This window comes from Paenibacillus alginolyticus DSM 5050 = NBRC 15375 (genome assembly GCF_000422905.1).
GTDB classification, from domain to species: domain Bacteria; phylum Bacillota; class Bacilli; order Paenibacillales; family NBRC-103111; genus Paenibacillus_E; species Paenibacillus_E alginolyticus.
This window is the reverse complement of the sequence record NZ_AUGY01000062.1, coordinates 1-50,946: the sequence shown is the minus strand read 5'-3', so window position 1 is coordinate 50,946 and position 50,946 is coordinate 1. Positions and strand designations below refer to the sequence as shown.

Sequence of the window (50,946 nt, the reverse complement as noted above, 5' to 3'; positions counted from 1 at the left end):
ATGGTATGTCGAAGTTGTTCTTGCTGCTCCTTCGTTAGTCGCTCAGGGGCTCCAGTTGAATAATTCATTTGCAGTCCGGCTATTCCAGCCTCACGATAGGCACGCATATATTTATAGACGGTTCGTTCCGTTCTGCCGATGATCTCTGAAATCTCTAGAGCATTCTTACCTTTCAACTGCAGATAAATGGCTTGATACCTCTCAAACATGCGCCGATCTTTCTCTTTTTTCATCAAAGCTTCAATCTCTATAAATGCTTGTGTCGATTCCATATGTCCACCGTCGTTTTTAGATTTTGTATCTTTATTTCAACGGCATGGGAATGAATTCCTTTAGTTCAACTTATATAGCTGTTCACAATGGAGGTCCAGAAAGTAGAGTTGATGCTTTGAAAGAATTTTACTTAAACAATAAGGATAAGGATGGTTGCCCAGAACTAGTGCTTGTTGATGCAACTCCTAAAGAAAGTGCTAGTAAGTACAAGCCGAAAGAGGAATGAAGAAACTCAGATGATTTCATAGCGGTGGATTCACAGGATTATGCAAGCTAGAGATAATCGCGGAGATTGCTTCGGTGGTATAAGTGGTAGGGGCGGGTTAATAGTTAGCATAAGCAGGTAAACTCCTGAAATACATTAAGTTAACGACTGTCGAGAGATAACATGAAAAATTTTAGGAAAAAATTGGATGGTAGCTTGTGAGCATTTTAAAATAAGGAGAGTGAAATTGTATGGCTGATCGGCCTTCTAGCTCATTAGATAGTGCAATTCGTAAGTTTGAATCAGTTGAAGCGAACTTAAGTAAACTTGAGCGTATATGGGGAGAGCTATGCGAAATCATATCAGAGGGGTATTCATTTAATTCATCAGATATAGAGTATGAAGGGCTTCGCCGTTCCTACAGTCACATACTAAATCATCTACCTAAAATTGAAGGTTGGAAACCTGACACTGAGCCATATGATCTATTGAGTATAGCACAGAATCGAATAGATGCTATGGAGATTGATGAGATAAGCGCCATTCATTCGATTGAAAGATGGATTGATGAGCCAGGATCTGAATTGGGAGAATATCGGTTTAAATTTGATATTATGAGAAGACAGCTTGTCAGAGATGCGGTAAGTGAGGTTTTCGCTGAAATTGATACTATTTTAATAGTTCTAGAAGCAACGTATGGGGAACAAACAGAGCATTATGAATTATTTAATGCTAGTGAGTGGGAGCATTTGAATCAAAAAATCCAAGAGTTGAATACGCTGCTTGGAAGTAGTGTGAGGCGCCCACCAGAATGGGATAACTTAATGAGACATCTTTCTTGGGGCTACTTAAGTGATCTACAGAATATTAAGAATAATATATGGCTTATTGTAAAGGAGGTCTTAACGAAAAATCTCTACAACCATAATGAGCCGTTACCAACAGATATAGACGATTTAGCAGACATCATAGTACAAAAGCCAAGAGGTTCCATAGTAACAAAACTAAATTGGGAGAAGTTGAGTCCCGATAGGTTTGAGAGACTGATATATTCACTTATTGTTTCTGAGGAGGGTTATGAAAACGCAGAGTGGTTAATGCATACAAATGCATCAGATCGAGGGAGAGACTTATCTGTAACAAGAATTATTAAAGATGGTTTAAGTGGGATATATAGACGAAGGGTGTTAATACAGTGTAAGCATTATCTTACAAAGAGTATTAATCTTGCCGAAGTTGCCTTAATTAAGGAGCAGATCAAACTTTGGGAGTCGCCGCGTGTAGATGTTATCGTTTTTGCTACATCTGGCAGATTCACCGCGGATGCTGTTGCTTTAATTGAAAAGCACAACCAGTCAGATTCAGCACTTACAATAGAAATGTGGCCTGAGAGTCATCTTGAAAGCCTTCTAGCTAAGAGACCTGCACTTATCGCAGAATTTCAACTAAGGTGATATGATACAAAAATCCCTAAAGAGGGAGAAAAGGGCAGGTAATTTATGAGTTTCTATACCGAAGCTACAGCACTAGCACTAAAGAATCCCAAGACTATAGTAGACATTGAGTTGATGTATGAAAGATGTTTAACGTACGCGCCTGGAACAAATGAACATCGAGTTTTACTTTATGAAGATGGAAGTACTTTTTATCATAGAATATTTATCGGTAGTACTGAACTTGCGGATGTTCGTAAGGGAAAGGCAGTTATTATTGCAAAGACAAGGGAGTTCAATAAGGAGGATGTAACTAATATTGAATCTTTTATAGAAGCGAATACTAAGTCTGCTATACTCCAACTAAAAGAATTAGCTTGAATAATGTAGTATTTATATTAATGGATAACGTACCGCGTACTATCGGTTGCTTAGTAGGAACTAGAAGTTATGTTACAGGGATACATATCAAACAATATCTTATTGAAGGGTTAATCGTAACTGTCACTATATGATGAAACACAAAGGTTAGCTGATAATTCGGAATAATTTACCTGCGATTCTAATAATAAGATCTTTGGCCTATAATCACATATAGGTAATAATTATGGTGATGCCTGCTGGAATAGAGCTCTTAAGTTATTATATAAAGCGGAGATCATCCAGTATTACAAATAAAATATTTGATGAAGGTGGTTACTTTCAATGTCTAATTTTGATCAAATACCATTTGCAGCGGAATTCGCTGAAAACCCTGAGCCAAGATGTCCGTGTATACTTCTTCTAGATACCTCCGCGTCAATGAATGGTAGGCCTATAAGTGAGTTAAATAATGGACTCATCGCATTTAAAGATGAGCTAATCGCAGATAGTATGGCTATAAAAAGAGTTGAAGTGGCTGTAGTTGGATTTGGTCCAGTACAGGTTATATCAGATTTTCAAAGTCCCGACTTATACTACCCACCGACACTATCTGCTAATGGAAATACACCCATGGGTGGTGCAATTGAACAAGCAATTGACATGCTGAACTCTCGTAAGGAAATATATAAGCAAAACGGTGTATCCTACTACCGCCCTTGGATTTTTTTAATCACTGATGGTGCACCTACGGATAACTGGCAAAGAGCCGCTACACTTGTGAAAGAAGGAGAAACTTCAAAAGCATTCATGTTCTTTGCAGTTGGAGTGGAAGACGCAGACATGAATACTTTAAGACAAATCTCTGCTAGAGACCCAATCAAACTAAAAGGCTTAAGATTCCGAGATTTGTTCTCCTGGTTGTCAAATTCTTTGAGCTCAGTTTCTCATTCAGCTCCAGGAGATCAATTACAACTTCAGAACCCAGTTACACCAGAAGGTTGGGGGACTATCTAGTGGCAACATGGAGGTACGCCAACGCATCTGTCATTGGGACCTCTCATATAAAGGGCGGAAAACCCTGCCAAGATTCATCAGCTTGTGAGGTACTAAATGATTTGAATGGAGAACAAGTTTTAGTAGCAATAGCTTCTGACGGTGCTGGGAGTGCGCAACACTCGGCTATTGGATCGGCTTTGGCTTGCTCTCTATTTATTGACGAGATGCGAGCCTTTTTAGAAACTGGTAATGAAGTCAAGACACTGACGAAAGAGTTTTATGAAGAGTGGATCTTAAGGTTTCAAAACGAGATACAAGTCAGGGCAGCAGCTATGGAACAGGCAACTCGTGAATTTGCTTGTACATTTATCTCAACGGTGATTTCTAATGATACTGCTGTTTTTGCACAGATTGGTGATGGGGCGATCGTAGTAGCCTCGCCAGATGATTACGATACATATACGTGGGAGTTTTGGCCCCAGCAGGGCGAATACGAAAATACGACTTATTTTGCCACAGAGTCAAGGGCTAAAGAGAAGCTACAATTCAGTATTCATGCTGGAAAAATAACTGATGAGGTCTCGTTGTTCACTGATGGGTTGCAACGATTAGCATTGCACTATCAATCACAGAGTGCTCATACTCCATTCTTTCGTCCCTTTTTTAATGCCCTTAGAATACAAACGGAGATGAGGACAGAAAAGTTTGTGACTTCACTAGCTGCTTTCCTATCATCGAGTCAAATTAATGATCGTACAGATGATGATAAAACTCTTATTTTGGCTACGCGAAGAAACCCTCCTTCGAATAGAGATGATAAATGATGACAAATACGATCACTAGTAATGGAAAAACTGTCTACCTAGGGGTTGAATTGGGCAAGGGTGGGGAAGGTTCCGTATACGAGGTGAAATCGGACCCAACTGTAGTTGGAAAAGTGTATCATCAATCAATTAGCCAGCTAAAGCAAGAGAAAATAAAGACTATGGTTGGTTTGAAAAATAAATCGCTACTTAGCTTTACCACTTGGCCAGTAGATGTTCTTTGGAATAGTAACAATCAAGTTATTGGGTTCTTAATGCCAAGGCTCGTAGGTAAGGCAATACATAGTTTGTATAGTCCAAAGACTAGATTGAATGAATTTCCTAAGGCAACATTCCCCTTTCTTATTCATACGGCAACCAATTTAGCTCGTGCATTTGCAACTGTGCATGAAAGCGGTCATGTTATTGGTGATGTCAATCATGGGAACTTCTATGTAACTGATAATGGAACAGTTATGATAGTTGATTGTGACAGCTTCCAGATTGTATCGCGTGGAACTCAATACAAATGCGATGTCGGTATACCAATGTATCAGCCGCCTGAGTTTCAGAACATCTCTTCGTTTAGGGATGTTGATCGAACCACGAATCATGATAATTTCGGCTTGGCAGTATTTATATTTCTACTGCTATTCATGGGAAGGCATCCGTTCTCAGGCAGATATCTGGGTCCTGGAGATATGCCAATTGAAAAAGCGATCAAGGAGTTTAGATTTGCATATAGTAACTCTGCCGCGACAATGATGATGCAACCTCCTCCAGGCACACTCTCATTAAAGGCATTGCCATCGAGTATTGGAGCCTTATTTGAGAGAGCGTTCTCTAAGGAGGGCACAGGATATGGACGCAGACCAAGCGCTAAAGAATGGGTTGCAGTCCTAAGTGATTTGTCTAATCAAATGAAAAAATGTTCTCATAAAGAAGAGCATAGTTTTCCTAACATATTGGGCACTTGTCCCTGGTGTGAGCTTGAAGGAAAGACAGGCGTAGTACTTTTTCCAACGCTTTTAGCAATGAGCAGTCAATTTCTTAGTACTTTTAAATTGGATGCTGTATGGGCTCAAATCGTAGCGGTATCCTCGCCTGGCGTGGCTCCTGGTTTACCTATCGTGTCCTTAAACGGTATTAATCCGTCTCAAAAAGTTATAGAAAAAGCAAGAACCCGAAAAAGGAAGAAATTTTTATCTGTCATTCCTTCCGTTTTAGGCGTAACACTGTTTTTTTTGTACCCTACAGGGTGGTTTTTCATTGTGATAGCAATCGTAATTTTTACACTAGCACTAAGAGACAGTGACGGTAGCCAGTTGAAACAAGAAGTACTCCAAAAGCACAAAGAGGCGGAGCAAGCCTGGGAGCAATTGTCGGTAAGATGGGCGAGAGAAGCAGGTCATGAGGCATTTACTAAGAAGTTGAATGAACTAGAGAAGGCAAAACGAGAATATCAAGGGCTTGTCGGTCTGAGGAGCGATAAGATAAAACAACTTGAATCACAGCAAAAGAATACGCAGTTATATGCTTATCTCCAACGTTTTAGAATCGAAGATGCTAAAATAGAAGGCATTGGTCCAAGTAGAAAAGCTACGCTTGAATCGTTTGGAATAGAAACAGCGGCGGATATAAATGCCAATGCCATAAGACAGGTACCTGGATTTGGACCATCGTATACAAGGAAGCTGACGGATTGGCGTAGCAGGGTAGAACGTAATTTTGTGTTCAACCCTAAGTTAGGTGTACCCCAATCGGATATCGCCAACGTAGATCGTGATATGGCTGCGATGAGAAAAAAGTTGGAGCAGGAATTGCTAGCAGGCCAGTCGCAGTTGGCGCAAATTTCTAATCAAATCAAAGTTAGAAGAAATGCTATCTGGTCTGAATTGTTGAATTGTGCCAATAGATTGGCTCAAGCTGATGTTGATCGTAAGGCACTGTAGAGTAATAGGAAAGGATAAAAGAGTATAAAGTTTTCTTGGGTGGAATTTATAACTGTGAATGGCGATATGGACAAGTCATTGAAATGTACCACTAGGGTAGTCATTGGTGAGAGAGTATCTAAAAGATGCTCTCTTTCTCTGTGTTTAGGTTTTTTGTAAGGCTTGGAGGCTGTTAGAAACCCTTGAGATGACTTGGCTTGTGGCCATTGCTGTTGTTGAATAGTATGACAATCTGTCACAGGTTAAATATACAAGGACAAATCATATGAGAGTAAGTTGTGATGGTAGATTATGAATTGATTCCGTGTTAACCTAGCAGTAATGACATATTTAGGATGGAGATTGAGCAAAGCCGAATTAGTTGAAATTAGCTGCTTCAATAAGCAGACGGTGAGGTAATCCCCTCGAGCTGGTATCAAATAAGCACATCGACATCCAATATCTTTGTATGACAAAACGTTAAAGTCCGAGTTAGTAGATACTAAGAATGATGAGGGAAGTAGGGCTTTACAATATTTTAAGCAGAATCGCGGTAACACAAGTATTTGTATGTTGCGCGAAGTGAATAATGCATAATAGTGATTCTTATTTGGATTGAGGTGAGAATTGTGATTACGAGTCGCTCTGAAGATTACCTGCGAAGTCTGATAAACGAGCTGAGGGCAATAGCTAATGAAACAGAATGGGTTGAATTTAAACATAACAACAAGGACCCAAAGGTAATTGGCGAGTACATATCTGCTCTGAGTAATGGGGCGGCGTTACATGGTAAAAGTCATGGATATATGGTTTGGGGATTGGACGATGAAAGTCACGAAATTGTTGGTACAAGTTTTGAGCCTAAGAATGCTAAGATCGGAAACGAGGAACTTGAAAACTGGCTTTTAAAGTTGTTGAATCCTCGAATAATGTTTGTTTTTCATGAAGTTAGCACAGATTATGGTAAAGTGGTCATGCTAGAGATCGAACGCGCCGCAGGTAGTCCTGTTCAATTTCAAGGCGTCGAATATATTAGAATTGGTTCCTATAAGAAAAGTCTAAAGGAGCATCCTGCTAGGGAGAGGGATCTCTGGCGTGTATTTGATCATGTTCCGTTTGAGGATAGAGTTGCAGCTGAACATGTTCCAGAGTCTGATGTATTAAAGTTGCTCGATTATCCTTCTTACTTTGAATTGCTTGATGTTGCACTGCCAGAAGATAGAAAGCGCATCTTAGAGAGATTATCGCAGGACTCGATGATTTCACGGTGCGATGCAGGTGGATGGAATATTACGAATCTAGGAGCAATTCTCTTCGCTAAAAAGCTTTCTAACTTTAAGCATTTGAGTCGTAAATCTGTTCGAGTTATTGTCTATAGCGGTAAGGATAGAATTGAAACTCAACGAGAACAGGAAGGGGCGAAAGGTTATGCATCAGGGTTTGAGGGTCTTATTGGGTTCATTGACAATTTGTTACCACGAAATGAAGTCATTGGCAAGGCGCTTAGAAAAGATGTGCCGATGTATCCAGAACTTGCGGTACGTGAGTTAGTAGCGAACGCGATCATACATCAAGATTTCTCGATGCGAGGAACGGGACCTATGATCGAAGTCTTTTAGACGTGTAGGAATATGTGAGGAACGGGGGAGCGGGTTCGACAAGGTTGTATTTCAGACAGAACTTTATCAACTTCCAGCTCCCGTCGTTGAAGTGACTGATGAACATACGCGGGTGACATTGTTCACGCATAAACCATTCAATACTATGGAACGTGAAGAACGAATCAGGGCATGCTACCTACACGCTTGCTTAAAATACGTTACGAAGGAATACATGACTAACGCAAGTTTGCGCCAACGATTCGGTATAGATGATAAGGGCATATCCAATATTTCTAGAGTTATTAGAGATACAGTCGATGTGGAACTAGTAAGGCTCAAAGATCCTGGCACAGCTCCTAAACATATGAAATATGTTCCATTCTGGGCGTAGGTACTGAGTTCTTTTCTTTGATGAGTTTAACTTGCAGCTAACTTGCACGAAAGCTTGTTATGAGTATATTTAGATAATGCGCTTTGTCGGAAAGCTTATGGTATAGCGGTTTCAAGGTGATCACATACTATTACATTTAACTTGCATGTAACTTGCAGATCACACGTTTTAAGTCAAATGTTATGCCATAGTTAAGTGGCTGGAGATAGATCAGTTACAATGTTTAGTTATGATTGTTAGTAGGAGTTACGGGGCGCTGCTTGGGTGACATCAAAACTGTGACTACACCCGTAGATGCCTGTGTTGCGATATTTCGGACAGGGGTTCGACTCTCCTAACCTCCATACAAAAGAAAAGCACCCGAGAGGGTGCTTTTCTTTTGGGCAATTCAATTTGCTGTCATCCCGATAGGCTTCTTTATTGTCGAGTTGAGAAAAGCAATAGTAGGCAAGAAGAGACAAATTTGAGAAAATGAGAGCATGAACGGCACAAATCATTTAACATTCAAGATACATCATATAGTTAAGAAAGTAGAGATACATAAATGAAATTGAAAGTAATTGAGAATAGCATAGATCCTATCATTCTTGAGCGCGGGGTAAGGTATCGAGAGAATGGTCATATTCTATCCATTGAAGAGGTGGGGCCAGGATTGTACCGAGCTGAAGTTGAAGGGAATGAGCTTTACGATGTGGAGGTTCAGCTTGGCTCCCGCGGTGAAGCGGTATATACAGGGTGTGACTGCCCTTACGATATGGGGGCAATATGTAAGCATGTGGCTGCTGTGCTTTTGGAAATTAGAGACGAGCTATCTCAAAGGGAAACAGCCTCGGATCCTTCTAAATCTAAGCCCTCAAGTAAAGTAAATTTAACTGACGAACTGTCTAAGCTTAGTAAAGAGGAGTTGGTTGCGCTACTTGTCCATTTTTCGAAAGAGATTAAGGAAGTAGAGCAAATTCTTACTCTGAAATTTCATGACGCCAGCAGTGACGAGGGTTTAGCCCAATATATAAAAATGATTCGATCCTATGTGAAGATGAACTCCGATCGACATGGTTTTGTGTCTTATCGCAACGTGTCTTCTGCTGTAACTGGTGCTGAACTGGTTATGGAAAAAGCCGAGGAAGAATTGGAAAAAGGACAGCGTCTGTCTGCTGTTAAAATAAGCTTTTGCATTTTGCATGAGATGGGGGAATTGCTTCGGTCATGTGACGATTCTGATGGCATCGTAGGCGGGATGATTCAGCAGTGTTTGGATTTAGTTCATGATGTAGCTTGTGATCTCGAAAGCAATTCCGAACCAGATAGATCCGCTATGTTGCAGCTGCTGCTCAAAGAGGCATTTCATACGAACCTCGAAGATTGGAGTGAGTGGCAACTATCTCTTTTGCAAAGTGGCGCTTGCCTGATAAAGAATGATAAGGAGAGGACAGAGTGGGAACAGCAAGTAGTGAAATTAGAAGAGAAAGAGAAACGAAATTCCTCATATGGATCGTATATTGCTGAAAATGTTGCTAAGCTCCGGTATCAAGTGATTCAGAAGTTTGATGGTGAAGAACAAGCAATGAAATTTTTACAAGATCATCTCGAATTTACCGCTTTTCGTAAAATGGCGATTGTTACTGCTATGGAACATCAGCAATATGATAAGGCTTTGCTGTTAGCCGAGGAAGGCGAGCGTCATGATACAAGAAAAGGTTATCCGGGTCTAGTTGATCAGTGGAAAAGGTTTCGCTATGACATATATCAGCTTACTCACCAAGTTGAAAATCAAAAAAAGCTGGCGGAGGAATTTGTAGTATCGGGTGAGTATTCCTATTATGAGCAATTAAAAGAATTATTTAGCAAGGATGAATGGTCATCTGTGTATGAAAGGATTTTAAGCAATCTGGAAAATAATCAGAGAGGAAATTGGCGTGTAGATTCCTTGTACACTCAATTACTTATAGAGGAGAAAGAGACACGGAGGCTGCTAAATTATGTCAATACGCATAAAAGTTATGTAGTGGACTTCTATAAGCATCTGGTAGGTGAGCATGCAGAAGAAGTGTTTGGATTGTTTGTCCAACACATTGTGGAGGAAGCAGCTAGAGCAACAAATCGAAAAGCTTATCAGAAGGTGTGTCAAATTATCCGTCAACTGATCAAAGCCAAGGGATCGGTTCATGCGGAAAAGTTAATACAACAGTTTCGTCTTGTTTATCCGAATAGAGCTGCATTCATGGATGAATTGCAAAAGATTAAGTCATGAAATAAAAAGATGCTCTTCATGGTATAAAAAAAGCTTTCAGAAGAAGATATCCAAACGTGGATGAATCACTATGAACTGGATTACAATGAATTGAGCGAAAAGCACAAAAATAATCATGCTTTGACCATGGAAGGGCGTAATTCGTTTGAATAGACAAGAATTGCAGAAAAAGGTTCATCATACGGTCCATCAATTGATCTGGGAAAAAGGGTATGCGAGCCCACTGGATTTGTTCTTGAAGATGGAGAAGATCTCTCCAAAACTTGTAGAGGAATGGCGATTCCGAAGGGTTCCCTACCTAGAGAGGGTCCTTCATGGGAATTTGGGTCAATTCAGCTTCATCATGAAAGAATTCCGGAAAACGGCAAGAGAGTTGAACCTCAAAGAATCATATAAACCCTATATGTCCTGGGGAAAAGGGGCGAAAAGTCAGCTGCGTTTCTCGAAATCAGGTGACTACCAAGTTGAACGACACTATTCCACTCGTTATGTGAAACCTCCAATACCGGGACAAGCCCAACTTAACCCCGCTTTAGAGGGGGTTAATCAGGAGTAAGGAAGTGATGATGCGTGAATGAAAATGTGAAGACGCAAAAAACAAAGGAGTTAAACACATACAAGCAGCTTAACTCCCTTGTTCATTAAATTATTCATAAAAGCATTGATTTTTCTTGGATATAGGACCTTTCCATTCCTCTTTCCTCGTTACTTCTGGATAGCCTCTTCATTTAACATCAAGGATGATAGCTACTTGCGAGGGATGATATATGGCGCCAATCCCATTGCAATGACTTGATGCCCCCGATCATTGGGATGGATGGGCAAAGATCCGCTTAACGCATCTTCGATCTTTCCTTTTTGATATCCATAAATAAGATCTGCTTGTTTTCCTTCGAACCAAGTATGAGCGGGAGCGATAGCTGCGTCGTAACTTTGGGCGAGCTCGTTCGTTAAATGATTTAATCGGTCTATCGACTCGATCGCAAGAGGACTGTTCGGAAATGGATTGTACTGCGTGCAGCAAATAATTCGGGCATGGCTGCAATTTTTTATTTGAGATAGAATAGCACTTAAATTTCGCTTATAGCTGGTTGCAATTTGTTTTGCATTTAATGGTTGCTGGCTTCTAAGTGAAAACAGCGCTGCGTTTGCTAAATCCACGCCCCCAATCCATATAGAAACAACAGCAGATTGTCTAATCATTGAGGCCCCTTCCCATATGACTGCATCCAACAGATCATAACTACTCCAACCAGGCCGAGCCAAAACATACCCAGTTACCCTACGGGAGCGTGAATTTAAAGTAGATACAGTCAATTGCGTATAGGCCTTTCTCAAAGAGGAGGCATCTTCCCCAAATGTAATGGAGTCTCCAAGAGCTGTATAGATCATAAGATATCACCAACCCCCTTTTAATCATGCATACAACGTTGAAACCGAGTAACACTACTTTACCAGCTTTTCAGACCTCAGCAGCATTTCTCGTAAAACGGTAGCGACTCGACTTTTCCTATTCTTTGTTTTCTTTTTGATCCATCGTAATGACTTTTTGTGTGCATGGGTATTATTTTGTTGGAAGAACTGTTTGGCTGAAATTTTTAGTGTTTTCTTCAACAACAGTGCGGACGAACGTGTTAACTTAGATCGGATTCCCTTGCGCAATACCCTTAGGGTATTTTTGTAAGCCTCGAAATCCTCCGATGGAGGTAATAGTGTGAATAAATTTAACGAGGAGTCATTAAATCCGTAGGTTTCAAACATGATTTTCAAATTTTCTGTATTGATAATATTTCCTCTGAAGTAGTTTGGATGTTCCTGGTGATATCCGACAACTTCTTTAATGGAATAAAAAGGGATTTTCAGTTGGTGCAACCTGTAGCCAAGCTCCCAGTCTTCGAGTCCATAGAGTACAAACCGTTCATTGAATCCTCCAATACGAGTCAATTGGCTGCGTCTGATCGATACACAACGAGTAACTAATAACATCCAAGGAGCTACATCTGTTTTGGCAAGTTGCTTTTTGACATTTGGGGGTACTTTTGTGGGGATAACCAATTTGGACAAGGCTACGGTTTGATAAAGGATATCTTCTGGCGTTACTAGCGGAATAATTTCATTCGCTGCTTCAAAGTCTGGATTCCATAAATTGGATTGTGTAAGTCTATTTCGAAAATGTTCTTTTTCCTCGGGGGAGAAGTCAGGGTAATAATGGGTATAAGCATCATCCCACGAGTAAGGAATGCCTGAAAGCACGGCTTTGGGATATTTGCGGTGATATCGGCTCACAATTTTAATAAATTCAGGTAAAACCAAAAAGTCAGCATCGCAGAAGATGACGTACAGCCCTTTCGCATGGCGCAGCCCCAAGTTTCTAACGGCAGATCGACCGCGTTGTTCCTGATGGGATACATAGATAAGGGGGTAGGATGCTTGGAAGCCTTCGACCATTGCCTTCGTTCCGTCTGTAGAACCGTCATCAGCCACAATCACTTCGAATAGATGCTTCGGATATGTTTGTGTTTCAAATGAAACGAGCGTGAGCAAAAGCTGCTGGGCTCTATTAAAGGTAGGAATGATGATGCTGTAGCGGATAGCCAATGTGATCTCCCCCGACCATTTTTTTTTAGAAAACCCTTCAATTAGCAGATAAAATAATAACAATATATTCAATGACATTAGCATGGTATAGACAAACATCCTTTAGGGTTCGAAATATTGAGATTTATTGCTTGAAATGTATAGAACAAGTGTGTCACTATAGAAGCTACATAGGCTAGCAAAATTGTTTGTCGCAAAACGAACTTTATTATAGACACATTTGAATAATGGTGATTTAGGATGAAATATTCAGGAAGAATCGTTATTATGTCGTTCGTAATAATATTGATCTTGGCCATAAGAATATATGGCAATCTTTATTATAACTATCCCTCTCTTCAATTTCCCTTATTTGGAATTTTTGTTGTATTTGCTAGCTGGTTGCTAGGCACTCAGTATGATAAATTAAAGTTTCTTTCGGAAAAAGATAGTCTAACCACACTGTATAACAGGAGATTTATACTGGATACTTTTCCTAAGCTCGTCGCTTCGGTGGATAGAAACCAGAAGAAGTTGATTTTATATTTTATTGACGTGGATAATTTTAAAATAATTAACGACACCTGTGGGCATAAAATCGGTGATCAGGTACTGCACAGGATTGCAAATGTATTAATGCTTCATTCAGAAAAAAAGGATAAAATTGCTCGTTGGGCAGGGGATGAATTTTTGATCCTTTCTACTTGTTCGGATACTCGCCAAAAAGAGATGAGGATTAGTCGTATTCAGGACGAATTAAAGGCAGCCTCTCAAGAGTTCAAATTAGAGATTTCCGTTTCTATTGGAACGGCTGTGTATCCCGATGAGGCGCAAACATTAGATGATTTACTTCATGCGGCGGATCAAGATATGTATTCTTTGAAATCTGATAGAAAATTATCATAGCAAAAAGAGACACTGTAAAAGTGTCTCTTTTTGCTATTTGCTGCACAACGGCAAGAAGCACCCAAGAGGGTGCCTATAAGAACTCGCCGCAAACGTATGTATTAAGGATTGGCTATGATTTTACCATTTTGCCATTCAAATTCATATTCGAATTGTTCGGTTGAGCTATAAAGTTCTGGTGAGTACGGACGAACAATATGATTCTCTGATGCTTTGGCACCTAACGCAGATAGGGATAACATACAGGCAAACGCAAGAATTATTTTTGTTCTCATATTTCGATGCCTCCGCCACAATAGGATATCTCAATTGTAGGGGACATATGTTATTGGAGTATTATCACTAAGTAAATAACTTGTTTACAAAAGAGTCGTAGGAACCTAGCGGGTATACGAAAAATCATTGAAAATTATTGCCCCTTAATAGAGGGAACGATGAGTTATTGTGGATCTATGTATGATCTTTACTGACTTGCTATAAACCAACAGGATGTAAACGACGTCTAGAATAAATATAAGAATGTACAGCATATTTAACAAGATTGAGTTCGGGTTCAGGGAATAGCACCAAATCGATGCGCACAGGGAACCCACCATTTTAGAGTAGGCGATGAAGATGGATTGGCCGTACAGATCTTGTTTCAGCAGCATTCTTATAAATAGGATGGACATCATGAGGTTGATTCCAAATGCGGAATACTTGCCCTCAGGATCATGAAATTCGATAGCCATTCCATAGTGCAGCAGCAAAGCAATGACAAGTAAGGAAAGGACTATAGGTTTTATTGGCCATTTTGGAGATAGGTTCTTTGAGTAATAGAAAAATTGAAACAGGATGATACAGTCTAATAAAAACCATAGTAGGGTTACGATTTGCTGGAGCGGGTGGTAAGGCATGACGAGGGAAAAGAGAAATTCCCAAGTAATATTGGCACATAGGGCGACTATTGGCATTCCACAGGTTCGATCTCGGAACCCTTTATAAATGACCCATATATAAGCGATTGTCCAAAAAAAGACGATGCAAAACTGTAGAATACGTTCTATTTGAAGTGGTAAAAGGTGTTCCATATGTAATCAATTCGCATCCTTTCAGGTAATTCTCTTTGATAAATATGATTCATTTAGCTCGTCTATGCACAGATATATAAATCTAAAAAGCAGCTCGCCCACCATAGGGTTGGAGCTGCTTTTGCCACTCTTTCAGAGTAGGTGGGACCTATTGGACTTAATTGGGAGGATAGGGTAGGATGTTTTCGAATACATAGCCTTGGCTAGGTCTAATCCATTCTTAGGGCGGAATACTTGGAATTAGGTATCCATAGACGGTTTTTCACTCAAAATGCTATTTGTTATAATTAATAGGACTGATACGAATGAAAATAAGCAAGGAGTTGGCTGGAGTGAATCATACAGAGATGTTAGGACGCAGGAGCGAAATTTTGAGACGTATCATTGGAAATCTGATTATTAAGGACAATCAGTTTGGTTTGAGTGAACAAGAAAATAACTGTTTTAAAGATATGGTTAAAAAGTTTCATAGAAGTAAATATGAGTTGCACGCTAGTAGGAAACAAGTATAGTTACTATATGTAGTAAGTTGATAGGTACTAGAAGGCACCGTTTTAGGTGTCTTTTTGGCGTGTAACAAGATAAGATTAGTCAATAATCGATAGAGAGTAGGAGTGTATAACTTGGTAAAGTCTGAGAAAACCATTTATTTCATCCTAGCTATGGTGGTCATTTCGTGGGGCTTAAATATTGTAATGGTGAAATACCTTACACAGTTTATCTCGCCCATGCTTGTAGCCGCAATTAGGATGCCGCTTGCTGGAATTGTGTTGCTTCCGTTTGTATTTAAAAAGTTTGGATTCTATAAACCTAATGCAAAGCAGTGGGGGCTTCTCTTTCTGATAGGGCTAACATCGATCTTCTTTCATCAATTGTTTTTAGCATATGGGGTTGTAACGACTACAGCTACGAATGCATCACTGATACTAGGATTAAATCCGCTAACTACCGCGCTGCTTGCATCCATTTTTATTGGGGAAAAATTCAGTATGAGATTAGGCCTCGGCATTCTGTTTGGATTCTCAGGGGTCGTTCTGGTCGTAACCTCCAAATCGGCTGATAGTTCGGTTGGTTTATCTGGATGGGGAGATCTCATTATGCTTCTATCCATGTTGGGTTATGTTGTTGGCGCATTGTTCATCAAGAAGTTGTCGACAACGTCCATCCCAACTTTAGTCGTCACTGCCTATTCCACACTAATAGGGGGAGTTCTTTTAAATCTGGGAACAGTGACCTTCTTTGGCCCTTCGTCATATACTCAGATTCATTTGCCAGCCACGGCTTGGGCAGTTATGTTGATGTCAGCTTGGGGAGCATCTTCTCTAGGCACACTAGGGTGGAATCATGGGATTAAATTTCTAGGTGCCAACAAAACAGCTATGTTTCTAAACGGGCTGCCTTTTGCCAGTATGGTTGGGGGAATTATTTTCTTGGATGAAAAAATCGGTTGGATTCACGTTGTGGCCTTTATTCTTACCACGGTTGGTATTGTGATAGGGACTTTAAAGAAAAGAGAGAGCAGGCTTTCTTCTGTAGGTGGAAAATCTGTTGAAATCTAGATCCAAGCGAAAGCGCGGGGAGTATGTTTCCATACAAAAACGAATAAGACACTATCCATTTCATACGAATTGGGTAGTGTTTTTTAATCAAAGCATAGCGGAATCATCTACGGGGAAAAATGTCCGAAGGGACTAAATTCAGTAGGAAAGTTGTGTGAAAATGTTGGAAAAGAAATATGTAAGAGAAACGCGATGTTTCAAAATTTCCAGGGTTTTTCCAACGGATGTTAATAACCATGAAACATTGTTTGGGGGCAAACTCATGTCCTACATCGACGATATTGCATCGATATCTGCTACTAAATTATGTCGTGTGACAGCCGTGACAGCTTCTACAGATTCCGTTGATTTCCTACAACCTATTAGGCCGACGGATTCTGTTTCCTTAGAGTCCTTCGTCACATGGACAGGCAAAAGTTCGATAGAGGTTTTTGTGAAAGTGATTAGAGAAGATTTAAGAAGTGGTGAAAGGAAGATCGCCGCGACATCTTTCCTTACATTTGTAGCCTTGGATGAGCAGAATAAGACGATACTTGTTCCTAGGATCATACCTGAGACGGAAGAAGAAAAAAAGCTGCATGAAACGGCTGAACATAGAACGGAAATGAGGAAACACCGCCGAGAGGAAAGCAAGAAGTTCGCTGACTATTTGGTAACGGAGTATCCATGGGAGTAAATTTTTGAAATAAAAACCAAGCAGATGGGAACTCTAATTAGCAAAAAGGAGCTGCGAACATGAATATCATGGAAGTACTCAGTGATGCGGTTAAGCCCTTTCTAGATGGTGAAAAGCCGCCTTTAAACGTCGGAGAAGTCATGAATCTGTGGTTTTATTTGACCGCAACGGAACAAACTATGCGCGGCGAACAGGTATCTTATAATATTGTTGAGGATCTTGAACTTAAGGAGAAGTTGAAAGAGGTCATTAACAATGTTCATGGTCCCATATTTGCGGAGTTGACAGAGTTTTTAAAAGCAGAAGGTGTTCCGATACCCGAGAAGTCGCCGGATAAACCGATTGGTGATTTTCGTAATATTCCAGAGGGATCCAAATTGTCTGATGAGGAAATAGCGAATCTTCACAGCTTCAATATTGTACTGGGCATAAATTATGCTTGCAGGGGCATGACAGAGTCTGTACGGCCGGATGTTGCGGCAATGTTTGCCAAGTTTCAGATAAAGAAGTTTACATACGCGATAACGTTAAAAGATTTATTAATGAGAAAAGGGTGGTTAAAAGCACCCCCGTATTTCAAATCAGAAGTCTTGTGAGGTAAGTTAAAAAGCTTAAATAGGCACTTTGATAGCTCGCACAAAAAGCACCTGAGAGGGTGCTTTTTTGATTTATACGGCTGTTAATGCGAGGAAAGATTATGAACAATTATTTGATAGTGATAGCAGAAATGCTTCCATTTGTTTTAAAGTCTTTCGTGTAGGCTAATGTAGCTGTCGCAGTGAATGTACCATTTGGTCCCGTTACAGTTATCGTTGGATTGGAAGAATATCCTGCTCCTGGATTCGTAATTGTTACACCGGTCACAATGCCATTCGTAACTGTTGCGGTGGCGGTAGCTTGCGTCTTTTGCCAGGTATCACTTTTTCTTCCGTTATAACGATAATAGTTGGACACCTCATCTAAGCGTTCATTCGTGATCCCATAAGGGGCATCGTGGAGGCTGGTCGGGGTACTATTCATGTGGAGAGCACGGTTGGAGAGGGCAGTGCGTTCAGGGTTCGTATTCCTTGGTAGGTAACCAGAATTTGCAGAGGGGAACGTCGATTCGCTATTTGGACGAAAAACACCAGAAATCATGGGGAAGAGGAACGACAATGCGTTATTTCGCCGTTTTTTGCCTCCTGATCGTTCAAAATGATCAAATAGCGCACTCACGTTCCTCTCATTCGGTTTCTAGCGCAGATTTCCCAAAATAGCGAATCGACGTTCCGCAAGCTAGGGGTCGGGTGACTTTCCTTAGCAATCGACAGAAACAAAAAAATGAGAGGGCAAGTATACCAAACCACCTCATTTTTTTGTTTTCTTTGCCACTAAGTGCATGTATTTACTTTTGGGACAAGCTTCATTAGTCCAAGGGTACTGAATGTTTCCTAATTATCTCAGCTACGTCATAGAGAATATCTTATTGGGTGGTCAATAGCGATTTTGTGGGGAGAGCAACTTTATTTACTTTCTTGATGACGATTCCTCCATTCTCTTGGTCTTCATGCTATGTACCGAATGTTATATTTATTATATACTACGGTCTTTCGAATCTCTATATACTGCAAGGCGCACTAAAATGTTTCTATTGGCTTAATGTTGACCTCAGACCCTACGGCATTTGAGCCTTAATCCCTGCAAGTGCATCACTTATCTTCGTTTCAAGCTTAAAGATGCTTTCTTTTTCTGCATTCATTTGACGGGATAGGGAAATCATGGAGGTAAGTGAGCTTTGAACAGCATTCGTATCTTCTTTTTTTGCTGCTTGTTTAAAGGCGGTCCATATCGGGGAGAGGCTGGCTTGGATCGTTCTGATAGCACCTTGCTTAGCTTTGATCTGCACGTTTATAGGGTCAATGTCATTCAGGCTGCTGCGAATTTTCTTCGTCGCTTTGGATGCTTTGTCTTTAGCGGCTTGGGAAGCTTTTACTTTGGCGCTGATGTCGAACCGAGCTAGTTGTACGGGGATTCTCATAGCAGCAGCTTGGATTCTTAGCATTGCGTTCAAGCTTTTGCTATTCAGCAATCGGGCGGCTTCGATTTGTTTGTTTAGCGCGGTATATTGAGATAATAATGGCTGATGCCGAGCTCTCGTTCGCGTGACCTCCTCCTCCAATTTCGCCAATTTGGCGGAATCGATTTCTTTGGCCTGCTTGCCCAGCTCAGCCGATGTATCCTTATTTCTGCTATGCAGGGTGTTGATCTTGGCGTCCCAGTCCTGTTCTTGCTTCTGAAGGGTAAGGAACTCGCTGTAAAGTGAACTGATTTTATTCGCTTGTGTTTGAGGTGCGCCGGCAATTGTTTTGTCGAGAGAGGCTTGAATCGTGGTTGTGATTTCGATCGAAGCGGCTGATGCCAATTCTGCTGGAATAGCTGAGGCGAGGGCTAAAGCGGTGAGCAAAGCAGTGAAATTTTTCAATAGAAAACCTCCTTCAAGTTTGAAAATGGGATGTGAATACAACAAAAAAAGCACCTGCAAGAAAGGCCATCGGCCTTCTCTTACGGGTGCTTCCGTCGTAAGTATTTCACTTGAATATGATAGGAGTACTATACCAAGCCACCGTGGCAGGTGTCAATAAGAACACCAAATTTGCACCGAGTGATACATGTGAATTACACTAGCTAGGACTGGTAAAATAACCACGACCAAAGGATGGAACAACCATGATGAATCAACTTTCGATCAATGACTTAAAACAGTTCAAGAACGAACTGACAAGATTTATGATGACGTATAAGTTTGCACTGGATGAAATAGAGACCAGAATTGAAATTCTCGTACAGGAATTCGAAATGCTGCATGAATATAACCCCATTGAACATACCAAATCTCGCTTGAAGTCACCGGAAAGTATCTTTCACAAGCTGAGCAGAAAGGGAGGCGATCTCTCGTTCTCAGGGATTAAGGAGAGTATTAAGGACATCGCAGGGATGCGGATTACGTGTTCGTTTGTCTCTGATATTTATGTCATAAGCCAGATGCTGAAGAGTCAAAGCGACCTTAAAGTACTGGATGAGAAGGATTATATTAAGAATCCGAAGCCTAATGGCTACCAAAGCCTTCATTTGATCATCGAAGTTCCTGTACATTTATCAGATCGACTAGAAAGTGTGTGCATCGAAGTTCAGATTCGAACGATTGCGATGGACTTTTGGGCTAGTCTGGAGCATAAAATCTATTATAAGTTCAATCAAGGCAATCAAGCTGTACCCGCGCGGCTTCTGGATGAATTAAAGCAAGCGGCTGCTGCCGCGTCAGCTTTGGATCTGCAAATGGAACGCTTGCATGCCGAAATTGAAGTTATTAAAGAAGAGCAATCGGAATCCATGGACGATAAGTTGAATCGAATTATCATTAACAATCAGCAATTTGCGCTGCCACAAGCCTTGCTGGAGCTTTTAAATGATGAGGAGGTGAAGTAGTATCCGCTAATTGGATGACGCCCCTTTTCATTTCTGTGGTATAATCAAAGGAACGGAATTAGAAGGGTGCGAGTAAATGAATACTTTTGAAGACTGGAATCAAAAAGTAAAGTCAACGTTCAACGCTACAAGTAATGAAGTCGTATTAACGGTTATGGAAGCGGGAGAATCATTAGGTCTTTCTAAGGACCAGATGAAGCTCTATGTGGACAAAAACAAGTTAACCAAAGTGCCAATTATGAGAAGTGTTCATCGCTACCTATTATTAAAAAGTGAAATTGATGAGATTGTGGGGAAATTATGAGTAACGACAATCAAAACTATGCGAATCATCGTAGAATGCATCCGCTGTTTCATTTCGTTTACAGTGTACTGGCTTTGGGTTTAGTGATTCTATCACTTATCCAGCTTGTTAGGTCAGTGCAATCCGGGACAGACGTTCTGCCCGCGGCTATTTTTCTGCTCATTTCTATCATTTTAATCATTGTATTTCTACTTGTACGGTCCTACCCGTTAAAAGCGCAGGATCGCGCGATACGGGCCGAAGAGAATCTAAGGCACTATGTCTTGACCCAGAAGCTGTTGGATACTAAGCTCACGATGGGGCAAATTACCGCTTTGCGCTTTGCTTCCGATCAGGAGTTTCCTGCACTTTGTAAGAAGGCTGCTGCAGAGCAGTTGTCACCAGACGCGATTAAGAAGTCGATTAAGAGCTGGAGAAGCGATACCTACCGAATATAGTGCTTTTTTTCGAAAAGAGAAAGACACATCCGTGACGGATTGTGTCTTTTTTTGTTTAAATTAGTTATTTAATCCTAGGACTTCTGGTACAATTCCATTAGGCGCCTTGAAGCGCCGATTCTAAAATAGGGTGTTATCATGGGCCGTATGATGTTTAGCAAAACCTATCAGAACTTTCTGAATAAATTCGCTGAAGATAAGCAAGAGTACGGGAAAGTTTTTCTCCTATTCGCTTATTTATTTTGTGTCGTTTCAGCATCGACCATTGGGAGAACTGCGGCAGATACGCTTTTTTTAAGCCGATTTGATAATTCCTATTTGTCCCTCATGTACTTGCCACAGGCTCTGGTTATGATCACGGCGGGCATCCTTTTTCAGCGGTACTCACCGAAGGTGCGGTTGGAAAGTCTTATGAAGATCTTAATTCCGCTTATCTCCGTACTGGTTCTAGTTTCTAGGTTTGGTGTGGGACTTGAGCTGCGGTGGGTATTTCCCGTTATCTATATCGGCTATGATGTGTTTAATTTCCTGATGATCGTTTGTTTCTGGCAGTTCGCCACATCGGTGATGAACCAGAGGAAGGCGAAGCAGATGATTGGAATCGTAGGAAGCGGCGGGATTACGGGAGGGATTTTAAGCGGTTTTGGGTTAAAAGCACTCGTTCCGCTTGTAGGCACGGCGAATCTGATTTATTTTTATGCGGGTCTACAGCTGCTCGGTTTAGTGGCCGTATATTTGATATTAAGTTTTGCTAAGGAAACGATAGAAGCCAAACCGGCACAGCCTAGGACAACAACGGCGAAGCAGGCCGTACAGCGGAAATCTGGTTTATTCGCGAGTGTTCCTCATCTGAAATATGTCGCCATTTTATCCGCAGCACTCGTATTATCTCTCACATTAATCGATTATCAATTCAAGGTGATCTTGAGAGGGACTTTGCAGAATGAGGCTTTGGCTGGATTTATGGGCAGCTTCTATGGCTTCTCCGGGCTGATTGCTTTATTTGTTCAATTGTTTATTTCCAGCTGCATTTTGACGCGATTCGGTGTGATGACCGCCTTGCTTGTCTTTCCGATTACCTTAATTGCCGGCAGTTTCGGTATTCTGGCTCTACCTGTTCTGGCTATGGCTGTCATCGTGAAGGGAAGCGATAAAGTTGTTGGAGATACGCTTTACTCGTCCGTGAGCCAATTAGTCATGTTTCCCGTTCCGCCGGAATGGCGGGGCAGAGCGAAGAGCTTCCTAGACGGCATAGTCCGAAATGGGGCCAAAGGGTTGGCGGCCATTTGTTTACTTGTCGTAACGAGGCTGCTAGCTCCTGAACAACTGAGTTATATTGTGCTGGTCTTGCTTGTCATTGGTATCGTAGCGGGGATAAAGGTCAAGAAAGCCTATCTGCATACCCTTTTGTCCAATCTCAAAACAGGGGGAGACGATCTTCAGAAGGTTGAGCTCAATCTGATGGACCCAGCCAGTCGGCAAATCCTGATTGATGCGCTATCCAGCTCAGATAAGCAGCAAGCCTTGTATGCTTTCGGCCTTTTACGAGAAATGGACTCTTTCGATTTAACGCCTCATTTGGACGGGCTGCTTCATCATCCAATTCCTGAAATGTGTATAGAAGCCTTGGACTATGTGGAGCAAAAGGTGCCAGAGGGATTTGAACCTATCCTGCAATCCTTGGCGGAAATCGACAACAATCAGGTGAAAGCAAAAGCCATTCTAGCGCTAGCGGCGTACGCCAAAGAGGAATATGTGGATGAAATAACCGTTCATTTAGATGATCAGTCGGTGGAAGTACAAGCAGCTGCCATCGCTGGATTGGTCAAATATTATAGCATTGAGGGGATGTTTAGATCCGTCGGAAAACTGAAGCAAATGATGGAAAGCGGGCAGGAAGAAGAACGGATCGCGATGGCTGCTTTATTCGGACAAATTCGGGTGAAAAACTTCTATAAACCGTTAATTTCTCTCCTACAGGACAGCAGTCCGCTGGTGCGAATACGTGCTTTGGAATCTGCGACTATTCTTCATGTACCTCCATTAATTGTACCGATTATTGCCATGCTAAAAGACAGCGAAACCCGGCGTTACGCCACCCAAGCTCTCGCTGCTTATGATGAGCAGGATATTTTGCCGCAGTTAGCGCCTTATTTGAACCAGATAGAGATTGGCATGTATCTACCAGCCGTATTCGAACGAATTGCAACGCAAAGAGCCTTCGATATGCTCTTCGACTGTTACGTGGCTGCCAGCTATGACATGCGCGATCGGATTTTGGAATCGCTGCTTCGCATGCATAAGCGACTGCCTTTTGTGGACAGCCAGCAAGTAGAGACTTATATTTTCCACGAATTAAAGCTGCATGGACAGTTTGCTGAACACGGGGCGAGTATGGTTGGGGTAGAAGGCTTCGCTGATATCGAGAATATCGTTAAAGAAATTCGAACAGAGATCAGTCGACGCATCTTTCAGTTGTTATCGCTCCTCTATGAAGAGAAGACGATGCAGGCTGTCTATCTCGACTGGTCCGAAGGGGATTCCAGGCAGCAGGCCAATGCGGAAGAAGTGATCGATCAAACGCTGCGAGGAAGCCTACGCACGGAAATGACGGCATTCATGTCAGGCTCAAGCAAAATGGTGAGGAATTCGGTAACGGACATGCCGCTCAGCGAACATTTGAACTGGCTATCCGCGCAAGGGGATGACTGGCTCAAGCAAGCGATACAGCATCACACCGTGAACAAGTTGGGAACTTCACCAAATGAGGATCTATCCGATCTGATGCATCGGGTGCATTTGCTCCGTCATGTATCTCTGTTCCAAGGGATGACAAGCAGAGATTTATCTGTTATTGCACGGAGATTACATAAGCTGAGTGTTGAGAAGGGAGCTATCATCATTCAGGAAGGGGATATGGGAGATTCCCTGATGATTATGGATGGAGGCCGAGCCGGTGTTTACCGCAACGGGCAGCCTTTAGGCGAGGTGAAGCGGGGAGATTGCTTCGGTGAAATGGCGATTCTGACTCAGGGAGTCCGAACAGCTACCATTCGAGCCGAGGATGATGTTCTTCTGTGGCGACTGGATTCCTCTGTTTTCTACGATATGATGTTCGATTAGACCAGCATTGCAGTTGAAATGATGAAGCTGCTATCCCGCAGGCTGCGGTCCGAATTGGAGCGGGGACAGGCAGCGGATAAGCCTGAACTGGAGCAAAGGCACGCAGAAGTCGCAGCCACGTTGCAATTGCCTGAAACCAGGCCGACCGAAGGCTGGACGAAGGACGAAGTCATTTTACGGCGGGTCCTCGTGCTGCAAAAAATGGATTTGTTCGTCCATCTAGCCCCGGAGGATTTCATATGGCTCGCTCAAAGGCTCGAAGAAGTCGCCTACGAACCCGGAGAAGTCATCTGCCGAGCAGGTGATTTCGGAGATACGATGTATGGCATTATCGAAGGAAGCATCCGTGTGCATAGAGGCAGTGAAGAGTACGCGGTCCTACAGGAAGGTGCGTTCTTCGGCGAGATGGCGATTATTGACAGCGGCCCTCGCTCGGCCGACTGCACAGCGAAGGAAGCTGCCGTCCTGCTGCAGCTTCATCGAGATCAGGTGTTGACCTTCTGTTTCCAGAATATTGATGTGCTGCGGAGCATGATGAGAGTTATTGCAGATCGGCTGCGCGGGATGGTTTAAGGGAACCGTAACATGCGCAGGAATGGAGAGGATAAATGGCTTACACTGATCTTTTCGATGAGTCGTGATGCAACGGAGGACTCCTAGTCATAGTAATGTTGTATTTTCGTACAACATCTGGCTCGCAAATCCGCGTTTTTCCTGCGATTGTTGCAGAACATACAACAATTTTTCCCAAAAGTAGCCTTGTGGGATGAAATACGGTTAAATTGTTGCACAAAATACAACATTGTCAGTTTTGTAAGAAGAAACCAGCGAAATTGTTGTATCTATACAACTTCAGCTCATTTATAAGCTCAATCAGCTGAGCAAGCGCAAAAGAAGAAGCTTTTACTCGCCCCTAGAAAATCTAAGCAAAAAAGGATGCTAACCGTGAATCGGTTTTGCATCCTTTTTACTTTTCTCTCTATGCAGTGTTACATGGCGTATACACTTTTGATAATAATTTCAGGCAATTCTGCGCGTTGTGCTTCATATTGCTCAGGCGTAATGCTGCCGCTGGACAGCCGTAAATTTAATTGTTCAGTTAACTCTGCTAATTGAAGCTCAATGACTTTTTGAACATCAACCTTGTTAGCTTGGGCGATATCAGCCAGAGATAGCCCATTATACTGGGCAATGTAAATATCTTCCTCCGAGGATAGCCCAAGTACATGCAGCAGATCTTCTTTTATAGGAACAGTATTCTGTTTATTTGCAATTGGAGTAGCTCTTAAAGGATCCATCCACGTGGTTCTACCCATGCTTAAGGTAAGAGCCATTGTGCTGATCATGAGCATTTGTTTCCTGTTCATTGGTTCCTCTTTTCTAGGGATAAAACATTTGGTTATCATGCTTAACGCCGCACAAAAGTCATGTGCCAACTATCTGAACGACTCAACGATCGCGAGTTCTTGGCTGTATTTACGGCACTTACGAGTAGGAATATAAGTAAATCCTCGCCAGTTGTATTATTGACTAATACTTTGCGAGGCGTTAAATCACCAGCCCCTCCTCGGGCTATAAAGACGCCAGGCGAGGGTTCAGCCTCTATTTTGATAGCAAAAGCCTCGTTGTTAAATAAGAAGTTGATATCCCTCAAAATTAACTTTTGTTTACTTTTCACACGAATAAGTATTTGCTGCAGCAATATCGTTTTCCCAGCGCCAACCGAGATTGGTGAGTTACCGCCTACGATGCCATTAAGTTGAAACACTATCTTCACCCCCAAAGACCTTGTGCTTCAGTATATTCGAATAAATGCCAAGTGGAATGGGGGGATATACCTGAATAAACGATTTAGACGATTTTTAAACACGTTAGAGGCAATAAAAAAAGAGCGTCTCCCGTGGAGGCGCTCTTCTGTGTCTATCCCACTGACATTAGGACTGCCAGGCTCCAATGATAATGCCGGCAATCATATAGGATACCAAGTGGTAGCCGATGGTGATGAAATACAACTGCAGCTTGCTATTCTCAAACAAATAATTCATCCCGATTTTCAGCGAAATGCTCAGCCCGATAAGCAGGCCAATCGTAAGCCCAGTCAACCAAGTTGTCTCACTGCCAAGCGTTAAGAGAAAGGCCAAGATAAAGGAGCCCCTAATGCTGTTAGTGCCGTGAGGATGTAAGTGATGGGGCCACCGCCTTTCATCTCTTCCATTTTCATATTGCGCAGCTTGACCCATGCATTTCCGAATAAGACCGGGGAATACCACAGGAAACCAAGGACCATGGTGCTTAACGTCGCCACAAGTACGGCAAGGTAGTTTATTTCTGATAGATTCAAGATTCCAACCCCCATTAATAAGTGAATTAAGTGTATAGCAGCATTGTATCGTGTAGTTTCTTGCTTGTAAAAGCATATTTACTAGCATGCATCTGGTACGAAAGTATACCATCAGACACTGCGAAGGTAGTAGGTATAAATTACTCTAAAGGACGAAGTCACGAATCGTATGGCGAGATACAATAGGTTTGTAAGCAAGATCAGAACAAGAAGGAGGCAGGGCAGCGCGATGATTCGTTTGAAACGCAAAGTGATGATCGTTTCACTCAGCCTCTCGACTTTCCTCATTGTGGGTACGGCATACGCCTACTCAGATGTAAGTGCGCCTCTGCAAAATTGGTACAAAGCAAGTTTCCAGCAGGTGTCGAAAGAAATGAATGCTATGGTCCAACAAGGGTTGGACGAAGCTTCTCAATCCTTGAGCGTATCGGCGAATGAATCGGCATCCAAGGCAAAAGCCAACTTGAAGAAGATGGTAGATGACACTAGTCATAAGGCTATCGACAGCATAGAGACGGCTCGCCAATCCTATGCGGGTCAGATCGAAAGCGCGGCAGAGCTTGCTAAGACGGGAGCTGCAGCAGATTTCGACAAGTACGTAAGTGCTTCGAAAAGTGCGAACGAACGTGAAGTCGATCAATGGGCTCAGGAAACGATTCAAGGATTAACGTCGAAGCTGGGCAACTAGTCAGTCATGGTGAGTTATGGGTTCACCTCAGGTGAATGCAATGAAACAATATACTATTCTAAGGGAGATTGATGAATGATGAAAGCATTGAAAAGTAAATTAGCCATTGGTGTTATTGCAACAGGTTTAGTAGCAGGTATGGGTACAGCATTCGCAGCAACAGACGCTGGCGGCCAACTTCAAAGCTGGTACTCCTCGGCATCAGCTATCACCAAAGGATTAATCGCTGGAGACGTTGCAAGCTATGTAGCTGCTAACAAAGAAAAAATGGTTACGGATTACAAAAATATCAATAACTCAGCAGTGAATGATGTAAAAACAGCAGGTACAACTGAAACAACTCGTGTACAAGGTTCCATCAACGGTCAACTGAACACTTACACGGCTGCTATTGATAGTCAAAATGGAAGTATCAAAGGCAGTATGCCAGGCGAGTATGACCGTTTTATTAATGGGACGAACGCTATTAACAACGGTGTAGTTGATGGTATTGGTTTTGTAGCCAAATTAGACATTACGAAAGATGTTAATGACCAAGGTAAAACGTCCGTAAACAACTTGACTACGGCTGTAGGTACGACTCAATCTCAAGCAGCAACTGCTTTGACTACGAAAATCGAAGCTACCAAAACAGAACTTAACACATTGCTTGCTGCTGAGAGAACAGCTGCATCCCAAGAAATTAAAGACAACTTAGCAGCAAAAATCGCAGCTAAATTAGCAGAACTTCAAGCTCTTGCTGATTCTTTGGAAGAAGCAAACAAAAAAGGCATCAATGAAAAAGGTGTTTCCCTTGAAGCTGCTGGTAAAACAGCATTAGAAAATATCGTAATCAACGGATTGAAATAATAACATAGGCGAACAGGCCCCGGTGACGGGGCCTCAAGCTTACTTTTATTCACTATGAGGAGAAGGAGGAATTAAAATGGTCACCAGAAATGAAAAGCAACGCAACCTGAAATCCAAACGGATTGTCGCAGCTGGAATTGTTTCTTTAACTGTTGTACTTACGGCATCGGCCGGAATTTCCTATGCGGACATTGATATTGCGGGCTCCATGGCTGCTTGGTTCAATAAGAAAACAGAGCAAGTCATCCAAGGCTTGGATCAATCGATGAAGTCAGAGACCGAAACGCAGAAGGAACGGTTGAAGAAAGAATTGCAGCTTCGACTAGAAGCATCTTCCAGAAGCTTGGAATCATTCACGGAGGAACAGAAGCGAATTCGTCTCCAAGCTCTTGGACAGTATGCGCAATCTTTGCTCGCCAGTACGGATATCAAGACCGCACAAGATCGTCAGCAGATCTTGAATAAGCTTCAAGCGATTGTGGATAGCGCACAGGGGGCGATGGATACATTAGCGAACAGCTATGTCCCGCCTGCGCTCGTGTTCACGCCTAGCCCGCCGGTTATCTTGGTTCTGCCGCCAGTGGCACCGGCTCCGCTGCCTGCGCCAGCAGGACCTATTCAGCCACCTGTAATTGTTCCAGTACCTGTACCAGCTCCTGCGCCACAGCCGCCAGCAGTAACGGATGATGTCTATGGACATCAACCCAAACCAGCAACCGTGGTTAATGTAACGTATAACAAACAATAATTGGACAGACTTCTGAGATTGAGGTGCGAGCAGTGATGACGGAAGAAATCTTGGAGCTTAGACAGCCTGCAGTCAGGAAAAAAAGTGAAGTATGGAGTTGGATTCGATTCATTCTACTTCTGACTTTGGCCTTTATTTTGATTAATAACATGATTGGGCTTACGAAAGTTTCGGGTAATTCCATGAATCCTTCCTTACAGAACGGCAATATACTGCTGATGAATAAAATATCGTTGTTCTTTTCAACGCCCAAATATGGAGATGTCGTCGTCATTAAGGATGAGCGACTAGGCTTTAGCATTATCAAACGTGTTATCGCTGTTCAAGGAGATCGCGTACTCATTCGTGATGGTGTCATCTTCGTGAACGAAACTCCGATGCCAGAGCTGTATACAGCTGGGAAGTCGGAAGATATGGCGATGCAGACAATCCCGAGCGGACACCTGTTCGTTGTCGGAGATAATCGGAATTTGGGTGAGAGCAAAGACAGTCGGGATCCTTCCTTAGGGCCTGTTCATATCAAAGATGTGAAGGGTTATGCGATCTTCTCATTATTTCCTATGCACAAGATTGCGGAACCGCTTGACCTATAAGGCAAAAAGATCCGGCGGGGTTATCCCGACGGATCTTTCCTTGTGTTTATCGCTGCATTTCGAACTGCACGAGTCCTTTGGATAGGGCATATAAGGCGGCTTGCGTGCGATCAGCCAAAACTAATTTGGCTAACACCTGACTCACATGTTTTTTTACCGTAAATTCTGTTATGTAGAGGGCGCTGGCGATTTCCTTATTGGAAAGTCCTTTGCCAAGAGACATAAGGACTTCTAGCTCTTTGGGTGTTAATTCAGATAGCTCCTGCTCTTCGCTGCGGGATTTCTCGCCCATCATAGATCCCATTAAGACAGGATCATAGTATTTACGGCCACGGGCAACGCTCTCAACCGCATATAACAAATCTTCGGGAAACGCTTCTTTCAAGCAGATGCCTTCAACCTGTAAAGCTTGGGCTAATTGAAGCTCACTTCGAGTCACCGATGAGGTTAAAATGATATATTTGCAAGTATGTCCCGACCGTCGAGCCTCTCGAATCAAGTCCAGTCCATTTTCGTTTCCTAAATTTAAATCAACGAGTACAAGATCAGGCTTTGTCTGCTCAAGGAGCCGTAGAGCCTCTTTCGCATTCGCGGCTTCCCCAACAACATTCATCGATTGGCCGGATGATACAACCGTGCGAATTCCTTTGCGAACAAGCGGGTGATCATCAAGGATAATCATATTAACCAAGCGGGTTCCCTCCAAAAAGATCTCAGCTATGTTATACTAAAATAGTACAAAATACCTATTACTATTTACCCATTCTAATCAATTGGCTCCATTGTATAACAAAATATGCCAAAAGACCATTAAGAATTCATAAAGTTTAGGAGAAGTTGGGCATGTCCTTACATAACCGAACGGGCTTATATTTATTTTTTGGCTGCAGATGGGTCTTACTGCTGTCGGGGCTCATCCTTTATTCAAAGGATGGCGGTGTAACGCCCGGACTGCTGTTGGCCGCGGTTCTTTTTCAGACGATATACAGTCTATTGCAGTTGAATAAAATGCGCAGAAAAGTAGCGATCACAGCCGCTGTAGCGGATGTATGCTTTGGGATTTATTTGCTTGGGCTGACAGGCGGCCTCTCCAGTCCGTTCATGATCTATTGTTTTACAGGTCTCTTGATGGTCAAATTATTTGTAAGCTGGAGACAGTACTATCCGATCCTATTATTTTATACAGCCAGTATCCCAATTCTGTTCGCTATGACATCAGGTGTTCTCATATATAAATACGTGATGGTTCATTTTGATTATGGATTTCTCGTATTTGCATTCTTTTGCTTAGTAAGTCTAATACACTACGTACAGCAAAATGTACGAAAGCAATTTCGTAAGCTAGTCATGATCTATTCTTCTCGTCGCATGACCATACAGCCAATGAAGCAAGGAATGATTTCCTATGTAGAGGAACTGCTGCAGCGTCTTTTAGATGATCGGGAAGTTATCCTTTGCGTGGAAAGTGCCTCTCGTTACGAAAAGGTTCAAAGTTGGAAGCATACATATTTTACGAATTATATGAAACAAAATAGGCCGCATAGCCAAAAGATTTACACCCAATTACCATCGCCTACAGGAGAAGCTGTGCCTTACTACGTACAAGTCATTCTGGATCGTAGTGGGAAAAAGTATGGCTGGCTGCTTGTAAGAACAGGCAAGAACGAATTGTCTATTTTACACAAAATTTATATTCAATTTATCCTCATGAAGCTGGAAGCTTTCCATTTCGTCAACGAGGAATTGCTGGATGCTCAAGAAACGGCTGTCGCCCTCGAACGCGATGCCATAGCTCAAAATATTCACGATGGTATCGCTCAGGAGCTGTTCTTCATCTCGATTCAGCTGTTTCAATTGAAAAATGCGCTTCCCCCGGATGTTCGCGAGGAGACGCTTCCTTATGTGACGGAGATTGAGAAAAAAGTGAAAGAAAGTCATCGTGATATTCGACAATTCATCATCGAGCTTAAGGATGAGAAGAGAAAATTCAATCTCCATAGTGCTATTGAGAAGCTGCTGCACCGTGTTACTGAACATACCGAGGTGGTGCCGATCTTTGAGAACATAGGTTGGACAGCGCATGAGCAGCTAGATATCGAAGAAGCGATTTACCACTTGGTAGAGGAAGCAGCCAACAACGTCATTAAACATGCCAAAGCCAAACATATCCATGTGAGGATTGAAGTCACGAGTGTGCAATGGTCGATTACCATTAAGGATGATGGCATCGGCATGCAGACATCCGAGGTGTACGAGCAGGGGAGATTCGGGCTGAGTGGCATGGAGAATCGGATTAAAGCCTTGAATGGAGCGATTTCTTTTCATTCCGAAGCTGCCATGGGCACGACGGTTACAGCCTACATTCCACGTGAGAGGAGCATTGCCTATGTATAAAGTAGTCATTGCCGATGACCATTGTATCGTAAGAGAAGGTCTTCATATTTTACTCAACAGCTGTGGGGGTTACGCGGTTACGGGTGAGGCGACGAACGGAAATGAAGCGATTGCGCAGTCGTTAGCGTTAGTGCCCGATCTTCTTTTAACGGATCTGAAGATGCCTGGCACTTCGATTATTGAAGGGGCTAAGACTCTTAAACTTAGGAATCCGCAAATGAAAATTATTATTTTAACAGCTGTTGATGAGAGTGAGGATATCTATCGGGCTTTCAACGCGGGGATTGACGGTTATTTGATGAAGGATACGAGTCCGGAAATGATTCTATCCACCATCGAGGATGTCATGAAAGGTGCCTCTATTTTCCGCCCGAAGGAAAACAACAGCGATCAACCAGATACTAGAAGGAGTTCACTATAATGAATTTACAACGATTCGGCCAACTGCCTGTCCATCAGCTATTGATGGCGATCATTGGCAGTATGTCCTCTATCTGTACACTGAGCGGCTTGTCATACTGGTTGGTTAGCAGCAACGCGGAATCTAAGCTGTATATGATGACCTCGTTTACGGTTTCCCTTTTTGCCTGGGGGATGTATGCGATTCAGAAAAGTATGTCGAAAGACAGTCCATATACGAATTTGATAACCCCATCCTTACTATTTTTGGTGATTGTTGTTATCACACTGTACAACCCTGTAGCTTTGCAGCAGATGTGGGTTGCCCTTATCTTTTTCCCTATTATGCTCAGTTTATTGGTGGAATTTAAGGTGTATGTAGTTGGTTCTGTCATTTTTTCACTGTATTTCTTACTCTTTCAAATTTTTGGTCCTACGTATGGGAATGACGATGGGTTCTCTCCGATTATTATGGCGACGACAAAAGGTGTCTATGCATTAGGCTGCGTGATCTTAGGCGGGATTATTATTACAGCCTTTAATCAGCATAAACGGCGCGTCGAGGCCGCTGCTTTTCAGCAGCAAAAACAGCAAGTGATCAACATTTTGCAATGCTTCATCCCAGTTGGAGAACGGAAAACGCAAACGTCGCGTAAAGAAATCGGTGAAATGAGTGTTCTGCTCAAAGCACTTGTGAATGAATACGGAAGCTTGCGTGTGCAAGATTGGGAGATCGATTTATTGTCACTTTTGCATTTTGTAAGCAGGGTCAAGCTGCCGGATTATATGTTTGAAAAAGAAGGGAAATTGACAGAGTTTGAGTTCGAAGTGGTGCAGGAGCACTGCTTCATGGCGAAGGAGTTATGCGAGGGTATCCCTGATTTTCAAGAGGTCGAGAAAGCGTTCCTATATCATCATGAAAAAGTAGATGGCACCGGCTATCCGTATCGGCTCGCGGGTGATCAGATACCGCTGCTTTCGCAGATGCTCGGCTTGGTGGAAGTGTTCCTTGCCATGACAACGCCGCGATCATATCGACAGGCCACGTCGCCGAGAGAAGCGTACGCTGAAATTCAGAAGTTAGTCGGACATGCTTTTCGAGCTGACATTGTAGATGCCTTTGGGAAAGTGATCGATTGAAAAAGAACACATAATCTCCGTCTAACATGTGGCATATTAGTAACAGTCTATGTTGACTGTACCAATCCACAGAAGGCAAGGAGTGAATCTTCAATCGTGAAGTATATGCGAATTCTGACGATCGTGCTCGCCATGCTACTCGGGCAAGCGACGATGGCATCTGCTGATGGGTCTTATCATTTTGGGTTTAAGAAAAGCGTAAACGGACAGCCTCCATCGATTGATGAAGAAGGCTTCAAAGGCCTTTTGAAGCAGCGAGGGGCTATTTTTACAGGGGATCCAGCTGTCAAGGAATTGTACTTAACCTTCGATAATGGTTATGAGCAGGGCTATACCGGTAAGATTCTAGACGTGCTGAAGGAGAAGCAGGTACCCGCGATTTTCTTCGTGACGGGGCATTATATCAAGACGGAGCCAGAACTGTTAAAGAGGATGGCCCAGGAAGGTCATTTGATCGGCAACCATTCTTGGAGTCATCCGGATATGAGTCAAATATCGGCAGAGCGCATTCAGAAAGAACTGAATCAAGTGAAAACCGAAGTCAGCGCTCTTACTGGGCAAAAGGAGATGCGCTATCTGCGCGCGCCGCGGGGGATATTTAGCGGCCAATCGTTAGCTGTTAGTCAGGGACTTGGCTATACGAACGTATTTTGGTCCGTCGCTTACCGCGATTGGGAGCCGAAGCATCAGAAAGGCTGGGAGTATGCGTACAAAAGTGTGATGGCCCAGCTGCATCCAGGTGCCGTCATTTTGCTCCATTCGGTGTCCAAGGATAACACGGAAGCACTGGCAAGAATCATTGACGATGCGAAGAGTAAGGGATACCAGTTCAAGAGTCTCGATGAGATGCAAAGTCGGACGCCATAAAAGCTAAGAAGGATGCCCAGGAGGGGCATCCTTCTTTTGTATACCAACATTTAAGCACTTTTACTCAAATAGTTCTCAATCGTCGATTGAGATTTCTTCACTTGCAGCCATGTAGTAGATAGGGTAGACAACTTTTGGTTGGTTAATGTTGTTTTAATATCCTCCTTTTTCTCTTCTAGTGTAGGTGTGTAGGCCGCTTTATGGTCCGTTACTTTAATAATGTCGTAACCAGTACTTGTCTGAACGGCACTGCTTGTTTCACCTACAGCTAAGGCGAAGGCCGTGGTGTCGAAGGTTGCTTCCATTTTACCGCTAGAGATGTAACCAAGAGCTCCGGCTGTATCTTTGGTTGCAGTGTCTAGGGATTTGTCTTTGGCAAGCGTTGCAAAGTCCGTACCTTTTTTCAACTCAGCGAGAATGGCATCCGCTTCTTCTTTGGTCGTGACCGAGATGTGAGAAGCCTGAATTTGCTCAGGGACCTTCAATGATTCGATATTTTGATCATAATATTGTTTGATTTCATCATCCGAAATCGTAATTTGAGGTTCTAGAATTTTTTTCAAGAGAACTTGAGATTTCATATTTTTCTTTAGATCGTCTAATGTCATGCCGTAAGAGGTGAGTGCTTGCTGAAACTCATCATTAGAAGCATAGGAACTTTGAATGGATGAGATTTCTTTCTGAATATCTTCGTCTGTGATTTGAATGCCCGTCTTCTGTGCTTCTTGGTTAATAAGTTCATCAGAGATTAAAGAGTCCAGTGTCTGCTGGCCGCCACTTACTAGCATGGCTTTATAGAGCTGGTCCGTGCTGATATTGACACCATTAACCTTAGCTACGGCTGCTGCTGCTGCTGATGCCTGATCGGTTTTCTTAAGAGGAGGATAGACGATGAGATAAGCGATAAGACTGAGCAGCAGAAGAGAAGATACCCATTTCCTTGTACGATTTGCTGATATATGTTTATTCATTATGAATGCTCCCTTCGGTTTCAGTAATTGGAATGACTTGACCTGATGCCTATTATGCCGATTGAAACTGAAGCCTACTTGAAAGCTGACTGAAAGTTTGATGAATAGAAGGCTGAATCTGCCATTAGCAAGGGGTATTCCATTTAATTATATTGTACACAAATTAATTGTTGACAATGTTAAATGGAATTGGTATGATTCATTCATAAAGTTGTTTCAAATTAAATTGCTAACAAATAGAAAATAAATTGACCATGAAGCATCCAAGGAGGCATTCCTATGCATCACAAAGCGATTATTATCGGAACCGGACCAGCGGGGTTAACCGCAGCGATTTACCTGGCAAGGGCGAACATGTCACCTCTAGTTATAGAAGGCATCCAGCCTGGGGGGCAGTTAACTACCACCACAGAAGTAGATAACTTCCCAGGATTCCCAGACGGCATCACGGGGCCCGAGCTGATGGACAATATGCGCAAACAGGCGATGCGTTTCGGCGCTGCGATTCAGTCAGGTCGGGTCACTGAAGTCGACATGTCCAAACGTCCATTCACCTTGTTCTTAGAGGATGGAGGGCAATTGACAGCGGACTCGTTGATCATTTCCACAGGGGCAACGGCTAAGAAACTGGGTATCCCCGGTGAATCCGATAATATTGGGAAAGGCGTAAGCACTTGTGCAACCTGCGATGGATTTTTCTTCAGGAACAAGAAGATTATCGTGATTGGCGGTGGGGATACAGCGATGGAAGAGGCACAGTTCTTGACTCGATTCGCTTCCGAAGTGCGCGTTGTGCATCGTCGTAACGATCTGAAAGCATCGAAAATCATGCAGGATCACGCTCGCGGCAATCAAAAGGTTGCTTGGAGCCTTAACCGGACACCGCTTGAAGTTGTAGCTGGAACTCTTGGAGTCACTGGACTTAAGGTGCTTAACAACGAAACTGGTGAGGAAGAGCTGCTGGAAGCTGATGGTATTTTTCTAGCGATCGGGCATACTCCGAATACTGGCTTCCTAGGCGGACAGCTGCCAACAGATGAGCTCGGATATTTGCAGGTTATTCCCGGAACTTCACAAACGACTGTACCTGGCGTTTTCGCTTGTGGGGATGTGCAGGATCGCATCTATCGCCAAGCGATTACATCAGCAGGAAGCGGTTGTATGGCGGCACTAGATTGTGAGAGATATATTTCCGAACAGCATGCTTAATGCTTTTTAAGTAGATAAGAAAGTATAAGTTTTATTACACTTCGCGTCATCAGTCTTGACAAACGCGTTCGTCCCTGAAGGACGACGGAGTCGTTTATCCTTGTATAAAAGAACCTTTAGGAGGAATTAGCCATGTCAGTTAAACAAATTTCCGATGCCACTTTTAACAATGAAATTGAAGCGGGTATTGTCCTCGTAGATTTTTGGGCACCTTGGTGCGGACCTTGTAAAATCATTGCTCCGATTCTAGATGAACTATCAGCTGAGATCGGAGATGCAGCCAAAATCGTAAAAATCAACGTGGATGACAACCCAGAATCCGCTGCCAAATATAACGTCATGAGTATCCCTACATTGCTCATTTTCAAAGATGGTCAATTGGTTGACCAATTGGTTGGGGTACAGCCCAAAGAGAAGCTTAAAGCAGTTATTGAGAAAGCCTAACAAACAACGAAACGAGAAGGCATAACAAACAACGAAACTCAATGAAATAAAACATACAAAATTACAGGAGGAATACGAATATGACACAGGTACAAGAACGCACAGGGGTAGCAACAGTTGGAGGAAATCCAGTTACTTTGTTGGGGCCGGAGATCAAGGTTGGGGATAAAGCGCCAGATTTTAAAGTGAATAAGGATCTGATGACAGAGGTAAGCCTATCGGATTATGCAGGCAAAGTGAAGCTGATTTCGGTCGTCCCTTCCGTGGATACAGGTACATGCGATGCACAGACGCGGCGCTTCAATGTGGAAGCAGATAAGCTGGGAGACAATGTTGTCATTTTGACGATTTCGGTGGATCTTCCTTTTGCGCTGAGTCGTTTCTGCGGGGCAGCAGGCATTGATAAAGTCGTAACCTTATCTGATTATAAAAGCCGAGCTTTCGGTCAAGCGTATGGCGTGTTGATTAAGGAGATTCAGCTTGATCAACGTGCGATATTCATCTTGGATGAGAACAATACCGTTCGTTATGTGGAGTATTTAATGGAGATGAAGGAGCATCCGAATTATGATGCGGCTTTAGATGCTTTGAAGGAACTTGTGTAAAAGAATGCTTGTACCCGCACCTGCGGCTTGTTTAGAGCTTAGGGGTGCGGGTTTTCTGTGAGGAATAGCACAAGCCAGATAGCTAACCAAATTTCAATGAGATTGCGGCCAAAACAAACATAACTAGGGCAAGCCACGCGGGGAGTACAAGTTTAACTAGCTTGCGTTCGATATGGATATGAACTTTCTTCATCACTTCACCTTCTTTCTTACTGACCAGGAATGACTAGAGAGGGCACCTAAATAGCGAAATAGGAGAAAGGCCCTTCTTGTAAGTTTTTGATTGAACAAAAATTTATGAAGTTCCATTTTTCGCTTTTTGGAGATATGGATGAGAGAAAGGACTACAAGCTGCAGAAACTCTGGTTTCGAAAATAAATCGTCGGTCTTGAAACCATCGTGTAGCTTACCTATCACTTTTCCAAAAAAGGGTACATGTCTAGTTTCCGGGTATAAAGCAGAAATTTCTGACCATAGTTTTAGGCTTTGTAAAATGATTTGCTGAATGCGGTAGAAATCCGCTTCACTACAGGCAAGAACCGACTTACGAAGCTTAGACAACTCGAAATTACCGAAAAGCTCTTCGAAGGTTTCTTTGAAATCAGGAAGTCCAAAGATTTTGAGACGTCTTAAAAAGGTTAAAGCATGGACGGTAGGGATACCTCTCGATTTTGATAAATCCGTAATCACCTTTGCGATGAAGGCATATTGCTGCGCAGCCTCCTGTTCTTCAGGGGACGGAGTTCTTGGCTTTTCATGACGCTTTAATTTCACCGTTAAGTTAGGTATTGCTTCCTCTACTTCTTGCGGATGGTCCGAAATGAATACGAATTTACCGTTCATTTCTTCTGCAAACTTCAGCAGTCTCGTTTGAAGCTTGTCCCACTGGACGGGGAAGCCTTTCACATATAAAAGAGAGATCATGTTTTCCCAACTCGTCATGTTGTAGATCTGCTTTAGTGTAAGAATATCGTGAATGGCCTCAATATCGGAATGATGGTAAAAGGTATTTACACCGCGTCCTCTTCCACGCCCCTTCTTATTGGGAACGATAAGACCGTATCGGACAAAGCTTCTAAATGTATCTCTAGAAATGTAATCCCCCTCAGCATTCGCTTTTGATAGTAGCTCTTCTAGACATAACTCCATGTGAACACCTCCTTACTAACATCATAATGTGGGAAGCTTAGATCTACAAACACCTTGATCGACGCAAATGTAAAATAAAAAAAGCAGCATCCTCAAAGGATTGCTGCTCTTCGTTATCACATGTAAATCCAGCTGGCCGCTGCAGCCTCGCCGGTTTGAATGAAATCCTTTATCGAAGTTCAATTGAATCCCTGCAACTGGTCAGATACGTGTGTATTCTACCATGGGAGACATGCAAACGATGCTAGCGAGTGAGCGAAACCATCCGGCTGCCCTTGACCATCGCTGCGCTGCACAAGGGGCACGCCTTCGCCGCAAGCTTCGCTTCCTGCGGCGAAGAGATGCGCGACCAGGCCTTGCAGCCGGCCTGCTCGCAGATCCACGCCGCGACCCGCTCAGTCGCGGCGGCGGGCTTCCCCGCAGCGGCCGGGCGCCGCGCCGCTGCTGCACCAACATCCACAGCCGCAGCAGGCTTGCGGCTGACAACAGGGTCCGCGCCAGGGAACGCGGACAGCAGGAAGCGGGAAGGCTCCGCCTTCTTCCCGCGATAAAACGCCGGCGAGCTGATCAGCAGCTCAGCCTTGGCGCGCGTGACGGCGACGTAAGCGAGTCGCCGTTCTTCTTCCAGCGCGGCGGTTCCCTTGTCGCGCCCAACAACGCCAGCCATCTTCACATCGTCCAGATGGCTGGCATCAATTGCCGTGCTATGCGGCATATTGCCCTCGATCGCACAGAGCAAGTACACGATCGGGAATTCCAGTCCCTTCGATTTATGAATCGTCATGAGCGAAATTTTATTCGCGGTATGATCTTTTCTCGCTGCACTCATTTCGGTGCGTTTTTCCGCGACCTCATGGATAAAATAAAGAAATTGCTCCACGCTGTCGAACCGCTTGGCCGAAGATTCCAGCTCGTCGAGCGTTTCCTTCAGCATCTCTCTGTGATGCGTCAGCTTGCTGCGCTTGTTCGTCTCTAGGAAAGCATCATAGAAATCCTTGCGAATCGCCTGAACGGCTGCGAGCGGCTTCATTTCAGCAAGCGATTTAATGAGCCGGATGCGACTTTTGAGCTTTTCTTTCTGAAAATCTTTCAGCTGAGGCAGTCCGAGCAGGTGGATGAGCGGCCACTTTTTCGCTTGAATCGCTTCCTGATCTTGAATAATCCGCATGCCTTGGTCTCGTCCTATATATAATGATGGGAGGACACCTTCTATAGCTTCGAAATTACGCCGCTCATGGGCAAGCCTTAAGTGATCAATAATCGGCTTCACCATCCACTGATCGTAGAAGGAGTCATTGCTACCGTAATCCACAAAAGGCAAATTATGAAGAATCAACTGCTCGATAATCGCCCGACTGTTGCTGGCTGTCCGATACAAAATAGCTCGCCATACTGACTGCCACCCTCGGCTACTTTAATCCGAAGATCGTTAATTAACCAATCGGCCTCGTCGTCACTATTCGTTGGTTTCACATATTGCGGCTTCCGATCACTTTCCTTCGTGGCGAGGAGGGTCTTCGACTTCCGCTGGACATTGTGTGTGATGATGGCATTCCCCAGGCCGACGATGCTTGAAGTAGAACGGTAATTAATATCAAGAGTGACCGTCTTGGCAGCAGGATACTTCTCATGAAACTGTAGAATAAATTCATTTCGCGCGCCATTAAACGAATAAATCGTCTGGTCATCATCACCAACGACCATCAAATTCTCGTGGTCCTTCGCAATCATTTGAATGATTTCGTATTGCACGGTATTCGTATCCTGGAACTCATCAACGCTGATATAAGTGAATTTTCGCTGCAGCGAACGAAGGACATCGGTATTTTGCTGCAATAAGTGGTAGGCTTTGATCAAAATATCGTCAAAATCAATCTTCTGCTGCTCCATTTTCCACTGCTCATACTGCATGAAAATCCGTTTCACTTCTTTGTCTTCTTCCGTTCCTTCTGGGAGGTCTTCAACCTCAATCAGCTGCATTTTATAAGAGGAAAGCAAGGAAATGAGCACTTCGGGTTGATATGTATCCTGCAGCCCCATGCCCAGCATGATGCGTTTGAAGACAATTTGCTGATAGCGGCCATCACTCAGAATCTCTTGTTGTAACCCGTTCATTCGCAGTAATCTGAGGCAAAAAGCGTGAAATGTCCGCACCTGCATCGTATTGGTCATACTATGATCAAGGCCTGGCATGGATGTGAGGCGTTCCCGCATCTCTTCGGCGGCTTTTTTTGAGAAAGTAATCAACAACAAATTCGACGGATGAACCCGGTGCACACGCAGTAAATAAGCCACTCGGCAAACCAGAACAGTTGTCTTCCCGGAACCTGCACCCGCTAGGGTAAGCAAAGGACCTTTGAAATGGCGCACAGCCTGAACCTGCGCTTCATTCAGCAGAATCTGATGGCTTTCCAAATCGCGAAAAAAGTAAGCGTCACGATCGGCATCGGACACAAAATCGGAACTATTCGTTAAAAGCGCCATACGCGCATGCGGGATAGGTCGCTCTGTGGTTTGTTTCGTACCTAATGGTGTAGGGTAAATTGAAAGAGAAGTCAAAATCATCACCTGTTTCATAGCAATACTGGACTACCTATTCTATCACATTTATAGACCTATGAAAGGAACTATATACATATGGGGATATCTTACTTAAAATTGCTTTGGACGCAGTTCGAAAAGCACGATGCCACGGGGCTTGCTGCACAATGCGCCTACTATTTTCTGCTATCGCTGTTCCCCTTTCTACTCTTTATTCTGAGCTTACTGGGGTATTTGCCGTTCTCCTCGGATGATGTCATGGGACTCATTAAAGACTATATTCCGGAGGCAGTAGCCGGCTGGATCGAGGAAATGCTTAGCAATCTGCTTGATGTCAAAAGAGGAGGCGCACTTTCCTTCGGAATAATATTCGCCTTGGTGAGTGCCAGCGCCGCGATGAATGCGATCGTCATTGCCGTCAACAAAGCGTACGGGCTGCCGGAGCGCAAAAGCTTCATACACTCGCGTTTTCTTGCTGTGATGCTGACGCTGGGCATGCTCATTGTCATCGCTTCAGCGCTGCTGCTTAGCGTGTTTGGGCATTGGATCGGGGATTGGACGCTTGCCAACATTCCGATTTCTACGAAACAAGTGGCTTTGTGGAACAACCTGCGCTGGATTGCGAACTTCATCATCGTATTTGTGGTTTTCATCGGGGTTTACTATATAGCGCCTAATACATGTCTGACCTGCAAAAGCGTCCTTCCTGGAGCGATATTCGCGGCAGTTGGATGGCAATTAACATCCCTCGGCTTCTCCTTTTATGTCAACAACTTCACCAACTACAGCGCCACTTATGGCAGTGTCGGGGGCATTATCGTGCTCATGACTTGGTTCTATATTTCGGCGCTCATCATTATCATCGGCGGTGAAATTAATGCGATAAGGCATGTGAAGAATCAGATTCATACGGTTCCATTGGATAAAAAGGAGACGACAACGCATAAAAATCGCTTCTGATATACGGTCAGAAACGGTTTTTTGTTCTACCACGTCAAAACGCCGCCATCCACTCGCTTCACGCCGCGAATTTTTCCAAGCTGCTCCGCCAGCCGGAACAAGGCTAGATCCTTCATTTTGGCTTCAATCATGACGTCGATGCGGGGGAGGCCTGCCTCCTTGCAGCTTTTCAGAAAAGGGATGAGCTGATCGGGCTCAATGTAGTCAGAATGAGATCGGAACTCTTTCGCATCCTTTGGCGAGGAGACGTGAATTTTCATCGGAATATCGCCCCAGGTCTTAGCGATGTCTGGCAATAGTTCGATGGGGGAAGACGCGGATGGGTTGCACCAATCATGGTGCAAATCCAGCATGCAGGGGCGCTGCAGCCTTTTGCTCACGGCCAGTGTTTCCTCTAATGTGTAAGTTTTATCGTCATTCTCAAATGTAAGACGCCGCATAGCTTGCTCGGGCACCTCAGAGATCTTAGTAAATAACCGCTCCGTGGCGGTATCTTTATCCCCATACACACCGCCAACATGGATATTGATGATAGCAGATTCATCAAGTCCCATCCCATCCAAAATCGCCGCGTGATAGGACAAGTCTCTTATAGCAGCCTCCACGACCGAATCACTCCCGTTTAGCAGCGTGAATTGATTCGGATGCATACTTAGTCGGATTCCCTGCGTGTTGGCGAACTGGCCGAGCTTTCGAAGCTCATCTTTATATTCAGCAGCTACATCAATCCGCACGTCCGGATGGGTGGCTAGCGGAATGAGCGACGACGATAGACGAAATAAGCGAATGCCATGAGCGGCATTATAGTATAGAATCCGCTGAGTCGCCTCGAGATTTTTGCGTCCGATCTCGATGGCTCGCTGCAAAGCCTCTTCACGCGGACGCTGAGAGAATAGCTTATATGTAAAAGTGGAACTAGGTGTATTATTGAAAATCGCCATTGCTATAGATACGAATCCGAGTCGGATAATCATAGGGCCTCCGTTATTCCATCATCATCTAGCTTGATTAGTCTGCCCAAAAGGGAGTAATATCGAGCGTGAAGGGGAGGAGCTGAGGGTAAAAGGATTAAGAAATTGCAAAAGCTCAGGCTGAGTTCTTCATTGGAACGTACAAAGTGGAGCCTGTTTAAACAAATTTGCTGTAAAACCTACATCAAATTTCACCTCAGCTACCTGTACCGCTTAGATTACCTGCATTTCCTACATCAAATAATCCCGATAACGAGGGTTTTCAGCCTTTTGGGCGAAATTAGCTGCACATTTTGCAAGTAATTCCCTCCGAAAGGGGTTAAACCCATAATTTTGATGTACGAAATGCAGGTAGTGTCACTTTAGCGCTCCCCATGATGGTCTAGGCAACCTTCGTCTCGTACACAATTTCAAGTTAAACACAAATTCCCAAGCCACCTAACAAAAAAAGACACCCGGAGGTGTCTTCTGTAGAACATTTCATATAAGTCTGGGGAAGGACACAGCAGACGGAATGATTCAAATCTAAACCCGCTCAACCTTCAACAGGTTAGTCGTTCCTGATTTCCCTACTGGGATACCGGCGGAGACAACAGTGAGGTCGCCTTTTTTCACATAGCCGAGTGTCTCAGCTTGCCCGATGGCAGAGCGGATCATCGCGTCGGTGGAGTCGCAGAATTCGCCAAGGATCGGGATCACGCCCTGCACCATGCTCAGGTAGTTGATCGCATATTCATTGGAAGTCACCGCGATAATCGGTGCTTCCGGGCGGTACTTCGCGATCATCCGAGCGGTGAAGCCGCTCTCCGTTGGCGTCAAGATGGCTGCAGCGTGCAGCTTGTTAGCGGATGACACGACCGCTTGGCACAGCACCTCAGTCACTTCGTTGTTCGACTGAAGCTGCGCGTCGATCAAGGAGCTGCGCTCCATGGTTTGCTCGACGCGCTCGGCGATCGTCGCCATCATCGTCACGGACTCGACGGGATACTTGCCTGCGGCTGTCTCGCCGGAAAGCATGACTACGTCGCTGCCGTCAAGCACCGCATTCGCCACGTCACTTACTTCTGCACGTGTTGGACGAGGGTTGCGCTGCATGGAATCCAACATTTGCGTCGCCGTAATAACAGGCTTGCCAGCTAAATTACAAGCGCGAATCATGTCTTTCTGCGCAATCGGAACTTCCTCCGTCGGAATCTCGACGCCTAGATCTCCCCTTGCCACCATGATGCCGTCGGAAGCTTCAAGGATCGAAGCGAAATTCGTCATGCCTTCTTCGTTCTCAATCTTCGATATAATCGGCGTAAACGCTGCGCCATGCTGTTCCAAAATCGCGCGAACCTCTCTAACATCATTTCCGTTACGTACGAAAGACATCGCGATGATGGAGATATTCTCTTCAACGCCGAACTTAATATGCATCACATCGCGCTCAGTTACACCGGGTAGAGAGGTGCGCACGCCCGGCAAATTAACGCCTTTACGCTGCTTCAAAACACTTTGATTCAAGACGCTGCAAGTAACTTCGGTACCGTCAATCATTTCTACTCTAAGCTCGATTGAGCCGTCATCGATAAGAATGAGATTCCCCGGCTTAACATCCTGCGGAAGGCCAGGGTAATTTACAGAAACACGGCTGGAATCGCCGATAATTTGTTCAGTCGTAAGCACTATGTGATCGCCGCTTTGCAAATCGTAGGAAGCATCCTTCAATTGACCAATGCGGATTTCCGGACCTTTAATATCCATCAGAATAGGAATGATGACCCCAAGCTCGGCAGCTGCTTGACGTACGCGCTGAATGCGTCCCCTATGCTCTTCTAAATCGCCATGAGCCATGTTCAATCTGGCGACACTCATGCCTGCGCGAATTAATTCTTTGAGAGTAGGGACGGAATCACAAGCGGGTCCCATGGTACAAATGATTTTTGTTTTACGCATGGTGGTTAGGACTTCCTTTCGATAGTAACGAATGAATTTTGGCTTCATTATAAGCTTAAATGAGCCGAAGTTCTATGAACTATAGTATGATATATGTACTATAGTATGCAGGAAGGTGACATTATGCAGGTGATAACCTTTACGTATGACAAGAGCAGCAATTGGTACAAGGAAGAGCTGGAGGGATGCCTCAATTGGACGCTCGTTCTTGTTACGTATGGCCGATGTGTGTATTGGATCAATGAGAAGAAGCAGGTAGTTGAGAAAGGGCAATGGCTGCTCATTCCGAGCAAAACTCCCTTTTATGGAAGGAGTGTGCCGACCCAGATCCATGAAAAGTACGTGGTTCAATTCATCGCTGATCCATCAGATGAGCTGTTCCCACTTCTCCAGCTGCCGCATTATACTAGCCGATTAACGGGTAAATATGAGCTGATTGTCGATCGTTTGCGCCTTATTCATCAGCAGTGGCAGGACAAGCAATCCTATTACCAAACGCTGTGTGAAGCGCTGCTCAAAGAGCTGTTTGTCCATCTCCATAGAGAGTGGGACCAAGATACGACAACGACCGCTACTGCGCAGCTGGTGGAGCAGATGAAAGGTTACATTCAGAACCATTACCGCGAGCACGTGACCAAGGACGAGCTTGCCGCGTGTATAAGCCGATCTCCGAACTACACAGCGGCACTTTTTCGCAAAGTAACAGGTCAAACGATCAGCGAGTTCGTCCATGCCACTAGGATCAAAACGGGCATCTACATGCTTAGACATTCTGCGCTGTCAGTGACCGAGATCTCCGAGTTCATCGGGTACAATGATCCGTCTTATTTTTACCGTGTATTCAGGCGTTTAACCGGCTTAGTGCCAACGGATTTAGTATCCGACCGTGAAACGATTCGTAAGTAGTACGAGATAACACGAACTTACATCGTACCGCCGCCGCGACGTACTTCGGAAGGGATTTGCTCAGGGCCTTTATCAATGTTCTGGTAGATGAACGTCCCGACACTTGCTTCATCAAACTTTGTAAGCTGCATCGTTTTCGTCCATGCGGTTACAACGACCTCCTGATCGCTAGGTACATCTGGATTCGGTACAGCTAGTACACCGGCACCGGCTTTCTTGAAATGCGTCAAATAGTCGAGTCGATCTAGCAGTTCTTTAGGAGCATCAGGGCGATAATGAATAATGATATCTCCGTGCTCTAAATTATGAACAAGCATTTCATAAGAGGGTCTGTCCTTATAAAAACCGAACTTTAAGTCATGTGGACTGTGTGTACCGGAAGTCGGGATTTTCATTTCATAGGATAGTGTACCCTCAGCATGCCCTCGTCCGTAATCTTTATCTGTCACGACCTGGATAGGAGCATTAAAATTCAGTTTTTCTATACTGTATTTGCTGGAATTTTGCTGAATAAGCGAGGTTCCCACACAGCATATCGCGATAATAACGAGAGTGTGAGAGAGAAGCAGCCAGGTCTTTTGCTTTTTTTTCAGAGCCTGTTTCTCCACCTTTTTCAATCGGCTTGTGTTCTGTTTGTGCGCTTTTGCGGCCAACACATAGCCAATAATCGACAAAATAAAAATAGCCAAGCCTATGTAAAGCAAAATAGCCATAAAATCAGGTCCGTGCTGCATGGTTGAATGATCCATTATAAATGATCTCCTTTTAGAATAAATTTTTAATTATCCACACTACATATTGTAGTTTCACTATTAGCTAGAAGTCAATTTCTGCTTAAAGATCTCGTTCAATTTTATGGCTAAGGACCCGACCCTGTCCAGTACTCTAATTTTTATATCTCGGTTTGACCCTCATATCTACAGAAAAAAAGGAGCCACATTCTGATTTGGCCCCTTTGTCAAGGGCACTTATAAAAAAAGGACTGAGGTTCTTAAGCCACCGACAAAAGATGATTCCTGTACTGTACGGGAGTCATCTTTTTGCGTCCCCACTGATATCTGTGGTTATTGTAATAGCGTATGTACCGGTTTACTTCATGTTTCAGTTCTGATAACGATTGACAATTCCGGTGATCGACATGGTCTTTCAGATTCCAAAGAAGGATTCTTGTGGGGCGTTATCCCAGCAATTTCCCCGTCTGGACATGGATTGACCGAGTTTGTATTGCTTCAACAGTTTTTGATAGGTCGGACTTGTGTAATGGCTGCCTTGATCTGATTGGATAAAAACACCTTTAGGCAGTTGGATCCGTTTTTGCTTGGCCAGCATATCTACGAGATCTGTCGCTAAATCCAGTGTGAGGCGATCGGATAGGTTATGGGCCAGAACCTCGCCTGTGAAGGCATCCAACAGGGTCGACAAATAAGCCATCTTCGAAAGGCCGTAAGGCAGATACGTGATGTCTGTCAGGAGGGCAAGACCTGGTACTTCCTTCCTAAAATCCCTCTGTAAAAGGTTAGGCAGCGTTCGATGCTCCATCGTGGCTTTAGCCTTATGGGTTTGGTTTACGAAGAGGGCAGACCAGACCTAATTTCTTCATCCTTCCAGCGATCAGCGCACTGTTCCACACGTGTCATCCCGATGATACCGATGTCGAATCCATTAGCCTCAAAGATTTCTCTTGGTGTTTGTCCGAGCATATATTGATCAATGAATAACCGTTTAAACTCATCCATGTAGGTCATGGATTTTTCACTGATTTTAGCAATATATTGATTTTGTGATAACGCCTCGCACTCTGCTTCACTAAACCGTTTCTTACTCATGTCATCCCCTCCGTTGCTTCTTCCAGTATACAAAAAGGCACCCATAGCCCAAACACCTTTTTTTAAAGTGTCCAGTCTATGGGTACCAGTTTATACTAGGTGCTTCTTTTTTTTGCAAAGGTTAATAAATTCTATTAGGAAAACTGAGAAGCCAAGAGCTTGTCCCTCTTGTAATTGTAATTTCTGAAGTTGATCCAACAGATGAATATTTACTAGATGTTACACCGTACCAACTATCCGGGACTACAGCGCTATAAGTGTTGGTGCTTGGATAAAAGCTTGCAGTCTGGTAGGTTGTTATTCCAAACGAAGAAGGACCTACTTGTCCATTTGTGACCTTTCGATTGGATAAAGTATAATTTCCTTCACCACCATAACTCCATCCACCTGTTACACCGTACATGTCAACATGTAGGAGATTATTCGAATCGTATTTATTATCCCAATATACTGTAGAATACGCTTTGACAGCAATAGTGTCGTCCCATTTAGAGTCATCTCTCGAAGACAATATGGAAACATTAGAATCTTCAACCCCAGGCTTTTTTGTAGGTACATTTTTTCCTTTAACAACAGCAAAAGTAGTTGTTGCATAACTCTCAACTTTTGCTCCATTCTTTTCGACAACACTCAATAGTTGAGTTGTACTTAAAGTTTCGGATGTGACATCGCTTGCTTCCTCGGTTTGAATCTCCCCTGCGGAATCCTTTTTAATCAGTTTCACCGAAACTGTATTTGTCGCTTTACTTTCTTTATATGGAGAATCGTCTATACCTTGAACTGCCCTTTCCCACAATTTATCAGGATCTTTGATTTCTTTATGTTCTTGAATAACTCTCTCCTGAACTTCAGGTCCTGCTGCCAAAGCTGCTGAAAAAAATGAAATCGATAAAACTGCTGTAATAGACATAACTGCCAATTTTCTAAATACCATAGTTTAAATCCTCCTTTTTTTACGGAGCATAATTATTTGTGTTCTCAATATTATAGACACCCAATATATTAAATTTGTTCCACAATTTTGAAATTTTTTATTTTTTTATTTTTTATGGTAGAATTACCTTATTACATACAGGAGGTAAAAGTATAAAAATATTACATGGAACGATTATCAAATAAATGGAGGTTGATAAACCGTGAAGTACATTTATACAGGTATAGGAACTGTTTTGATTGCATTAATAATTTCATCTATAACGCAGAACTGGTCTTTTATTTATACAATTCCCGGAATATTGGGAGCTGCTGCATTAGTTCTAGGTGCAGTACTCTCTGGGGCGTTTGTAAGCGGAGATCGACTGGGTAGGAACTTAACTATGGAAACCTCAGAAAGTAGAGATTCTCGCCAATCTAGGATGAATGTTTTATTATTGATAGGATTAGTTAATCTTGCTCTTGCAATCATCGGATATTTCATAATTGAAAATTTTTAATAATGGCAACAATAAAATAGAACTCTTATCTCAAACTATAATATCGCTATACAAAGGCTGACGCATAAGCAAAATTGAAAGGATTAGTATCTCAAACTTCGCAGAGCAAAATTGCTTTTAACCCCTTGATATATATAGCTAACTCAAGATAATAATCTATCTCTTGCAAAAATAGAAAACACCGCTTCCGTTTGATATAGTGATTGTGTCGAGCAATCCACTACCACACAGAAGAGGTGTCCTCTATATGATAGATCAAAAGCAGCCCTGCAATCAACTGCCTAAAGAAATTAAACCGGCATTCGAAGAACTTCATGTGCTAAAGCACTTAAAAGACGCAAAAATAAGCAAGAAATTTGGTTATTCTGCTGCTTATCTGTATCAGCTTGTATTCGTTCTTTTGTTTCATCAGAAAAATTGGTTTCGCCTGCTCCAAAGTGAAAAAGCGGAATCATTTCCAGGCAAAGACGCCGTTTATCGTTTTTTGAATCATACCAAATTTGCTTGGCGACAGTTTCTCCTTTCCCTTAGCACAGCAACCATCCATAAAGTCGAAACGCTAACCTCAGACGAGCGTGTGACCGCATTCATTTTTGACGATTCCATGTTTGATCGTAACCGCAGCAAAGCGGTAGAATTGCTTGCAAGATTCAAAGATCACGCCACTGGAGCCTATTATAAAGGCTTCCGTATGCTGACGATGGGATGGTCTGACAGCCATTCGTTTATTCCCATGGATTTTGCTTTGCTGAGCTCGGTCAAATCACAAATAAATGGCATCTCTGAATGGACGGATAAACGAACCGTCGGCTATAAACGCCGCGAGGAAGCGCTACTTTCAGCGCCAAAGGTCATCGCGTCTATGATAGACCGTGCCATAGCTGCTGGTGCGTCTGCGTCTTATGCCTTAATGGACAGTTGGTTCACCCATGCGCCACTCATAAAAGAAATCCTGGATCGTGGTCTCCATGTCATTGGCATGATTAAAAATGACAACAAACGTTACCTAGTTGGAGGAATCCGCCTGAACCTAAAGGAATTGTATCTGGTAGCCCCGCAAGTTGAGGGAAAGAAGTCCGATATTCTTCGCTGCATTCGAACTGAATTGGTCGCCGGAATACCGGTGCTCGTGGTATTTATTCGGCATCGCTCCAAGAAAAAAGAATGGCTAGCAATTCTCTCCACCGACTTGACTTTGACGCCTCAGGAAGTCATTAGTACCTACACGATGCGTTGGAATATTGAGGTCTTCTTTAAGTGTGCAAAATCCATGTTACGCCTGCAAAAGGAGTTTCAAGGTCTTTCATACGACCTACTCGTTAGTCATACAACGATTGTATTTTCTCGTTATATTCTGCTTGCATGGCAGCATCGACAAAGCACGGACCAAAGAACGCTTGGTGGTTTGTTTTATTTGCTATGTGATGAAGTCAGCACCTTGGATTGGGTAGTCGCCTTACAGCAACTGATCGATTTGATCAGTGAAGTAGCTACAAAAGCATCCAAAAAACTTTCGAAATTAATAAAAAGTCAACTACAACAATGGATTGTCGGTTTGCCCAGTTACCTCAAGGCTTATCTGCCGATTTCAGGCTGCGAAGTTTGAGTTA

Annotated in this window: 54 protein-coding genes and 1 pseudogene; 34 read left to right on the top strand and 21 right to left on the bottom strand. The window is 43.3% G+C overall.

The features are described 5' to 3' along the window. On the bottom strand, positions 1-272 hold a 272-nt coding region (locus tag G519_RS0124980; protein WP_036633728.1), incomplete at its 3' end, for a helix-turn-helix domain-containing protein. 457 nt (positions 273-729) lie between these two features. Between G519_RS0124980 and G519_RS0124975 the strand changes: the two genes are divergently transcribed. From G519_RS0124975 to G519_RS44500, 9 genes are all read left to right on the top strand, one after another. After that, a complete protein-coding gene (locus G519_RS0124975; protein WP_029197008.1) occupies positions 730-1,932 on the top strand; it encodes a restriction endonuclease in 1,203 nt (400 codons plus the stop codon). Between the two features lie 45 nt (positions 1,933-1,977). Continuing rightward, a complete protein-coding gene (locus G519_RS0124970; RefSeq protein WP_029197007.1) occupies positions 1,978-2,292 on the top strand; it encodes a hypothetical protein in 315 nt (104 codons plus the stop codon). Between the two features lie 324 nt (positions 2,293-2,616). Next, positions 2,617-3,288: a vWA domain-containing protein gene (locus G519_RS0124965; protein WP_029197006.1), complete on the top strand. Its 672-nt coding sequence runs from the start codon at positions 2,617-2,619 to the stop codon at positions 3,286-3,288. Next, positions 3,288-4,094 (top strand): PP2C family serine/threonine-protein phosphatase, encoded by an 807-nt coding sequence (locus tag G519_RS0124960; RefSeq protein WP_029197005.1) that lies wholly within the window; start codon positions 3,288-3,290, stop codon positions 4,092-4,094. The genes G519_RS0124965 and G519_RS0124960 overlap by 1 nt, the downstream gene beginning before the upstream one ends. Next, positions 4,091-6,025: a hypothetical protein gene (locus tag G519_RS0124955; protein ID WP_029197004.1), complete on the top strand. Its 1,935-nt coding sequence runs from the start codon at positions 4,091-4,093 to the stop codon at positions 6,023-6,025. The genes G519_RS0124960 and G519_RS0124955 overlap by 4 nt, the downstream gene beginning before the upstream one ends. A gap of 608 nt (positions 6,026-6,633) precedes the next feature. Further along, on the top strand, positions 6,634-7,623 hold the full coding sequence (locus tag G519_RS44505) for an AlbA family DNA-binding domain-containing protein (RefSeq protein ID WP_244280213.1): 990 nt from the start codon (positions 6,634-6,636) through the stop codon (positions 7,621-7,623). 10 nt (positions 7,624-7,633) lie between these two features. Continuing rightward, positions 7,634-7,996 (top strand): hypothetical protein, encoded by a 363-nt coding sequence (locus G519_RS53675; protein ID WP_327195626.1) that lies wholly within the window; start codon positions 7,634-7,636, stop codon positions 7,994-7,996. A gap of 544 nt (positions 7,997-8,540) precedes the next feature. Next, positions 8,541-10,247 carry an SWIM zinc finger family protein gene (locus tag G519_RS0124945; protein ID WP_029197003.1) on the top strand — a complete coding sequence of 569 codons (1,707 nt, stop codon included), beginning with the start codon at positions 8,541-8,543 and terminating at the stop codon, positions 10,245-10,247. A gap of 145 nt (positions 10,248-10,392) precedes the next feature. Beyond that, entirely contained in the window at positions 10,393-10,803 is a 411-nt protein-coding gene (locus G519_RS44500) for a hypothetical protein (protein WP_051253671.1), read from the top strand. Between the two features lie 191 nt (positions 10,804-10,994). Here G519_RS44500 and G519_RS0124930 read toward each other — a convergent pair whose 3' ends face one another. Further along, positions 10,995-11,639 carry an SGNH/GDSL hydrolase family protein gene (locus tag G519_RS0124930; RefSeq protein ID WP_029197002.1) on the bottom strand — a complete coding sequence of 215 codons (645 nt, stop codon included), beginning with the start codon at positions 11,637-11,639 and terminating at the stop codon, positions 10,995-10,997. 54 nt (positions 11,640-11,693) lie between these two features. Beyond that, positions 11,694-12,845: a glycosyltransferase family 2 protein gene (locus G519_RS0124925; protein WP_029197001.1), complete on the bottom strand. Its 1,152-nt coding sequence runs from the start codon at positions 12,843-12,845 to the stop codon at positions 11,694-11,696. 267 nt (positions 12,846-13,112) lie between these two features. On the opposite strand from G519_RS0124925, the gene G519_RS0124920 reads away from it, so the two are divergent. Next, positions 13,113-13,730, top strand: a complete 618-nt coding sequence (locus tag G519_RS0124920) for a GGDEF domain-containing protein (RefSeq protein WP_051253670.1) — start codon at positions 13,113-13,115, stop codon at positions 13,728-13,730. A gap of 101 nt (positions 13,731-13,831) precedes the next feature. Here G519_RS0124920 and G519_RS50475 read toward each other — a convergent pair whose 3' ends face one another. Together G519_RS50475 and G519_RS44495 are read right to left on the bottom strand one after the other, a co-directional pair. Continuing rightward, positions 13,832-14,005 carry a hypothetical protein gene (locus tag G519_RS50475; protein WP_154669612.1) on the bottom strand — a complete coding sequence of 58 codons (174 nt, stop codon included), beginning with the start codon at positions 14,003-14,005 and terminating at the stop codon, positions 13,832-13,834. 144 nt (positions 14,006-14,149) lie between these two features. Beyond that, positions 14,150-14,800, bottom strand: coding sequence for a transmembrane-type terpene cyclase (locus G519_RS44495; RefSeq protein ID WP_051253669.1), 651 nt, complete (start codon positions 14,798-14,800; stop codon positions 14,150-14,152). Between the two features lie 332 nt (positions 14,801-15,132). Between G519_RS44495 and G519_RS0124905 the strand changes: the two genes are divergently transcribed. The 4 genes from G519_RS0124905 (at position 15,133) to G519_RS0124890 (ending at position 17,631) form a co-directional block, all read left to right on the top strand. Further along, on the top strand, positions 15,133-15,312 hold the full coding sequence (locus G519_RS0124905) for a hypothetical protein (RefSeq protein ID WP_029196999.1): 180 nt from the start codon (positions 15,133-15,135) through the stop codon (positions 15,310-15,312). Positions 15,313-15,423: 111 nt separating this feature from the next. Continuing rightward, positions 15,424-16,359 (top strand): DMT family transporter, encoded by a 936-nt coding sequence (locus G519_RS0124900; protein WP_029196998.1) that lies wholly within the window; start codon positions 15,424-15,426, stop codon positions 16,357-16,359. Between the two features lie 163 nt (positions 16,360-16,522). Then, positions 16,523-17,035, top strand: coding sequence for an acyl-CoA thioesterase (locus G519_RS0124895; RefSeq protein WP_029196997.1), 513 nt, complete (start codon positions 16,523-16,525; stop codon positions 17,033-17,035). A 59-nt stretch (positions 17,036-17,094) separates the two neighbouring features. Continuing rightward, complete coding sequence (locus tag G519_RS0124890) at positions 17,095-17,631, top strand: DUF3231 family protein (protein ID WP_029196996.1); 537 nt, start codon at positions 17,095-17,097, stop codon at positions 17,629-17,631. A 109-nt stretch (positions 17,632-17,740) separates the two neighbouring features. Here G519_RS0124890 and G519_RS47785 read toward each other — a convergent pair whose 3' ends face one another. Together G519_RS47785 and G519_RS0124880 are read right to left on the bottom strand one after the other, a co-directional pair. Then, positions 17,741-18,250 (bottom strand): hypothetical protein, encoded by a 510-nt coding sequence (locus G519_RS47785; RefSeq protein WP_127528046.1) that lies wholly within the window; start codon positions 18,248-18,250, stop codon positions 17,741-17,743. Positions 18,251-18,689: 439 nt separating this feature from the next. Further along, entirely contained in the window at positions 18,690-19,496 is an 807-nt protein-coding gene (locus tag G519_RS0124880) for a hypothetical protein (RefSeq protein WP_029196994.1), read from the bottom strand. Between the two features lie 248 nt (positions 19,497-19,744). Here G519_RS0124880 and G519_RS0124875 point away from each other — a divergent pair, with 248 nt between their 5' ends. The 5 genes from G519_RS0124875 to G519_RS47780 all read left to right on the top strand — a co-directional run bounded on the left by G519_RS0124875 (position 19,745) and on the right by G519_RS47780 (position 24,937). After that, on the top strand, positions 19,745-20,500 hold the full coding sequence (locus G519_RS0124875; protein ID WP_036633739.1) for a GTP pyrophosphokinase: 756 nt from the start codon (positions 19,745-19,747) through the stop codon (positions 20,498-20,500). 76 nt (positions 20,501-20,576) lie between these two features. Next, positions 20,577-20,804 carry a hypothetical protein gene (locus G519_RS0124870; protein WP_029196992.1) on the top strand — a complete coding sequence of 76 codons (228 nt, stop codon included), beginning with the start codon at positions 20,577-20,579 and terminating at the stop codon, positions 20,802-20,804. Then, positions 20,801-21,241 carry a DUF6526 family protein gene (locus tag G519_RS0124865; RefSeq protein WP_036633727.1) on the top strand — a complete coding sequence of 147 codons (441 nt, stop codon included), beginning with the start codon at positions 20,801-20,803 and terminating at the stop codon, positions 21,239-21,241. Before G519_RS0124870 ends, G519_RS0124865 begins: the two co-directional genes overlap by 4 nt. 138 nt (positions 21,242-21,379) lie before the next feature. Beyond that, positions 21,380-24,364 (top strand): Npt1/Npt2 family nucleotide transporter, encoded by a 2,985-nt coding sequence (locus tag G519_RS0124860; RefSeq protein WP_029196990.1) that lies wholly within the window; start codon positions 21,380-21,382, stop codon positions 24,362-24,364. An 18-nt stretch (positions 24,365-24,382) separates the two neighbouring features. After that, on the top strand, positions 24,383-24,937 hold the full coding sequence (locus G519_RS47780; RefSeq protein WP_084160327.1) for a Crp/Fnr family transcriptional regulator: 555 nt from the start codon (positions 24,383-24,385) through the stop codon (positions 24,935-24,937). 416 nt (positions 24,938-25,353) lie between these two features. Here the strand turns inward: G519_RS47780 and G519_RS0124850 are convergent, their stop codons facing one another. The 4 genes from G519_RS0124850 to G519_RS53665 form a co-directional block, all read right to left on the bottom strand. Further along, positions 25,354-25,731 carry a hypothetical protein gene (locus tag G519_RS0124850; protein WP_029196988.1) on the bottom strand — a complete coding sequence of 126 codons (378 nt, stop codon included), beginning with the start codon at positions 25,729-25,731 and terminating at the stop codon, positions 25,354-25,356. Between the two features lie 41 nt (positions 25,732-25,772). Beyond that, positions 25,773-26,132, bottom strand: a complete 360-nt coding sequence (locus G519_RS0124845; protein WP_029196987.1) for a hypothetical protein — start codon at positions 26,130-26,132, stop codon at positions 25,773-25,775. Between the two features lie 166 nt (positions 26,133-26,298). Continuing rightward, on the bottom strand, positions 26,299-26,505 hold the full coding sequence (locus G519_RS53670; RefSeq protein ID WP_029196986.1) for a DUF1761 domain-containing protein: 207 nt from the start codon (positions 26,503-26,505) through the stop codon (positions 26,299-26,301). Continuing rightward, complete coding sequence (locus G519_RS53665) at positions 26,490-26,705, bottom strand: DUF1761 domain-containing protein (RefSeq protein WP_029196985.1); 216 nt, start codon at positions 26,703-26,705, stop codon at positions 26,490-26,492. Before G519_RS53665 ends, G519_RS53670 begins: the two co-directional genes overlap by 16 nt. Before the next feature lie 229 nt (positions 26,706-26,934). Here G519_RS53665 and G519_RS0124830 point away from each other — a divergent pair, with 229 nt between their 5' ends. The 4 genes from G519_RS0124830 (at position 26,935) to lepB (ending at position 29,583) form a co-directional block, all read left to right on the top strand. Further along, the gene (locus tag G519_RS0124830; RefSeq protein ID WP_029196984.1) at positions 26,935-27,393 is read left to right on the top strand and encodes a hypothetical protein; all 459 of its coding nucleotides are present in this window, start codon (positions 26,935-26,937) and stop codon (positions 27,391-27,393) included. Between the two features lie 75 nt (positions 27,394-27,468). After that, positions 27,469-28,242, top strand: coding sequence for a hypothetical protein (locus tag G519_RS0124825; RefSeq protein ID WP_029196983.1), 774 nt, complete (start codon positions 27,469-27,471; stop codon positions 28,240-28,242). A gap of 76 nt (positions 28,243-28,318) precedes the next feature. Further along, positions 28,319-28,990: a hypothetical protein gene (locus G519_RS44480; RefSeq protein ID WP_051253668.1), complete on the top strand. Its 672-nt coding sequence runs from the start codon at positions 28,319-28,321 to the stop codon at positions 28,988-28,990. A 35-nt stretch (positions 28,991-29,025) separates the two neighbouring features. Further along, positions 29,026-29,583, top strand: coding sequence for a signal peptidase I (gene lepB, locus G519_RS0124815; protein ID WP_127528048.1), 558 nt, complete (start codon positions 29,026-29,028; stop codon positions 29,581-29,583). Between the two features lie 46 nt (positions 29,584-29,629). On the opposite strand, the gene G519_RS0124810 is transcribed toward lepB, so the two are convergent. Beyond that, entirely contained in the window at positions 29,630-30,265 is a 636-nt protein-coding gene (locus G519_RS0124810; RefSeq protein WP_036633735.1) for a response regulator, read from the bottom strand. Positions 30,266-30,426: 161 nt separating this feature from the next. On the opposite strand from G519_RS0124810, the gene G519_RS0124805 reads away from it, so the two are divergent. The 4 genes from G519_RS0124805 to pdaA all read left to right on the top strand — a co-directional run bounded on the left by G519_RS0124805 (position 30,427) and on the right by pdaA (position 34,383). After that, positions 30,427-31,977: a sensor histidine kinase gene (locus tag G519_RS0124805; protein WP_029196980.1), complete on the top strand. Its 1,551-nt coding sequence runs from the start codon at positions 30,427-30,429 to the stop codon at positions 31,975-31,977. Further along, complete coding sequence (locus tag G519_RS44475; RefSeq protein WP_051253667.1) at positions 31,970-32,398, top strand: response regulator; 429 nt, start codon at positions 31,970-31,972, stop codon at positions 32,396-32,398. The genes G519_RS0124805 and G519_RS44475 overlap by 8 nt, the downstream gene beginning before the upstream one ends. Continuing rightward, a complete protein-coding gene (locus G519_RS0124795) occupies positions 32,398-33,516 on the top strand; it encodes an HD-GYP domain-containing protein (RefSeq protein WP_029196979.1) in 1,119 nt (372 codons plus the stop codon). Before G519_RS44475 ends, G519_RS0124795 begins: the two co-directional genes overlap by 1 nt. 132 nt (positions 33,517-33,648) lie before the next feature. After that, positions 33,649-34,383, top strand: a complete 735-nt coding sequence (pdaA, locus tag G519_RS0124790; RefSeq protein WP_409372023.1) for a delta-lactam-biosynthetic de-N-acetylase — start codon at positions 33,649-33,651, stop codon at positions 34,381-34,383. A 50-nt stretch (positions 34,384-34,433) separates the two neighbouring features. On the opposite strand, the gene G519_RS44470 is transcribed toward pdaA, so the two are convergent. After that, entirely contained in the window at positions 34,434-35,354 is a 921-nt protein-coding gene (locus tag G519_RS44470; protein ID WP_051253666.1) for a peptidylprolyl isomerase, read from the bottom strand. A 279-nt stretch (positions 35,355-35,633) separates the two neighbouring features. Here G519_RS44470 and trxB point away from each other — a divergent pair, with 279 nt between their 5' ends. From trxB to tpx, 3 genes are all read left to right on the top strand, one after another. Further along, positions 35,634-36,563 (top strand): thioredoxin-disulfide reductase, encoded by a 930-nt coding sequence (gene trxB / locus G519_RS0124780; protein ID WP_029196977.1) that lies wholly within the window; start codon positions 35,634-35,636, stop codon positions 36,561-36,563. A gap of 132 nt (positions 36,564-36,695) precedes the next feature. Then, entirely contained in the window at positions 36,696-37,007 is a 312-nt protein-coding gene (gene trxA, locus G519_RS0124775; protein WP_029196976.1) for a thioredoxin, read from the top strand. An 80-nt stretch (positions 37,008-37,087) separates the two neighbouring features. Continuing rightward, entirely contained in the window at positions 37,088-37,612 is a 525-nt protein-coding gene (gene tpx / locus G519_RS0124770; RefSeq protein ID WP_029196975.1) for a thiol peroxidase, read from the top strand. Between the two features lie 192 nt (positions 37,613-37,804). Here the strand turns inward: tpx and G519_RS0124760 are convergent, their stop codons facing one another. The 3 genes from G519_RS0124760 to G519_RS53325 form a co-directional block, all read right to left on the bottom strand. Continuing rightward, on the bottom strand, positions 37,805-38,761 hold the full coding sequence (locus tag G519_RS0124760) for a MerR family transcriptional regulator (protein ID WP_029196974.1): 957 nt from the start codon (positions 38,759-38,761) through the stop codon (positions 37,805-37,807). Between the two features lie 244 nt (positions 38,762-39,005). Next, entirely contained in the window at positions 39,006-40,139 is a 1,134-nt protein-coding gene (locus G519_RS53330; protein WP_307720111.1) for a 3'-5' exonuclease, read from the bottom strand. Then, positions 40,094-41,338, bottom strand: coding sequence for an ATP-dependent helicase (locus tag G519_RS53325; protein WP_307720112.1), 1,245 nt, complete (start codon positions 41,336-41,338; stop codon positions 40,094-40,096). The genes G519_RS53330 and G519_RS53325 overlap by 46 nt, the downstream gene beginning before the upstream one ends. A 60-nt stretch (positions 41,339-41,398) precedes the next feature. Between G519_RS53325 and G519_RS44460 the strand changes: the two genes are divergently transcribed. Further along, positions 41,399-42,262: a YihY/virulence factor BrkB family protein gene (locus tag G519_RS44460; protein ID WP_051253665.1), complete on the top strand. Its 864-nt coding sequence runs from the start codon at positions 41,399-41,401 to the stop codon at positions 42,260-42,262. Between the two features lie 26 nt (positions 42,263-42,288). Here the strand turns inward: G519_RS44460 and uvsE are convergent, their stop codons facing one another. Both uvsE and pyk read right to left on the bottom strand, forming a co-directional pair. Further along, a complete protein-coding gene (gene uvsE, locus G519_RS0124745; protein WP_029196973.1) occupies positions 42,289-43,236 on the bottom strand; it encodes a UV DNA damage repair endonuclease UvsE in 948 nt (315 codons plus the stop codon). Positions 43,237-43,758: 522 nt separating this feature from the next. Beyond that, positions 43,759-45,171: a pyruvate kinase gene (gene pyk, locus G519_RS0124740; protein ID WP_029196972.1), complete on the bottom strand. Its 1,413-nt coding sequence runs from the start codon at positions 45,169-45,171 to the stop codon at positions 43,759-43,761. Between the two features lie 123 nt (positions 45,172-45,294). Between pyk and G519_RS0124735 the strand changes: the two genes are divergently transcribed. After that, a complete protein-coding gene (locus G519_RS0124735) occupies positions 45,295-46,077 on the top strand; it encodes a helix-turn-helix transcriptional regulator (protein ID WP_051253664.1) in 783 nt (260 codons plus the stop codon). 17 nt (positions 46,078-46,094) lie between these two features. Here G519_RS0124735 and G519_RS47775 read toward each other — a convergent pair whose 3' ends face one another. The 3 genes and pseudogenes from G519_RS47775 to G519_RS0124720 form a co-directional block, all read right to left on the bottom strand. Beyond that, positions 46,095-46,826, bottom strand: coding sequence for a DUF3105 domain-containing protein (locus tag G519_RS47775; protein WP_051253663.1), 732 nt, complete (start codon positions 46,824-46,826; stop codon positions 46,095-46,097). 242 nt (positions 46,827-47,068) lie between these two features. Next, positions 47,069-47,903: pseudogene (locus G519_RS44450) on the bottom strand (IS3 family transposase). A 121-nt stretch (positions 47,904-48,024) separates the two neighbouring features. After that, positions 48,025-48,837 carry a hypothetical protein gene (locus tag G519_RS0124720; RefSeq protein WP_029196970.1) on the bottom strand — a complete coding sequence of 271 codons (813 nt, stop codon included), beginning with the start codon at positions 48,835-48,837 and terminating at the stop codon, positions 48,025-48,027. 202 nt (positions 48,838-49,039) lie between these two features. Here G519_RS0124720 and G519_RS44440 point away from each other — a divergent pair, with 202 nt between their 5' ends. After that, on the top strand, positions 49,040-49,336 hold the full coding sequence (locus G519_RS44440; RefSeq protein WP_036633726.1) for a DUF5316 domain-containing protein: 297 nt from the start codon (positions 49,040-49,042) through the stop codon (positions 49,334-49,336). 247 nt (positions 49,337-49,583) lie between these two features. Continuing rightward, complete coding sequence (locus G519_RS0124710) at positions 49,584-50,942, top strand: IS4 family transposase (protein WP_029196969.1); 1,359 nt, start codon at positions 49,584-49,586, stop codon at positions 50,940-50,942. Positions 50,943-50,946 lie beyond the last annotated feature (4 nt).

Excerpts from the sequence above, each read along its gene's own strand:
- G519_RS0124930 (WP_029197002.1), bottom strand. The coding sequence starts at position 11,639 with ATGATCTATACAGCTCTTGGAGACTCCATTACATTTGGGGAAGATGCC.
- pdaA (WP_409372023.1), top strand. The coding sequence starts at position 33,649 with ATGCTACTCGGGCAAGCGACGATGGCATCTGCTGATGGGTCTTATCAT.
- G519_RS0124850 (WP_029196988.1), bottom strand. The coding sequence starts at position 25,731 with ATGAACAGGAAACAAATGCTCATGATCAGCACAATGGCTCTTACCTTA.
- G519_RS50475 (WP_154669612.1), bottom strand. The coding sequence starts at position 14,005 with ATGAGAACAAAAATAATTCTTGCGTTTGCCTGTATGTTATCCCTATCT.
- G519_RS0124825 (WP_029196983.1), top strand. The coding sequence starts at position 27,469 with ATGATGAAAGCATTGAAAAGTAAATTAGCCATTGGTGTTATTGCAACA.
- G519_RS0124945 (WP_029197003.1), top strand. The coding sequence starts at position 8,541 with ATGAAATTGAAAGTAATTGAGAATAGCATAGATCCTATCATTCTTGAG.
- G519_RS0124830 (WP_029196984.1), top strand. The coding sequence starts at position 26,935 with ATGATTCGTTTGAAACGCAAAGTGATGATCGTTTCACTCAGCCTCTCG.
- G519_RS44475 (WP_051253667.1), top strand. The coding sequence starts at position 31,970 with ATGTATAAAGTAGTCATTGCCGATGACCATTGTATCGTAAGAGAAGGT.
- G519_RS47780 (WP_084160327.1), top strand. The coding sequence starts at position 24,383 with ATGATGAAGCTGCTATCCCGCAGGCTGCGGTCCGAATTGGAGCGGGGA.
- G519_RS0124710 (WP_029196969.1), top strand. The coding sequence starts at position 49,584 with ATGATAGATCAAAAGCAGCCCTGCAATCAACTGCCTAAAGAAATTAAA.
- G519_RS0124970 (WP_029197007.1), top strand. The coding sequence starts at position 1,978 with ATGAGTTTCTATACCGAAGCTACAGCACTAGCACTAAAGAATCCCAAG.
- uvsE (WP_029196973.1), bottom strand. The coding sequence starts at position 43,236 with ATGATTATCCGACTCGGATTCGTATCTATAGCAATGGCGATTTTCAAT.
- G519_RS44460 (WP_051253665.1), top strand. The coding sequence starts at position 41,399 with ATGGGGATATCTTACTTAAAATTGCTTTGGACGCAGTTCGAAAAGCAC.
- G519_RS0124735 (WP_051253664.1), top strand. The coding sequence starts at position 45,295 with ATGCAGGTGATAACCTTTACGTATGACAAGAGCAGCAATTGGTACAAG.
- G519_RS0124865 (WP_036633727.1), top strand. The coding sequence starts at position 20,801 with ATGAGTAACGACAATCAAAACTATGCGAATCATCGTAGAATGCATCCG.
- G519_RS0124920 (WP_051253670.1), top strand. The coding sequence starts at position 13,113 with ATGTCGTTCGTAATAATATTGATCTTGGCCATAAGAATATATGGCAAT.
- G519_RS0124805 (WP_029196980.1), top strand. The coding sequence starts at position 30,427 with ATGTCCTTACATAACCGAACGGGCTTATATTTATTTTTTGGCTGCAGA.
- lepB (WP_127528048.1), top strand. The coding sequence starts at position 29,026 with ATGACGGAAGAAATCTTGGAGCTTAGACAGCCTGCAGTCAGGAAAAAA.
- G519_RS44480 (WP_051253668.1), top strand. The coding sequence starts at position 28,319 with ATGGTCACCAGAAATGAAAAGCAACGCAACCTGAAATCCAAACGGATT.
- G519_RS0124810 (WP_036633735.1), bottom strand. The coding sequence starts at position 30,265 with ATGATTATCCTTGATGATCACCCGCTTGTTCGCAAAGGAATTCGCACG.
- G519_RS53325 (WP_307720112.1), bottom strand. The coding sequence starts at position 41,338 with ATGAAACAGGTGATGATTTTGACTTCTCTTTCAATTTACCCTACACCA.
- G519_RS0124955 (WP_029197004.1), top strand. The coding sequence starts at position 4,091 with ATGATGACAAATACGATCACTAGTAATGGAAAAACTGTCTACCTAGGG.
- G519_RS44495 (WP_051253669.1), bottom strand. The coding sequence starts at position 14,800 with ATGGAACACCTTTTACCACTTCAAATAGAACGTATTCTACAGTTTTGC.
- G519_RS44470 (WP_051253666.1), bottom strand. The coding sequence starts at position 35,354 with ATGAATAAACATATATCAGCAAATCGTACAAGGAAATGGGTATCTTCT.
- G519_RS0124875 (WP_036633739.1), top strand. The coding sequence starts at position 19,745 with ATGAATCAACTTTCGATCAATGACTTAAAACAGTTCAAGAACGAACTG.
- G519_RS0124720 (WP_029196970.1), bottom strand. The coding sequence starts at position 48,837 with ATGGTATTTAGAAAATTGGCAGTTATGTCTATTACAGCAGTTTTATCG.
- trxA (WP_029196976.1), top strand. The coding sequence starts at position 36,696 with ATGTCAGTTAAACAAATTTCCGATGCCACTTTTAACAATGAAATTGAA.
- G519_RS0124860 (WP_029196990.1), top strand. The coding sequence starts at position 21,380 with ATGGGCCGTATGATGTTTAGCAAAACCTATCAGAACTTTCTGAATAAA.
- pyk (WP_029196972.1), bottom strand. The coding sequence starts at position 45,171 with ATGCGTAAAACAAAAATCATTTGTACCATGGGACCCGCTTGTGATTCC.
- tpx (WP_029196975.1), top strand. The coding sequence starts at position 37,088 with ATGACACAGGTACAAGAACGCACAGGGGTAGCAACAGTTGGAGGAAAT.
- G519_RS0124890 (WP_029196996.1), top strand. The coding sequence starts at position 17,095 with ATGAATATCATGGAAGTACTCAGTGATGCGGTTAAGCCCTTTCTAGAT.
- G519_RS47775 (WP_051253663.1), bottom strand. The coding sequence starts at position 46,826 with ATGGATCATTCAACCATGCAGCACGGACCTGATTTTATGGCTATTTTG.
- G519_RS0124795 (WP_029196979.1), top strand. The coding sequence starts at position 32,398 with ATGAATTTACAACGATTCGGCCAACTGCCTGTCCATCAGCTATTGATG.
- trxB (WP_029196977.1), top strand. The coding sequence starts at position 35,634 with ATGCATCACAAAGCGATTATTATCGGAACCGGACCAGCGGGGTTAACC.
- G519_RS0124975 (WP_029197008.1), top strand. The coding sequence starts at position 730 with ATGGCTGATCGGCCTTCTAGCTCATTAGATAGTGCAATTCGTAAGTTT.
- G519_RS0124760 (WP_029196974.1), bottom strand. The coding sequence starts at position 38,761 with ATGGAGTTATGTCTAGAAGAGCTACTATCAAAAGCGAATGCTGAGGGG.
- G519_RS0124870 (WP_029196992.1), top strand. The coding sequence starts at position 20,577 with ATGAATACTTTTGAAGACTGGAATCAAAAAGTAAAGTCAACGTTCAAC.
- G519_RS0124965 (WP_029197006.1), top strand. The coding sequence starts at position 2,617 with ATGTCTAATTTTGATCAAATACCATTTGCAGCGGAATTCGCTGAAAAC.